The following is a 57390-nucleotide window of genomic DNA, read 5'->3' as shown; positions in this document are numbered from 1 at the left end:
GGCTGGAACAACAAAGGAATAAATTTCTGGCTAGTAAGGGTTAACTATTGACTTATCTTATTTGATAACCTGCTAGATATTATTTAGTTTAATATATTTAGGAAGCATGTCATTTAAGTGAATGAAAGGTTGAAAAAATATTGTGGAATAAGATAAAAATCAAAAAAGATGGGGAAGCTCCCCACCTAAATTTAAAAGGATTATCAATTGATTGTAAAAGATGGTGACTTTAGATATAATATGAATTTACGCATTATTGAAGAGGAATTATAATTCTCATTCCTGGATAGATTAAATCAGGATTCTCTAATCTGTTTGTAGCAATCAAAAGCTGCAAACTAATATTATATCTAGCCGCTATAGAATACAATGTGTCTCCCGGCTCTACAGTATATACTATTGGAGCAGCAGGAGGCCTTACTATTTCAGGAGCCTGCTCTATAAGAGTCTGCCATGTTCTTCTTCCAACCATTCCTGTTACTGGAATCCCTCTGTCTCGCTGCAATCTTATAACTGCCTGTCGCATACATTCACCGAAATTTCCATCAATAACACCTATATCATATCCATTTGCTAAAAGAAGTCTCTGAAGGAATATCACATATATGCCTCTATCACCTGGGCGTAAAACTGGCAAAGCAGGCATAGGTTGTATAGGCATCCTTGGTATTACCAACCTCTGCCCTGGATAGATTAAATCAGGATTTTCTATGTTATTAACTCTTGCAATCATTTCAACTGTTGTATTAAAGCTTCCTGCTATTTTTCCTAAGGTATCTCCCGGCCTTACAACATACACTGTTGAAAATCCTGGCATTCCAGACATCTGCCTAAATATATCCCCATCATAAAAAAACTCAGGACTATAGTACATAACACTACCTCCTTGTTTACATAACACTATCTACTTGTATACTATGAAAAAGGGAATAAAATGTTTCCATATATTTAAATTTTCCTCTTATTCTAAGACTCCACTTTCTATAAGGTAAGGTTCATCTTATAAATCTTTAGGTGGAGTTGAGTCTCCACCTGAAGCCTAGATGTTTATCTTTAGCTAAACCAGTTCATTTCTGCTAACTCTCATTAATGACTTAAAATCATGACTTGAAGGATTTTGGAATACCCTTAAATGGAATTTAGGTACAACTGACAATATATGATCAAAAATATCCGACTGTATACGTTCATACTCCACCCAATCAATAGTATTTGTGAACACATAAATTTCTATCGGCAGTCCATACTCATTAGGTGGAAGCTGTCTTACTATTTGAATCATACCTTTATAAGTTTCAGGATGGTTTTCGAGGTACTTATTAATATACGCTCTAAAAACGCCAACATTAGTAAGCTTTCTTCCATTTACCTCTACAGAAGAATCAATTTTATGTTTTTTATTATATGTTTCAATTTCCTTTTGTTTGTTTTGTATATAGTCTTTTATATAGTGTATTTTTTTGAACTCCTCAACCATTTCATCAGAACAAAAACTAATACTTGACGTGTCTATAAAAACTGAACGCATTATTCGCCTTCCCCCAGTTTCCATCATACCTCTCCAATTTTTAAATGAATCTGAAACAAGTTTGTATGTGGGAATAGTCGTTATTGTTCTGTCAAAATTTTGAACTTTTACCGTGTTTAGAGATATGTCTACTACATCTCCATCCGCACCAAACTTAGGCATCTCAATCCAATCTCCTACTCTTACCATGTCATTAGAAGATAATTGAATTCCAGCTACAAGACCTAATATAGAATCTTGAAATATAAGCAAAAGAACTGCTGAAAGTGCTCCTAAGCCTCCTAGAAGAACCAAAGGATTTTGACCAATAATTTCAGCAATAATTAATATTCCAGCAATAACAAAAACAAAAATTTTAACTACTTGAATATATCCTTTTATGGGTTTGGTTTTAGAAACCTCAAAGGTATCATAAATATCATTTACTGCACTTAAAAGAGAACTAATAGTAAGTATTGCCACCATAATAATATAGACAGTTGCTCCTGTGGAAATCCAATGTCTTACACTTTCAGGAAAGGCTGTCGCAAAAGCATATATAATGATAGCAGGAACTAAATGGGACATTCTCTGAAAAACTTTCCTCTCAAGCATAATATTATCCCATTTAAATTTGTTATTTTTGATATAATGAGAAAGAATTCTCAAAACAATTTTTTTTGTAACATAATTTGCCACAAAACTTATTAGTATAATGAGCACTACTAATATGGCATACGATAAATAACTGGCAACTCCAGTTTCTACTCCATATTCTTTTAGCAGTTCCAAAATATGCGCCCTCATCAATTATCACTCCAAAATATTATGCTGTTTTTAGTTTATTTATTCCAAATATATAAACTAAATTAAAATCAATCCATTTTGCATTATACTCTAATTAGTCTTTTCTGTAAAGCTCTATGAATATAGCCAAGGCATAAATCGTTAGTATTTAAAAAATATGGAATAAGCATTGTCAATCAAGTTTTAGAGCATGTTAATACGATGAGTAAAATAAGAACCTTTTTTGAGTGGCTAGTAAGTTTATCTTTATCTAATACTCCACCTTGTATAAGGCAGAGTAGCTCTTATAAATCTTCAGGTGGAGTTGAGCCTCCACCTGAAGCCTAGATGTTTAGCTTTAGCTAAACCAGTTCACTATGATAATACTTCAATTTCTCCTCCTGCATCTCTTATTGAATCAAATATTCCACCTAACTTAGATTTTTTGCCTAAAAACGGAAGACGTATTATAAGGCAAATTCCACCTGGTGAAGTTACTTCCACTATATTTAACAGATTTATAACTGCTCCTGGTGGTATAGAGATACGCAATACTGTTCCTGGAAGCTGGGGACAAAAGTCTTTTTTGGGCACATGTGGTTTTTTGCAACATTTTTTGCAGCCTGTTTTACCCTTTTTTGAGTCTACCCAGAATTCTGAATAATCCATAATATAACCTCCTTATATTTCGTTATATTATATACTATTCAAAACAAACATAAATAGTTAACATAAAATGAATCCCCAAAGAACAACAAACGCTCCAATAAGCAGTGGTATTCCTACATAAGAAAAATACATATCCCATTTTTTCGAGATATTTCTCACTTCGTACGGAAGTTTTATGTAACTAGCATCTGACACCATCTTTTTCTTTATATATCCCTTTTCTATTTCTTTTAAATAAAAACTCCAAATTCTAAGTGTTTTTATGGCGGGTAGAATAAAGAAAAAAGCATATATAAATGAAATCACAATGGCCATGATGGGAAGCAAGCTTCTTATTTCTAAAATCACAGGCAACTCTGGATTTTTTTCAGTTACACCTAAGCTGGCTATAAACCCACTAAAAAGAAATGTATTCCCTAAAAAATACTGTGTCATTTTTTCATTTATAAGATGATGCTGATTAAGTGCCAATGCTTGATAATGATTATATACATGTATTACTAAATCATCTTCTACTTCCTTCTTCTTTTCAACATTATCTTTTTCCAAGCTTATCACCACCAATCCAAGTATTAGACTTTATTTTTTGCTAACAGATTAAAAATTATTCTTATCCATATGTTTTTAAAATTAATTGCAATTTTCCAGTTAACTTTATATACAATGGCAAGAAAAAACTGCCCCTGTAATTCAGGAACAGTTTTTTATTATTCTCTTCGAGCATATTATTTAACTTTATTCACTCTACAACTACCGTGTCATTATATTTAACCCATTCTTCTGCAGAACCATCATATACTTTGACATCTCTATAGCCTAACATTTCTGTTAAAACAAAAGCCCAGCAACTAGCATAACCACCAACACCACAATAAACAATAATTTCTTCTCTTTGATTTCCAGATCCAATTACACTCTCTACAATTTCATTTAGCTCATTTACACTTTTATAAGACCAATCATCGTTCCATATTTTTGGTGCTGGTAAAGACTTAGCTGTTGGAATATGCCCTGGAACACCTGTATAAGGCTCAATAATTTCTCCTGTATATGCTTCATAATCTCTAGCATCAATTAATATTACTTCACCAAGATTATCTTCAACATAATCCATGGTAACAAACATATCATCATTAACCTTACTCTTATATTCAAATGGAGTAACTTCAGGTTGCTCTGTAGAAACAACTCTTCCTTCTTCAGCCCACTTATCAAAACCCCCGTCTAAAATAGAAACCTTTCTTACACCTGCATATATCAAAGTATTGGCAGCCCTATTAGCGTTACCAATAGCATATGGGTTTTCAGGCGTAGGTAATGATGTAATCAAAACTACATGTGAACCTTTGTTTATTCCACAAGAACCTATCATGTCAAATATATCTTCTTTTTCAGGTAATTCCATAAGAAGACCATCTCTCATCGTGAGCCATGCTGAAAATGGAACTATATAAGGTACATTGATGGATTCTTCTATATGACCTGCTTGATACTCCTCGTCACTTCTAATGTCAATAATAACAAGGTTTCCTCTATTCATGTTATTTTCTAACCACTCAGTAGATACTATTGGTCCAGCTCCACCCCTCATATTTTTTTGCCCCCCTCTATTGTTTTCTCCTCTAGATGCAAATGCAAAGCTAGTAAATAAAAGTGATACAATAAGTAAAACCACTGTTGAGACATAAAACATTCTTCTTTTCATTTTGTTTTGTCCTCCTTCTTTCTTTTACACTATCTTTTTATTGTTACAACGCCCAAATTGGGCAAGAATGGCATAGATGTAACGAGGTTTAAATTACATGGTAAATTTTATCCTTATATAAAATTTTACCTGTATATTTCTGTTTGGTCAAGTCCTATATTTTAAAACATTGGGAAGTTAAAAGATTTGGAAAAAGACACAAAAAAAGACTCTTCATTTAAGCCTTTTTAAAAAACTAATATCTATATTAACTATTATAAATAAAATCCCTAAAACTCTTACAATTTTTTCTCTTTACAAAATTAAACTTTAATAATTTAGTAGAGCGTGTTTTTTAGATGGCAATACCTTACCTGTAACTAATGCCACAAGTACAAAACAGCAACTTTTTAAACATTAAAAAAATGACTAATGCTGAGCTGATTTACGGTATCCTCCGCCACCTCTTTTTGACTCAAAACTCTTCTTGAGATCATGCATTTTTTCATCACTATCTTTCATAAACTTTGCCAAACGATCTTCAAAAGAACCTTTACTAGCATCTTGACGATCCCAGTCTATTTCTTCTGGTTTGCTTGACTTAACTGAAGGTTTTTTAGATTCCTGAGCTTTTTTAATAGACAAGCTAATCCTTCCATTATTGTCCACAGAAATAACTTTAACCTTCACCGTCTGATTTTCCTTAAGATAAGTTTTGATGTCTTTAACATACTCCTCAGCAACCTCAGAGATATGAACCAAACCTGTTTGGCTGTTAGATAGTTGAACAAAAGCTCCAAAATTTGTTATGCCTGAAACTTTTCCGTCAACGATTTTTCCTACTTCAACGAGCATAAAATAAATAATCCTCCTGATTAATTAAAGTACTTTGATTATATAATATGATATGGACTTACGTCAAGTACCAATAATTTTAAAATTCCTCAAAGAATCTATTATTTTAATACTTTCTACGTTTTTATTTAGCTTTAGCTAAACGAGTTCACTTTCTTATTGCAATTATTTATTAATGTCCACAAAAACTTTTTCACCTTCTTTGACTAGACCCAATTCTCTCCTTGCTATTATTTCGATATACTCATCAGATAAAACTTTCTCTCTCTCCTCTATAAGTTTAGCATTACGTTCCGCTTCTTCCTCTATCTTTAAATCCAACTGCTCAATTTCTGAACGTTGAGAGTTTAAAATGCTTTGTTGCCTAATAAGCATGCCTGATAAATATGTTGTTCCAATTAATAAAATTATAATTAAAAACCAATTCGGCTTTTTTCTTTTGCTCATAAAAATTACTCTCCCTTAATTATACACTATTAATAATATTCTACACATGTTAGAAAAATCCTTCACACTCTAAATTTTTTTTCTTATAATTTTTATTATTCTTTTAAATCCCGTAAATTTCTCTATATTTATTTTACTCAACTTTTTAGTTTTAAGAAAAACTCTCTTTATGTTTTTATAAATAATTTTTGCTGGAACCATACAGGTTTTATAAATGATTTTTGCTGGAAATAGTATTATGCCCAATATGGTTACCACTATTTTATAAATAAATTTTATAAAATGTACAAATAGTTTCATCACAATTTTGCTAAGTAACACTGCATATAAAATTATTCCCAAAACCGTTCCAATAATAAGATATCCCCGTATTTCTCCCTCATTGCTGTAGTAAACTACGGCAAATAACACAAGAGCTACAATTATCCAGTATATAAAATCCTCAAAGTACACCAGAATATTGCCAGTCTCTATGACCTTTCTTCGCACTCTGAAAACATCATATATAAATGCAATAATCATACCACCAAGAACACAACACAAAAAAACATACGCCTGATCATTAACAGAAACCCACAATTTTTATCACTTATCCTCTACCTAAACATTTTTGCCCAAAATCCCATTCCCTTTGATTTGCCTCCATCTTTATCACTGTACTCAATCCCCTCAATATATCCCTCTATACTTAGCTCTGAATTGTCTATACTCAATTTATTAATGTGAAGATCCTCACCCTTTATAATCAAAATTCCCATTTCCGTATCCACAACAACACTATGTTCATCAAAACTTTCTACATCCAGTACACCTGATATGCCAAGCTTTTCTCTGTTTTCCAGTAAAACATTTTGAACAGGTGGTTTAGATGTTTTTTTGTCATCAATCATTTTTTATCCCTCCAGTTACAGGTACACTTATTTTCACATGTTTCAGCACTTCAAACCCCTCTTTTCTAAATTTCAATTTTAAAAACTCTACTTTATTAATTTTAACCATTTCATTTTATGCACCTTGATTTTTGCTTCTTAAGAATATCTATGCATGTACTATATTAAAAATACCTATTTCTTTGAGATTTATTTTGAAAAGTAAAATGCATAAAAAAAGCCTCCTCATTTAAAGGCTTTTTGTGTTTTTTAATTAGATTGTTATTTGATTTTATACATTTCTTTAGAATCTGCTTTAGAGACATGTTCATTTACAGAAATAACTTCAACTGTCGTAGAATTACTCCCCAGTTGGATTTCAATATTATCTCCTTCTCTTACTTCAGCTCCAGGCTTGACAATTTTATCATTAATTTTAACTTTGCCCTGTTCACAGGCTTCATTAGCCAGTGTACGTCTTTTTATCAATCTAGACACTTTTAAATATTTGTCTATTCTCATTGTAAAATCCCCCAACAAAAGTTCGAGGCAGTAAGCCCCATCACTTGTAATTCTTTTAAGACTTTCTAAAACTTCAAACTATAAAAAAGGCTTCTCTTTTTTTAAGAAGCCCTTTTTATTAATTAATAAACAAGTACTTATCTACTTATTAACTAATTCCTTTAAACCTTTTCCAACTTTAAATACTGGTGCTTTAGTAGCAGGAATCACTATTTCTTCTTTTGTTTGTGGATTTCTACCTTTTCTTTCTGCTCTTTCTCTCACTTCAAAAGTACCAAAACCCACTAACTGAATTTTGTCACCACTTGCTAATGCTTCCTCAACACTTTCAACAAAAGCATTAAGTGCTTTTTCACTATCCTTCTTTGATAATTCACTCTTTTCAGCCATACTTGCTACTAATTCAGTCTTATTCATTTCACAATCCTCCTATTATTTTATTATCCTTAATGCATAGAAACATGTGTTTCTTTTTATTAAAATAAAAATTTATTTTACTCTATTATTATCAATCAGCTTAAAATCAAAGCATAATGCCAATTTCTACGTGTCTTAAACATTATTCGATATATATTTTTAAATTCCTCCTTATATTCTAATTTTTTTGTAAGTTTTTTTAATTATTCGTATTTTGCTCTTTCCCAGAGTTTCTCCATTTCATTTAATGACATTTCGTCCATGCTTTTTCCCTGCTTTTCTGCTTCATTTTCAATAAAGCCAAATCTTTTTATAAACTTATTTATAGTACCCGTCAAAGCAATCTCAGGTTGGACTTTTAAAAATCTAGATAAATTTACTATGGAAAATAATACATCTCCCATTTCATCATTTATTCTTGCCACATCCCTGCCTTTATATACATTTTTCAATTCATCTATTTCTTCATAGATTTTCGCAAGAACATCCTCCATATCATCCCAATCAAACCCCACTTTAGCAGCTTTTTGTTGAATTTTATAGCTTCTCATTAAAGCTGGAAGATTTGAAGGAACATCTTTTAAAACATCTGTCTGTTTAGTGATGCCTTTTTCTTTCTTTTTTATATCTTCCCAATTAGCCACAACGTCATCTGCTGTTTCAGCTTTATCCTCACCAAAAACATGAGTATGTCTGCTAATCATTTTTTTACATATTCCACTTATAACTTCATCCATTCCAAACTCTTTATTCTCAGTGGATATTTGAGCATGAAAGACAATTTGCAAAAGAAGATCCCCTAATTCTTCACACAGCTTGTCCTTGTCATTTAAATCAATTGCTTCTAATACTTCATAAGTTTCTTCTATTAAGTATTTTTTTAAACTTTCGTGAGTTTGCTCTCTGTCCCAAGGGCACCCCTTTTCACTTCTCAATAACTTCATAACCTCTATTAAATCGGAAAAAGTATACTTTTCTTTTAACATATAATTAAATCCTCCCTAGTTATTTGTATATTAATAAACATTTTAATGTATTTATTATACCACTATTTTATAATTGATAAAATAATACACTTCTTTTCAAGGAGATATAAGTGAACTCGTTTAGCTAAAGCTAAACATCGAGGCTTCAGATGGAGACTGAACTCCACCTTATAGAAGGTGGAGTTGCTCTTATAATAAAGTCAAAAATAGAAAAACTACGCCTTATGTTTTAAAATAAAATTAGAAAGGGATAAAAAGGGAACATTGCTCAAATACCACTAGTATTTTTGCAACATTCCCTTTTGATTAAACTAAAACTATTTAAAATGCTATTACTGTTCCATTTGCTTTCCTAAGAAGCTTGCAGCTACTTGAGCAAGCTTTGCTTCTACATCTCCCATTTGTATGTTAGGATCAGTTGACAAAAACATAACCGATCCTATAGGATCTCCTTCTGATATTATAGGAGTTACCACCTGTGAAGAATATTGCCTGTCTGGTGCCTCTTCAGACAAAATTTTAATAGAATTTTCCTCTGGTGCCTGTACCACAAGAGTAGTCTTGTCTTCTATTACCTTCTCAACATCCTGACTTAAAGATTTTTCAATAAAGTCTTTTTTTGATGCCCCTGAAACTGCTATTATTGTATCTCTATCAGAAATACATGTTACATGACCACTTGTTCTGTGAAGTGACTCTGCATATTGTGAAGCAAAATCACTTAATTCACCTATCGGCGAATACTTTTTCAGTATAACTTCTCCTTCTCTATCAGTAAATATTTCGAGAGGATCACCTTCTCTAATTTTTAAAGTTCTTCTGATTTCCTTTGGAATTACTACTCTTCCTAGGTCATCTATTCTTCTGACTATTCCAGTTGCCTTCAATTTATTTGCCTCCTTTTTACGTTTAATTTAGATTACAGTTTTATTATTAATTTTTTATTGGATTTTTATACATTATAGGTGGATTATGATAACATCCTTTGTCCGACAACAATTGAAGCAACTTTAACTAATACTATATTTTTTAAAAGCAAAAAACACATATAAAAAAAGACTGCCACATGGCAGTCTTTTTTTATATGTGTTTTTATCTGATTTTTATTCTATCTAGAGCTCTTTCATTTAATTCTAAATTATATTTAGGATCTTTTGTCCACTCTTCTAAAAGATCTTCATACTTTTCTCCAACCACTACATTTCTCACTCTATCTCTTACATCTTCAAAGGATGTCAATTCTAATATTTCTATTATGTTAAAGCCTAAATCTGTATCAACTAAACCTAAATCTCCTTCTTCACCCTTTAAAGCCCAATCTTTTATCTCTGGTTCAATATGAGCATCCATTTTAATCTCTGTATCTCGTTCAAGGTCAGCATTAGGGTCGTCAGCAAATTCTGCCGCTACTCTTGATAACCTTTCACCTTCTTTAATTTTTTCAAAAGCCTCTTCAGCATTTTCTCTAGCTTCTTCTATTTTTTCTTCAGGAAACATATCCCATCCACCATGTACATCTCTTTTATAAAATACTAAAATATTTGCAGTAGCAGTAGTAAAATTTTCACTATTTTCATCGTAGTGTTCTCTTAATTCCTCTTGTGTGGCCGACATATTTTCTTCCTGTTCCCTTCGTGCAAACTTAAAGCCTAAGTTCAAATTTTCTGCTATCTCCCTGTATTGATCTACAGTTACACCAAACTCCTCTCTAAAGCTTCTTTCTGCTTCTCTTCTTGATCCCTCAAAATCTGATATTTGACCTAATAAACTCTCTATAGAGTTTTCTATATTATTATAATCATTATCATTTAAAAACAAACCCTGTTCTTCAGCTTTAAAGAGTTGAATTTTGTACTTCTTTACATTTTCAAGAGCATTTTGCTTTAACACCTCTGTTGCATCAACACCATCAATTTTTGAATTCCATAGAGCTTCTATCTCTTCCTGAGTTTTCCCTGCTGCTCCCTCTCTATTTTCCATCTCTCTTTTCTCATTGTACAGAAAGAAACGATATTCCTCTTCTGTAATTTTTTCTCCATCAATCTCGGCCACATAGCTGGTTGCATTAGAATAAGCTATATAACCTACTAAAAGTGCAGCCACCACCAACAACGCTGCTATAGATATAATTGCTCTTTTTTTCTTCAACACAGTATCTCCTCACATTCCTTATAAGTATAATAAAAAGTCAGAATTTATTTTAGAAAAATTCATGACTATAAACATTATAATAAATTGCAAAGGTTACTGCAATTCAATAACGTCTTGTAATAAAATCTTAATACTTTCTAGAAGTTTTTCCCTTTTTATTTCGTTGATTTTAAATGTAATATATGGCTTGCTGCTGGCAGCAAAAAGTATCTTCCGTCTATATTTCTCCATTAATTTCCCGATTATATCGATGTCTATATGCTTATCTTCCATGAACTGCAATATTATATAGTCGTCTTTTTCCTGTAGAGATAAAAAGCCACATTCCTTTGCTAATACCTTTAGATATGCAATTTGTATAAGAGCGTCTACAGCTTTTGGTATTTTCCCATACCTGTCAATTAGTTCATCCCTTACATCAAATACATCTTTTTGGTCATTTATTGAGGCTATTTTTTTGTACATTTCAATTTTTTGATTTTCATTATTTATATAACTGCTGTCTATATAAGCATTAACTTTAAAATCCACAGAAACTTCTATATCCTTCTCCTCTAGAGGAATGCCTCTTAATTCATTTATCGCTTCCGAAAGAAGTCTAACATACATATCATATCCCACTAAATCAATATTTCCATGTTGTTGTGAACCAAGCAAATTACCCGCTCCCCTTATCTGTAAATCTCTCATAGCCACTTTAAATCCAGAACCAAATTCGGTAAATTCCTTTATTGCCTGAAGTCTTTTTTCAGCTATTTCTGAAAGCACCTTATCTCTTTTATATGTTATATAGGCATACGCTAATCTATTTGATCGTCCAACCCTTCCTCTTAACTGATATAACTGAGCAAGCCCCATTCTGTCAGCATCTTCTACTATAATGGTATTGACATTGGGCATATCAAGACCTGATTCAATTATTGTAGTACAAACCAAAACATCATATTCACCTTCTACAAACTGAAACATAATATTTTCAAGCTCTGACTCTTTCATCTGTCCATGAGCTACTGCTACTTTTGCGTCAGGTACAAGTTTTTTTATTTGAGCAGCTTTTATATTTATAGATCTGACCCTGTTAAAAAGATAAAAAATCTGCCCACCCCTAGCAAGCTCTCTATTAATTGCTTCCTTTATAACTTCTGGGTTGTGTTCCATTACATATGTCTGTACTGGATATCTTTCTTCAGGAGGATCTTCAATAGTACTGATATCCCGTATTCCCATAAGGGACATGTGAAGTGTCCTAGGTATGGGAGTGGCAGTAAGAGTCAGTACATCTATATTTACCTTCATATTTTTTATACGCTCTTTATGCTTCACGCCAAATCGCTGTTCTTCATCTATTATCAAAAGTCCTAAGTCTTTAAATTCAATATCTTTTTGAAGAAGTCTGTGAGTTCCTATAAGCACGTCTACCATTCCTGACCTTACATCTTTTAAAATTTTTGCCTGCTCTCTTTTAGTCTTAAAACGGCTTATTACTTCTACACTTATAGGAAAGTCCTTCATTCTCTCTCTAAAATTTTCAAATTGCTGCTGTGCTAAAACAGTGGTAGGAACCAAATACGCCACCTGTTTTCCATCCATCACAGCTTTAAATATAGCTCTAACTGCAACTTCCGTCTTTCCATATCCCACATCACCACATAAAAGTCTATCCATTAATTTTTCCGATTCCATATCTTTTTTAATCTCGTCAATACATTTTAACTGATCTTCCGTTTCCTGAAATGGAAATAATTCTTCAAACTGCTTTTGCCATACTGTATCCTCATTGTATTTATATCCCTTTAAAGATTCTCTTTTGGCATACAAACCTATAAGCTCTTCTGCTAACTCCATTAGAGACTCTTTAGCTCTTGCCTTTGTCTTTGCCCAGTCATTCCCTCCTAATTTGCTAAGCCTTGGTGTTCTCCCTTCAGAACCTATATATTTTTGAATTAAATCAAGTTGATTTGTAGGTACATATAAAAAATCTCCATCAAAATATTGAATTTTCAAGTAGTCCTTTTTTATACTATCTACTTCAAGCTGCTCAACACCAACATATCTACCTATTCCATAAATCTGATGAACAACATAATCATTAATATTAAGATCAGTGAATACACCAATCTTCTTACCCTTACTCTTTTTACCAAAAGATTTCTTAGGTCTTTTTCTTTCTCCAAAAAAATCCTTTCCACTTACTACTACAAATCCTGTATCCTGATATTCAAATCCTGTTTGAAGACTTCCTCTTGTTATTACAACCTGTCCCGGTAATAATTCATTTACAATTTCATCTTGGTAAATTGCCTCTATTCCATTTTTTTTAAAATTCTCCTCTAGTATATGTCCACGACTTTCTCCTCCTGACAACACAATAACTCTAAATTGTTTTTCTTTCCAGCTTTTAACACTATCTATTAAAAGCTCAAAATGTCCCTTATATGAGTTTAATAGCCTAGAAGATATTTTAAAATTTTTAACCTCTCCATATGTTTCTAAAGTATTAAAAAACACTGCCTTGTTCTCATTTATAGTATCCATGATATGTCCTGAACTAGTGTATATTTCAAAGCTTTCTGGTAATAAAAATCCTTTTTCAAGAAACCCTTTACAAAGCTCATAATTTTCATAAAGAAGATTTTCATATCTCTTTTCAAATCTCTTTGGTTCATCTAAAAAGATTAGTACTTTTTCCATGTCCATATAATCTGTGATAATTGAAGGCTTCTCAATAATATATGGTATATACCTGTCCATACCTGCAAAATAGTACTGTTGCTTAAATCTTTCCATATCATATTTTATTTTTTCTTCTATTTTTTCATTAAACCCCTCTACATCAATTTTTCCTATCTTTTTTAAATACTGATTGAGACTATCTGAAATTGCATTTAAAATATCATCCCTTTTATTGGCATTATATACCACCTCTCTTGCAGGTAAAACAGTAACTCTTTCAATTCTTTCTAAAGACCTCTGAGAGGCAACATCAAAACTCCTTATAGAGTCTATCTCATCACCAAAAAATTCAACCCTTGCAGCAGTTTCACTGTTTATTGGAAAAATGTCAATTATTCCACCTCTTACAGCGAATTGCCCTTTACCTTCTACTACAGGCATTCTCTCATAGCCAATTGATATAAGCTTTTCTGAAATAACAGACAAGTCCATTATCTCCCCTATAGAAAAAGAAATGATGCTATTGCAAAATAACTCTTTGTCTATTAACTTTCTGGCTATTGCTTCAGCACTGGTAACTATTATCTGGTATTCACCATTTATAATTTTATACAAAGATTTTATTCTTTCATAAGAGGAATCGTGACTTCTAGCTTCTACATCATGAAACATAATTTCTCCTGGTGAAAAATATAAAACACCTTCTTCAAAAAAGTTCAAAAAATCTTCATATATTTTTCTAGCACTAATATCATTGTTTGCAATAAATATTCCTTTTTGTTTTAAATGCCTTAAAACAGCATATGTAGTATGGGCTTTTTGAGATTGAGATGATCCTTCAATAGAAATTGGTGTGTTTCCCGTTTTAATACGATTTAAAGCATCTCGGTACTGATTTATTTCCATAAGTGGATTTATTAAATATTTTTTTTCTTTTACATTGTTCATTTTTGTTCAATCCTCAAATATTTATAATTTTAAACGCTCTCAGATAAGTTCATATAATTTATGCAACACACTTCTTAGTGTAATTAATAAATCATCGGGGCTTTGTCCTTGAAAACAGGACATTGTTTCTAAGTTATTCATTGATTATTAAATTTATTCATCGCCTGATCAATTCCAGAACCCATTATCGCTTCAACAGCGTCTGACGCATTAACAATTGCTTCTTTAATTTTTTCTATTTCATCACCTGAAAACTTGCTTAACACATAATTGGCTAATTTCCATCCTTCTGGAGGCTTATCAATTCCAACCCTTACTCTAGGAAACTCATCTGACATTATTTGATATATAACAGATCTCATGCCATTATGTGTCCCTGCACTTCCCTTTGGTCTTAATCTAAGTTTTCCCACAGGCAAATCTATATCGTCATATATTATTATAATGTTTTCTACAGGTACTTTATACCAGTTAATTAAATCTCTTACGCTTTCTCCACTACGATTCATATACGTTTGAGGTTTAACCAGCAATACTTTTTTTCCACCAATAACCCCTTCTCCATAAAGTGCCTTAAATTTGATTTTTGACATTTTTATATTATGTCTCATTGCTAAAAATTCCACAACGTAAAATCCAATATTATGTTTCGTATCATTATATTTTCTCCCTGGATTCCCCAACCCTATAATTACAAATAAATCATCCAAAGTAATTCACCTCTTTACTTTATAAATTTCTATGTTTTAAAATTTCTTTTACATTGAGTCTGTAAAAGAATAACTGCCCATAATCTTTCACTTTATACTTATTATTTAATAAGTTTTGTGAAAAACAGGCAGCAATTATTACTTACAGTGAAACAAATTCTCACTTTTATAAAATGCACCTTATTCTTTTTGAGTAAACAGCGTACTTATTGACATATCTCCATATATTCTTTCAATAGCTTCTGCAAACACTGATGCAACAGACAGTGATTTTATTTTTGGTCTTTTTTTATCTTCAGTCAAAGGAATTGTATTTAAGGTAATTAACTCCTTCATCTCAGATTTTTCAATTCTTTCTATTGCAGGTCCAGAAAGCACTCCATGGGTACAACAAGCATACACTTCCTTAGCACCTATTTCAGCTAATGCATTTGCAGCATTAACAATTGTGCCGCCTGTATCTATAAGGTCATCTACCAATATAACCTTCTTATTATTTACTTCTCCAATTATATTCATTATTTCAGATACATTTGCCTTAGGACGTCTTTTGTCAATGATAGCCAAAGGAACATCCAGCCTTTGTGCAAACTTTCTCGACCTTGCCACACTTCCCACATCAGGAGAAACAACAACAACATCACTTGTTTCTTCAAATTTTTCTCTAAAATAATTAGCAAGAATAGGTACCCCCAACAAATGATCCAATGGAATATCAAAAAAACCTTGTAACTGAGGTGCATGTAAGTCCATTGTCAGTACTCTATTTGCCCCAGCAGTAGTCAAAAGATTAGCTACAAGCTTTGCAGAAATAGGGTCTCTTGCTTTAGCTTTTCTATCCTGTCTGGCATATCCATAGTAAGGAATAACAGCAGTTATTCTACCTGCAGACGCCCTTTTTAATGCATCTATAATTACTAAAAGCTCCATAAGGTTGTCATTAATCGGCGAAGACATTGACTGTATCAAAAAAACATCCGATCCTCTTACAACCTCATTTATCCCAATTGCACATTCTCCATCGCTAAATTTTCCTACTTTTGCTAACCCAAGCGGCAAACCAATTTTTTCTGCAATTTCCAGTGCTAATTCACGGTTTGAGTTACCAGCAAAAATTTTTATATCCTTACCATGTAGATTCATCTTAAGCTCCCCTTTTATTACTTATTTGAAAACGCTTTTTAATTTATTAATCCTTCTTTAGTATACCTTTTTTTACAACCCAGTTTTCCTTTATCACCTGTCTGTTTCTTGCAATAGCCAGAGAATTCTCAGGCACTTCATCGGTAATAGTAGAACCTGCTGCAATATATGCATTGTTTTTAACCACAACAGGTGAAATTAAATTTACATTACAGCCAATAAAAGAATTATCTCCAATAATTGTCTTGTGTTTATTTTGACCATCATAATTAACCACCACTACACCACATCCTATGTTAACTTTTTTCCCCACTTCCGCATCTCCTACATAAGTAAGATGTGATATTTTAGTTCCATCTCCAATTAAAGATTTCTTTATTTCCACGAAATCTCCTATCTTTACATTTTTACCTATATCACTTCTAGGCCTTAAATACGCAAAAGGCCCTACTTTTGACTCATCGTTTATAGAGCTTTGCAAAACAACAGACTCTTTTATCTCAACTTTATTTCCAACTTTTGAATTTACAATTCTGCTGCCAGGACCTATTATGCATTCCTCTCCTATTTTAGTTTCTCCTTCAATAACAGTTGAAGGATATACAACTGTATCCATGCCTATTTCTACTTCTCCATCAATATATGTTGAATCAGGATCTATAATTGTTACGCCACCAGCCATCAATTTCTTCTGTATTCTTTTTCTCAGAAATTTTCCTGCATCCGCCAATTGTATTCTATCATTTATTCCAGATAATTCTTCTCTATTCTCAATTTTAATAGCTCCTGCTCTAAGTCCTTTATTTATTAATATTTCTATAGTATCAGTAAGATAATACTCTCCCTGATCATTTTCATTGTTGAGCTCCTTTAGAGCTTCTCTAAGGGCACTTATATTAAAACAATAGATTCCAGAATTAATTTCTTTTATCTTTTTTTGTTCAGAAGAGGCATCTCTATCCTCAACGATTTTCAACACATCCTTATGACTGTCTCTTATTATCCTTCCATACCCTGTAGGATTTTCAAAATCTGCTGTTATTATTGTAACTGCATTGTCTTTTTGTTTATGATAATCAACTGCACTTGAAATTGTATCTGAAGAAACAAGAGGCATATCTCCATACATTATAAGAACCTGTCCCTCTTTGCCTTCAAGAAATTCTTTAGCCTGTATAACAGCATGACCTGTTCCTAGTTGCTCTTTTTGCATGGCATAAGAAACTTTATTTCCCATGCATTTCTCAACTTTTTCTGCATTACGACCAATAACAAGCACAATATCATCTACGCCAGCATTTTTTACAGATTGATAAGACCATTGCACCATCGGCTTACCACATATTTCATGTAAAATCTTTGTCTTCTTTGACTTCATTCTCTTGCCCTCACCTGCAGCAAGAATAACAGCCATTAAGTGCTCCATACATTTCTCCTCCTCTAACAGATAATCAAGCTCTACAACGCTCCACAATGTTTTTTCCATATTTCCATTAATTTAAATAACATGCACCTATCAAGTACTCTCTCTTTACTTAATCTTAATACCAAATATATTCTCTCACTTTTCCTTGATTTTTTCAATATTAAAATAAGAATAAAAAAACACAGAATAAAAAATCGTCAAAAACACACGCCATCTCAAAGCCCTTTAAAGAATGTATTTGTGTCAAAACACACACAAAAACCCTTCAGGCTTGACACGCCCTAAGAATACAACTCAAATCAAAGTCATATATTCTGATATCTCTTTTTTAAATTTTCAAAAGAGTAAACATAAAGCTTATACACACAGAATAAAAGACTGGAAATAGCTATTATCTCAGGGCATCAACGCAATGCTTTTCACGATCAACATTATTCTCAAAAAATTTATGCTCTACTAAGACGCCTTTTGAGAATATATATTTTCTCAATCAAAATATTGTGTTTTACATAAAATGTAACTATTCTTCTGCACTTTCTTCTTCGCCCTCGTCTAGTTCGTCACTTGCTGAAATAAATTCATACTTGTCCAGTATAGCCGTTTGTATCTTTGCTCTTGTTTCTGCATTAATAGGATGTGCAATATCTCTAAACTCGCCATCCGGTGCTTTCCTGCTAGGCATAGCAATGAAAAGTCCATTCTGACTTTCTATAACCTTTATATCATGAACAACAAATTCATTGTCAAAGGTTACAGAAACAACTGCTTTCATTTTTCCTTCTGAATCGATTTTTCTGATTCGAACATCAGTAATTTCCATAAGATGTTACCACCTTCCGTATAATTGTGAATTCTTCGTGTATATTAATATATTCGTCATTTTTTTTAATTTTCCTGCTTATTTTTTTATCATTTTAAATTTTTATTAAAAACATGTCCTTTGAGCATGCAAAATCAATGTTTTAAGTATAAGTGAACATAAAATTTTTGTATCTATTATAATAATACTATTGTTTTTTATGCTAATACAGTCTTTCTTAATAGCATTTCTCTTTTTCTTTATATTATTCATGAAAAATAGCTATATATGTACTTTTGTTTGTCTGATTTAAAAATTTTATAAATATTTTTGAGTTTACACTTATATTTGAGTTAAATTTTTCATATAATAGTAATTGAATATTTTAAATACAAACAGTCAACTATTATATAGACTAATTTTTCAAATGAATAGGAGTGTTATTTTTTGGTGGAATCAAATATTTTAAACTTAAACAATACTAAGCATGTTCACTTTATTGGCATAGGAGGGATAAGCATGAGTGGTCTTGCAGAAATCCTCCTTGACATGGGATATAAAATATCCGGCTCGGACATTAATTCCTCAAATTTAACTGCAAAACTTTCTGAAAAGGGAGTTAAGGTATACATAGGACATAGTGAAGAAAATATAAAAAATCCAGACTTAGTTGTGTATACAGCTGCGGTAAAAGAAAGTAATCCAGAACTTAAAAAATCTAAATCATTAAAAATACCTGTTATGGAACGATCTGCCCTTCTAGGAGAGATCATGAAAATTTTTCCCTATAGTATCAACGTGTCTGGTACTCATGGAAAAACAACTACCACTTCTATGGTTTCAATGATACTTTTAGAGTGTGGACTTAATCCTACTATACATGTAGGTGGCGAATTAGATGCCATAGGTGGGAACACCAAAATTGGTGAAAACAAATATTTTGTTTCGGAAGCCTGTGAATATGCTGAAGGCTTTTTAAAATACAATCCATTTCTCGCTGTTGTTTTAAATATCGAAGAGGATCATCTTGACTTTTTTAAAGATATAGAACATATTAAATCTTCATTTTTAAAGTTTATATCTCTTGTTCCTAGAGAGGGTTATGTAATTGCCAATTATGATGATGAAAATATTGTTTCCATACTGGAAAAAGCAAATTGTAATAAAATTACCTATGGAATCACTTCAAAGGAAGCAATGTGGAAAGCAAAAGACATTGCCTATAATCATTCTGGATGTGCTTCTTTTTGGATATATAAAAATGATGAAAAAATTATCAACATAACTTTAAAAGTTCCCGGCGTACATAATGTAAGCAATGCTCTTGCAGCAATATCTGCATGTCATGCATTGGGCTGTGACATTGAAGATATTAAAGCTGGCTTAGAAAGCTATACAGGCACTCACAGACGCTTTGAATTAAAAGGAATGATTAATGACATTAAAGTAGTTGATGACTACGCTCATCACCCTTCAGAAGTCAAAGCCACACTAAAAGCATGCAAAAACAGCTCTTACAGAAAAATCTGGTGCGTGTTTCAACCTCATACTTACACAAGGACAAAGCATTTATTAAATGAATTTAAAGATGCCTTTTATGATGCTGACACAATAATAGTAAGTGACATATATGCAGCTCGTGAAAAAGACACTGGCGAAGTTCATTCTTCTATGCTAGTGGATAAAATAAAAGCCTCTAACAAAAATGTTCTCTATATGCCTGATTTTGAATCAATTGTGCAACATTTAAATGAACACGCTTCTCCTGGCGATTTAGTAATAACTATGGGTGCTGGAAACATCAATAGTGTTGGAGAAATGTTTTTAAAGACAAAAAAAATAGTAGCCGTAAGCTAATATGCTTTTACAAATAATTAAAAAAAGACATTCCAAAACCTTAAGTTTACGGAATGTCTTTTTTATATGCTTAAATATATTTAAACTTTTGACTTAATATTACTTTTTTTCTTTGTCAATCATTGCAAACTTAATCTCACCTCTAGCGGCAACCTTACCATCAACAGTAGCAGATACCTTTACTTTTCCCATACCCATTTTAAATACAAGAAACTCCGCCTCAAGCCTTAAAACATCTCCAGGAACAACCTGTTTTTTAAACTTCATTGACTCTATGCCAGTAAAAACCCCTAGTTTGCCTTTATTTTCTTCCAGCATAAGTCCAGCTACACAGGCTGTTTGAGCCAATGCCTCTACTATTAATACCCCCGGCATAATAGGATTGCCTAGAAAATGCCCTTGGAAAAATGGTTCATTAATTGAAACATTTTTTATAGCAACCGCTCTTTTCCCCGGCTCTACTTCCTCTATTTTGTCAATTAATAAAAATGGATACCTGTGAGGAATAATATTTTGAATCTCAATATTTGATAACATTTATACTGCCTCCCAAATTGATTTTGTTATTTTGATGATAACCTATACACAATTCCATGTCAATAGTTGGGAAGGCTTTAATTCTTCGAATACAAACATAACAGAAAATTTACTTGTCAAAATACACTTCTTTGGCTTTAATATTTCCACTAAGCTGCCTGTAGAGATCTTCCGCCAATCCATAACTTCTATTGTTTGATGCTTCTTTTACTAATTCGTCATCAAGCATACTTTCAAATATTTCTCTTCCTGCATCTTGTGGTATTAAATCACTTTTAGGCACTGTAGCTCTCATTTGTTTATACACCATATTTAAGAGTAGCCCCTCAAATTCTCTGCAAACTTCTTTAAGTGCTTTTTCATCCTTATTTTCATACGCACTTAAAAGTCTTTTTTCAAATTCATCATCCTGACTTACTTCCTTATTCTTTTGAAAATTATTGTCAATTGCTTTGTCTCCAATTTTATTTACATTCATATCATTTCCCATCCTTTATCTCTTTAAATTATTTGCCATACCAAGCATATCATCTGCAGATTGAATGGCCTTTGAATTTATTTCGTACGCTCTTTGTGCTGTAATAAGCTTAACCATTTCTTCAACCACCTGAACATTTGATGACTCTAAAAAATTCTGCCTTATACTACTTCTTCTTCCCATTTGGTCATCTGGAACCGGCTGCCCCGATGCAGGAGTAACTGTGTAATTATTGCTTCCTATGCTTTCTAAGCCGTATTTGTTAGGGAATTTAACCAACCCTAACCTCTGACCCATAGGAATAACAACACCCTCTTCGTCAGTATAGCTAAGCTCTCCATCTGTCCCAACATTAAGTCTTGAAATGTCAACATCAATTATTATTTCCATTCCATTTTCATCTAAAACAGGGCTACCATCTGATGTTGTAATCATATTACCAAAATCCGTTACACTTATTTTAAAGCTTCCATCACGAGTATAAGCTACATCTTCGCCACGTCCGGCTACTGTAAAAAAGCCGTCACCGTCTATTGCAAAATCAAGAGGATTCTCTGTTTTTTCAAGGTTTCCCATTTGAAAATTTTTAGATGTGGCAGCTGGTACCGTTCCATGTCCCACCTGTAAGTTTACAGGTCTGCCTTCACCATCAAGAAGATCTGCTCTTGTTAAAGTTTCATAAAGCATATCCTTAAACTCGGCTCTCTCCTTTTTATACCCTGTTGTATTTACATTTGAAAGATTATTAGAAATAACATCCACATTAAACTGCTGTGATTTCATTCCAGAACTTGACGTCCAAAGTGCTCTCATCATAAAAATTCCCCTCCTTTTATCTAACTCTTCCCACTTCATTTACTGCTTTCTCCAAAGCACCATCCTGTGCCTGTAAAACTTTTTGATTTGCTTCATATGCACGCATTACAGTAATCATATTCACCATTTCATTTATTGCATTAACATTTGACATTTCTATGTATCCCTGTTTTACCGCTCCAGTAAACTCCTGCTCCTGTGCATCTTCCGTTGCCGCAATAAGATTTTCACCTATTTTTCTTAATGCATCTGTATTTTCAAAATCACTAATCAAGAGTCTATTTACTTCCTGACCATCTTCTAAAATTGTGCCATCCTCTAAAACAGTAAAATCCTCATTTTCTAAAGTGACATTTCCCTCTTCTCCCATAACAAAATAACCTTCCTTTGTCACTAATTGACCATCAGCATTTAATACAAATGCACCATCTCTTGTATGTCTTTGGGCAAACTCTCCATTATCTAATGGAACTGCGACAGTAAAAAAAGCCGATTCTGAATTTGCTATTGCCATGTCAAGACTTTTATCTGTTTTTGTAAGTTGACCTTTGGCATAATATGTGAAAACTTCCCCAACATCATTTCCCAAATGCATACCACCAACTCTTCCTGAAGGATTGTCAGTACTTTGGCTGTCATTTATTCGCTTTATCATCATCTCAGGAAAGCTTTCATATACAACGGTATCCCTCTTATATGCATTTGTATTTACATTTGCAAGGTTGTTGGACACTACATCCATTTGTTTGGTGTTTGACAACATGCTCCATCCAGAAGTATAAAGACCTCTAATCATATTTTCTCTCCTATAAATAAAAGATTTAATATTATTTCAATAGGTATATCGGAAAAGTTTAAGAAGTGCTTAACAGTACTATAAAAATTTTTTGAAAATTATAATTTTAACATTTATACAATACAATTAGTAATGGCTAAAAAATAGCTTTTAACTTAAATATATCATGGTGTCCCGGACAGGAATCGAACCCGTATCAATAGAACCGGAATCTACCGTCTTATCCATTAGACCACCGGGACATTCATAAACACATAATCTATTAAAAAACTAATTGACTCATCTATATAATTATAATCTAACATTTTTACATTTACAATATTAAAAAACAAGAATTTTCTTACATAAAAAGTCTCATCAACCATGTATCAATTAAATAGCCAATTGAATATTCAAGCAAGATAATCCATGTAAACACCATGAAAAACACTAGGCTTTTAAGCTTTTCATGAAATGTATAAATTACATATATTCCCCGAGTTATAATTGCTGCCTGCCAAAAACCAATTATAATTGTAAAAACTAAAAAAACTCCTGATTGTGTTCTGATTATCATAGTTCCATCTGTAAATATCCACTGCAGAAAAAAGGATACAGGAACAACCAGAAAATGTGATACTATATATATCTTCATCAACTTAATAATTTGTCCCTTTATATTAGCTATTCGCTTTCTAAGAGCAAAATACTTAAATATATCAAATAAAGGCATTGCAAAAAATGCAGTATCTGCAAGACCAACCAAAATAATAACACAAAGTGCAAAAGAAATATTGTAAACCATTATTTCTGGAGGTTTGTCAAAAAAGTAAACCGGTATTTTAGATATAAATGATAGACCTAAATTAATCAGACCGATTAATGCTATACCTATATATAAAGTATGTAGTTTATCGTTTAGCTTTTTAAAAAAAGTTTTTGGAAACAGCAATCTGTCAATTAAAAATTTTTTCACTATAAAACCCCTTAAATTAGTTTGTAATTGTTAAAAGGAGTATGTAAAATATACTCCTTTTAACAATGATACATCATTTCTATTTATATGTCTATTTCCTGAGCTTAAGAGGTTATATATGTTAAATGTGTATAAGATATTTTTATCTTATTTTAAGACTCCACCTGAAGCCTCGATGTTTAGCTTTAGCTAAACGAGTTCATTATTTTTAAAACTTTGAACAATATAAACTGTAATCAGTTTTCAACTGGAAAACTATCAATGATTTCTAATATATACCTACTAAGCAAAGTTACATCAGTAGAATCAATAACTCCGTCTCCGTTTAAATCAGCAACAGAAATATCATCAATAGAAATTGGAATTTCTAATATATGTCTTTGTAATAATGATATAATCAACAGGATGCTTAGTAACTTACTAAAAACATTTTTTTCATAAACTTGTCCTCCCTCTTTTTATATAAATATTTTTTTATAAGCCACAAAAGTAATTATACTTATTGCCCTCCTCAAATCGTACAGGAAAGGGCTTTTGTTGCTATTTCTATAAATGTCCGTTGCAACACGTATGCAAAGATACATGCTGCAACGAACAAAAAAGGGGAACCTTACTAATTTTAAAATTCACACTCTATTTTTGAGACATATTTTTTTAGAATGGATAATCATTTTTGACTTTTTTGATTTGAAGTAAATTGTTTTCCTGCATTATAGCTCTCTTTAATTTACTAAGTGTTATTTTAAATTTCATACATCTCTATATAGTATTTTATTTCTTTTACACATAAAATACTATGATTTTTATTGAAGAAAATTTGACTTTTTTTCCACAAGACACAGAAAAGGACAAAGAAGACAAGGGGACGGTTCTCTTGTCTTCTTTGTCCTTAGAATAAGTTAAATTTTCATCTTCTTCCACTGCTCGATTAATTAATAGTGAAGTCGTTTAGCTAATGCTAAACGACTTCACTACAAAAGTTTTGCAACCATTAAAATTAAAAGAACTATACTTCCAAGCATTACGATATTTACTATTGTATTTGCAAACATCCTGAATCTTGAAAAGCCTGGTTTTAAATTTAACTCAACAGATACATCATTTAAGTTTTTCTTACCACAAACATAATTTTTTATAATGTCCTCAGCCTCCTTTATAATATGCTGATTTTTTTTATACGGGCTTTTAGCAGATATAGTTTTAATGTTTTTTTCTCCTCTTTTAGGTTTATCCTTTAAAACCAAAATAGCTTCTTCAATAAAATTTGAAGGTAAATTTTTTACAATTATAATTTTTTTGGTCTCGTCATATACCATACAGTTCCTCCGAAATATATATTCAAAACTAGTTTGTTTCGGAATTGTGAAAATTATACACATGATATATGATATTCACTCAATGAACTCTATTCCATATCTTTGCCACCACCACAGTCATATCATCTAAAGGTCTTTTGCCACAATTAAAAAGAGCTTTATTTAATATGAAATCAGCTATTCCCTGTGGATTAATGCTTTTAATGTCATCAATATAATCTATTAATGCCTGTTCTCCTTCGTCTTCTTTTGCAAATGAATCAATTACACCATCCGATACCATTATAATAAAGTCCCCATTTCCAACAGTTTTGCAGACAAGTTCTGTCTCAATATTGCTAAGTATTCCAGCAGGTAATGAAACAGATTTAACAACTTCAACTTTTTCTGATTTTTTTATAAATGTCGGAACAGCACCTATTTTAACAAATTCAACTTTTCCATCATATAAATCAACTGCAGTAAGGTCAATTGTTGCAAAAGAATCTTCATCAGATTTTAATACAAGAATTGAATTAATAAGCCTTACAGCCGTGTCCTTGTCAAATCCAGTCTCCATAAATTGCTCTAATAGACTTATGGCAGCATTGCTCTGATTAGAGGCCTTTTGACCTGTTCCCATTCCATCACTTAATGCCAAAACATATTTTCCATCTCCTGTATTCATGAAAGTATAGTTATCCCCGCAAGCCTGTCCTTCATACTTTGGCATTCTAGCTACACCTGTGGTGATGCTTAAAACTTCTTCTTCAATCAATTTTAAATTACATATTTTAGTTTTATGATTAAAAACACATTCAGCCCTATCTTTAATCATTTTTTTATCTAAAACTTGAGATGCACTTTTTTCTATTATATCTATGCACCTGTTTTTCCCCTTGCATCCTTTATGAAAAATATTCACCTCAAACTTTCGCCACTTGTTTTCATATACCACAACATCTTTTACCTTTATCCCGTCCCTATCTAATTCTAAAAACAAATTGTCTTCTAAATCTCTTTTAAAGTCTATGTCTGTATCTATCTCCAATGCCAAGTTTGAAATAACTTTTGATAATCCATCTAACTGTTGAGAGACAAGCCCTCTGCTCTCCCCTACTTTATTTTTCCACACCATATCCACCTTAAACAATTCATATACATTGTTAATTTGCTTTACAAACTCCACTGTTCGTTCACATTTTTCAATAAAGTGCTTTGGTATATCTCTTTCATCAATCCACCCTTTTTTTTCTAGAGCCTCAACTATTTTAAACATTACCTGATAGGTATTATAAAAGTTCCTATCCCAACAATGTCTGCACAAGCTACAGTCTTTACAAACTTTTTCAGCTACCCTGTCAAATAAAGAGGATATATCCTGCTTATTAGTAACCATTTTTGTTTCAGATATTTCGTTAAAAGTTTTTGATATTTCAGTAAAGGCTAAGGCAAAGTTATTTAGTTTATTTACAGTGAGCTCTTTTATCCTATCAGTGTAACTAATTTTGTCCCTGACAACTTGAGATTTTTTCTCTAAAAATCCAAATGTGTTTTCCATTACTTTTTGAGGAATAATTATAAAGGCTATGGAAGCTATCGCTATATCCTTTATGTGTATGAGTACCTGTGTAGATCCATTTATATAAAGAGTAAGTAATGCATTTGCCGCTATAAAACCAATACATGCCCCTATTTTCCCAAGATTTTTAAATACACCTGCCAAAAGCCCGCAAAAAGCATAAGAACCAATTATAACAGGTGGAACTACTGGATTGGACATATTTACTACAAGACCTACTATTACTCCTACAGCTGCTCCAACTCCAGGCCCTGACTTCATGCTAAATATTAATATTGCTAAAATCCCTAATGTATTTGTCAATGTAATTCCTGAAAAAGCAATATCACTTACTGCCGATAAAACCAGTGCGGCTAATACTGCCATGCTTATTATTTCTTCATTTGAATATATATTTTTCTTTTTTGTATCTTCAATTAATAATCCACTGTTTCTAAAAATAAATATTAATGAAAAAATTAATCCTGAATAAAAAACTGCCATCAAAAAATCATACAATAAAAAGCCGTTCAGATATACCATGTATATTTGAGGTATCAAGCCACTTATCAGACCAATAGCCGCTATTTTATAGTCTTCTTTTATTTTAACATTTTTAAATATTTTACTAAAAACCGTGAACCCACCAATAAACGCAAGTGCTGTAAACACTTCACCTACAGCTCCACCTGTTATCATTCCAGCTAATACAGCCATCGCCATTAAAATTCTGTTAACCGACTTTCCTGAAGATGCAGCAAAAAATGCCACTCCAAAAGGCATCATACCTTGAAATAAGGAAACTCTTCCTAAAAGAAAACTCACCAGCAGCATTAAAACATTACTTTTTGAAAGTTCCAAGTATGAAAAAATTCCCCCTCCTGTCTTTCGATAAATTCTGCCTAAATCTCCTGCCTTTTCATAAAGAAAACTTTGTGACTTCATCTTTTGTAACCCCCTGATTTATTTTTTATTTTAATTTTGTATCTGTGTGCAAAAACGATTATAAACAATTTAACAAAAAATATTTGTCATTTTAAGTTGCATAAATTAAAAATATTTCTGACATGTCTCCACAAAACATAACCCGGGATTACATTTAATTAACTTAAAGAAACCTACTCAATGCATAAATAAAACTTTGAACATGCATATGCTTTTCAATAATTATGTTGCATTTAGTCAAAAACTTTTTTATAAATTTATAGGCATAAAATTAGAAGAGAACTCATTTAATAAAGAATTACTAAAGCTATACACATAAAAAACGACCTTACATTTTGTAAAGTCGTTTTGGTGGGCACTACAGGGCTCGAACCTGTGACCCCCTGCTTGTAAGGCAGATGCTCTCCCAGCTGAGCTAAGCGCCCGAATGGTGACCCATAGGGGACTCGAACCCCTGTTACCGCCGTGAAAGGGCGGTGTCTTAACCGCTTGACCAATGGGCCATTAATATAAAATTTTTAAAACATACTGGTAGCGGCGATTGGATTCGAACCAACGACCCTACGGGTATGAACCGTATGCTCTTGCCAACTGAGCTACACCGCCATATAAATACTTCATCTCCAGCACGCTTTAACATTGTAGCAGATAAACAAAGCAAAAGTCAAGTGATTTTCAAATAAATTTTTATGGAAATTTATATTTTGATAAAATCTTTAAAATATTAAAACTTCACGTTATATCAGGAAAATACTTATTTATCCCTTAACATCATGTCCTTCAAATTATCCGCAAAGGTTTTAGCACTTTTGCTTACATTATATTGATATTCAGCATTAACAACTTCTAGAATTGTCTTTTCAAAAATTTCTTTAAATTTTTCAGAATCTATACTAATTACCTGCCCAAAAAAATGCTGATGCACTTTTTCAAGATTACTTTCCATTACATGTTTCCACGCTCTATAACAACTGTCTTCTGCCTTGTTCACTATATTAACAAACAAACCATCTAAATCTGTTAGTACATATGATGCCTCACTGTAGTCATTCTCTTCTAGTTCTTCACTAGTAAGGTTTATCCATATATCAGGATGAAAATGCTCTAAACTATCGTCGTACAGTTCTATTATATCATGTAGCCAGCATAAATAAGATTTCATATCCATATATTCAGCAGTTATCATTTCAGTATAATTTATTAAATCATCGGTCTTTTTCAAATCATATGGTTTTGTTCTATGAGCTGTTCCCATTCCCTTGTTAATTATCTCTATCTTTTTTCTGTCTTCTTTTTTATAAAAACTCATGCATTCATTCCTTTCCATTTTAGTAAGCTGCACATTTTTATTTTCAATATTAATTATATCAAAAATCTTAAATTAAATCTAAAGTATATTTAATTTTTTTAATTAAACATCTTGGAGACTTAAAATAAAAATGCTACAATATATACAGGATGTCTATAAGTCCTTTCTTGACTTTTAGACGTACACGCTGAAAAGATTTAGGCGTATAAAAAATTAAACTATATTTTAATGTTAAAAGAGGGGATATAAATATGAATTTTAAAAGAATTTCTTTAATCCTAATAAGTATTATTTTTATTATTTCAATGTCATCATGTAGTGATAATCGTTCAACGTCAACTATTATAGGAGAAATTAATAACGTTCAAGATGACAATAGTCATATTGCTGTAAGGAAGCACTTGGAAGGAGAGGAGCAAGCTGGAATCTTTATGTTTTCCATATCAGATGAAACTGAAATTTATAACAGTGAAGATGAAAAAATTTCTGTAGATACGCTTGAAAAGGATATGGATATAGAACTTACTTTTTACGAAGTTTCTATTGAAGAATTTTCAGCTGAAGCAAAAAAAATAAAAGTTTTAGATTAAACCTTTTCTCGTATCTAAAAAAAATTCACCTTATTCTAAGGCTCCACTTCCTATAAGTTGGAGTCTTTCTTATTTTAAGTTTTTTAAACTTTTAAAATATTAAAAGCCATTGCAGAGTATTTTTATCTTATTCTAATACTCCACCTGAAGCCTCGATGTTTAGCTTTAGCTAAACGAATTCACCTTGCTAAATGCTTTACTAATGTGCTTTTTATGTGATTTGCTTTAATTAGTATATATTATCTAGAAGTTTTCTAGAAATTTATGCATAAATACACTGGAAATTTTTACGCCTTTACTATAAAATATATATATTACTTTCTTTTATAAATTTACATTAAGGGGGCACTGGGGAAAATGGGTAAAAATATTGAAAACACATGTGTAGATATAGAAAATAATACAGACTATACAAAAAGACTAGATGCTTTAGCTGTAAAATTAGACAAAACAAAAGAATGCAAAGAAATTAATAGCCGTTACAATGAATTGTATAAATCTTTAGAAAATGCCGTACCAAAAGAAAAACAAGAGCTCATTAGACAACTTGATGATACCTACATGGAATTATTAATTATACATGAAGATTTTTTTTACAAAAACGGCCACTTGGACAGGCCTGAATTTAAAGGTTTTTTTAAAAAACTAAAAAATTGGTTGTTTGGACTACAAAATATTTTTATGTTTTTTTAATTACGTTTTTAGTTAAGTTTTTAACAAACTTTATTCACTCTGAATATTTTTGAATTAAACTAATTAGGGAATCTATATTAGAAAACGACTCTAAGTTTAAATCTTCATGCATAAAAAATATTTTAAATTTCTCTTCAAGACTATTTATAAAATTAGCTGCTGTTACCGAGTCCATAATCCCACCCTTACCAATAAGAGGTGTATCATTATTTATATCTTTTTTTCCGGTGATGCTTTCTATTAATTCAATTGTTTCTTTTTTTATTTTACTTTCTTCCATTAAATCAAACTCCTTTTTTAATATATTCTATAACATAAATATAACTTTTAGCCAGTTTAAACTGCTCTCTTCCACCGGTAGCTTTAAGTTAAAAGTTGATTTCTTTTCATTCTTTTTAAAAAACTTAAAACCCGTAATCTGAAGCAACATTAACGCCGGTCTGTTCTTTTTTTCATCAAGGTACTCACAATATACCTCTTCAATTTGGCTGTGCTTTTTAGACATCAAGCTAATTGCTTCTTTTAAAAAAGCTGCCCCTATACCTCTTCCCTCAATACGACATGAAATACAAAACAGCTTAATAAAAGAAATTTTATCTTTCATTTCAAATAAGCACACACCAATTATACCATGATAACCAAAACGATCTGACAGTTCTGCTACATAAATAGCCTTGTCTTTTGAGTCTATAAAATCTACAATAACTTCTTTGCTAATTCTATCTAGCATGTTATTCATTTGATTTGTCCTAGATGCAAGTTCATAAATTCTATAAATATCATTAGTATTCGCAGAGCGAAGGATCAATTCCATCTTACATGCCTTTAAGAAATCTTCTTTTGATCCATTATGAAAACTTTCTGCTCGTTCTCTCATCTCACGACTTTTCATCATCTGTCTTCTCATTTTGCTCTCTTTTGTTGAAAAATCACTTTTAAATTCCTCTAAATTTAAAAGTTCTTCATATTCTTCGGACTTATATGTTTTTACCTCAGGAAGAAAGTACTGTACCTCAAACAGTTCAAAAGGATTATCATCAATATATCCTATAGAATCTAAAGCAATATTTAGCTTGTTTGCTATTAATTTTATACTTTCAACTTTAGAGCCCCAATGACATTGAGGATAAAAAAAGTACTCTAGAATTTCCAGCTCCTTAAGCTTCTCTTGAGCTTGTTGTAAATCGTTTCTGCTGGCAATACTCTGTAAAATTCCTCTTTCATCTATCTTTTTTATAATGCTCTTTTTTACCTTATCGAAAACTACATCCCTGTCCTCTCTTAAGGTACCTTCCCATAAAGTATCATCTAAGTCCCATACTAAACATTTTATCTTCATTTTTTTCCCTGCCATTAAAAATTATATTCAAGGGTCAAGTGTGTAGGCTCAAACCCAAAGCTTTTCCACAAAGTTCTTGCACCAATATTTTTAACATTCACCTTGCAAATAATTGTTTTAACACCTTCATCTTTACAAAACTTCATCCCTGCCTCTACAAACTCATTCACATAATCTGAACCCCTATATTTTTCTTCTATATAAAAACTTTTAAAATTAACATATTTCTCATTGCTTACAGAATTAATTCTTGGAGTCATCCAAAGCCATCCTGCAATTTTCTTTTCAATTTCCAAAACCATCATACCATTTATTTCTTTTTGCATTGCTTTTTGAAGTTTTTTTGTATGAAAATTAAGCTCCGTTATTGCCTCATCGCCAAAGGAAATTATTGAAATCTCCCTTTCATATTCTGCTATTTTATTTATATCGTCTTTTCTCATTTTTCTTATTTTCATCTTCTCTACCTTCTCAATATTATTTTTATTAATTTCTGTCTTTTTTTCATCAACAACTTTTACTTTTTCAACTAGCTCAAATACATCATTACTACATATAGAGCAAGTTGCTTTTTTTAGGCTTTCAACTGTTGAATGAATGCCGTTAATACCTACCGTATAGTATTTCCCACATTTCTTACATTTATATTTTCTCATAGTTTTAACAACTTCTCCAGTATAAATTGACTCTTCATAAGAACCTGAAATTATAGAATTAGTTTTTTCTGTTGTCTTTAACATTATCATTTGACCGGTATTACCGATTATTTCAGCACCTTCATATTCATTAAATCTCGGCAAAACCCCAACCACAGCAAGATTTGCTTTTAAAAAAACTTCCTGCATTTTTACAGTAAAGTCAGGAGATTTATGGGCAAAGGAAAAAAACACAGACAATCCTTTTTCAGGCTTAAGAGCTTCAATTCCTCTTGAAATAAAAAGCTGCATACCTGTTAACGTATACGGTGGATCTGTAAAAAAACAATCAAATCGATTAATCAATCTCTCATCTAACGGTTGTCTTAAATCAGCATATTTACAATATACAGGCAGCCCCTCAACTTCTGCAACACTTTTTATGTATGCTAAAAATCTTTTGTCAATGTCCAGTACAAAAATTTTTGTATTGCTTATTTTTTTGTCTGGAAATAACTTTTTCAAGACCAATCCAATAGATATACTTACTAAATCATCATCTCCCACACATAAAATATTTTTTCCTATAAGAGAATTGTTTTTAAGGCACAAAATTGCCCTTTTTAAACTGGTCTCAGGTGTGCATTTAGACTGATCTATAGTAACATCCACATCAGGTCTGTTGCTAAATATGTTTTCCAACATCACTATTTCCTTTGAAAACTCATCTATCCAGTTGTTTTTATCATCTATTAATTTTTTATAAACACTAACATTAAGATTTGCATAATCTAATTTTTGATTAATATATTTACGTCCTTCTAAAGAAAGCCTTATTCCTCTGTCCTGAACTAAGATTCCTTCTTTAATAAACTCTTTTTTTATAGCTGCAACTAGAGGCAGGGGCAAAAGTAATTTACGTGATAATTCCTTTGTGGATAATCCCTCATTGAAAAACACTTGAATTAATAAGTTTTCAATTGCAACTTCACCTTCATCTATTTTTACATTATCATAGACCTTTTTAATATAATCAGCCATTTTTATATTTCTCCTGCTTAATATTTTATTGTTTTGAGTTCACTTCTTCTTTCATATAACAAAACCCTAGAAGTCTTTTGACTCTAGGGTTTAAATTGGTTGCGGAGAAGGGATTTGAACCCCTGACCTTCGGGTTATGAGAACGAATTATTATTATTGTCAACCATTTTTAATAGCTCTTAACCCTTGATATTTCAACCTTTGAGTCTTTAAACTGTTTTTAACTGTCTTTAAATTTTGACTACTATTTTTGTTTGTAGTAGTCATTTAGTAGTCATTTTATTTTAATGTTTTTTATAAGTCAAAAGACCTACCTTATTACGCTTATATTGCAAATGCAATAAATAGGCTTGGTAGAATCTATTGACTAAATTATATAATATTAATTTCAAAAAATCAATTTATTATTTTTTTGTAAAAATATATTGACAACCAAACAAACGTTCTTTATAATATAAATATACGCATCTTATTTACTTAGAACTCACCTAAATTATTTTTCTGCATAAAATATTAGTACGTACGGAAAGATAAAAAAGTGCTATGCATAGTTGACACACACTTAATTACGTGTTAAAATTAAGTTAGCTCATCTACCATGTGTAGAAGGAGTAACGATGCCGTCTAAATTAATTAGGCGGCATTAGTCATTTATAAATATTTTTTAATAAACCCTTCATATTCTTTTTGTAACTTTCTCTTTCTATGACTTTCGGTAACTGGATAGGCTGTCCAAAATAAAATGTAGTCTTTCCTATCAGCTAATACAACTAAGTACTCAATATCTTCGCACCATAGTAAAATTCTTTTTTCTTTCTTGCGATAATTTTCCCAAACTTTTATTTTAGTGCATGACTTGAAACACCTCTCTATAATTACTCTAGGCCAAGAAATTCTCTCACATCTTCTTATGTCTAGCACTCTTTCAGACTCAACAAGCCCCTCCGACACAATGTGCCAAAATGTCGCCTCCTTTTCTTTGAATAATGGGTACCTTTTCAAAGCCAATGCCTCCCCTTTAAAAACAGGCTTTGAATGCATGAAGTCTTTTAGAAACTTTTGATATATAGCATTTTGATATTTAAAGTAATCTCCTTCGTAATCTTCAAAAAGAACAATCTCCGGAATGTTTTCACATATAACACTCACTTTCATACCTCCCTTGGCTTCCATGTAAATAAATTAAATTTTGGAGCATGCAAAGGCGTTGAAAAAGTCAAACTGCTTCCAGACAGCATTTTTACGGTTTCAATTAGTTCAATCTTAGAATTGCTTGTTTTTAAACTTCTATTTTCATAAGATATAGCACCAATCAGTAAATCTGTAAGTTGAAGTATTTCTATCTCATGCGAACGTACAAGTTGAATTTTATTCACTGTTTCATTACAGAAGTCATACAGGCTATTGCTCAATACTTCCTGAAGCGAGTTTATTTTTTCTGTACCTTGTGTATCTTTTATATCAATATAAATCTTATACTCATAGCCAATTTGTATCATTTGTCTAAGTAAAAGATAATACATTCTGTAATACCACTTATCATGTGTTAAGTCAAATGAATCGTAATCTAAACTTTTTTTTCCTCTTGCAATTACCGCCCTGAAACTCAAAGCAGGATTATTAAAAAAATAGTTTATCAGTTCCTTGTAAAATTCTATTTTTGCTGGGGAAACTTTTGTCCATTTTATTTCCATTGAATCATTTAACTTATAATTCTTTTTAATTCTGCGTATATCTTTATTAATTAATTTTACTTGTTCAAATCTACAAGCTATGCCTCCTAAAACCATTATATCTTCACCATCATTAATCAAGTGACAACTTTCATCACAGTAAATATTAAACATTTAATCACCTACCAAAATTAGTTAATATATTTTACTCTTTGCTTTTTAATACCTTAAAACCCTTACTCGAGTGCTGTTGTGCTCATAAATTATTTACACAATTTTTAAGTTTTACTTCTAAATATTGCGCATACTATTTTAGTTTGTTTTTTCATCACCAATTTCTATTTGTTTACTCATGATCCATTCCTCTACCTCTGAGATCTTGACAAGATATTTCCAGCTGTTAGGTTTGCACCCTCTTAACTCTTCCCGCTGAATGGCTCTATAAAGAGTTCCCCTTCCTAAACCAAAAAAACTTAGCCGCCTCCTTGCCCCACCCATAAAAGACTTGTTCATAACTATCTCCCTTATAACTTTTATTGATTTAATTATATTTCTTTCCAGCAAAAAATTCAATAAGTTATCAAACGATATCAAGTGCATGTTTGATATTTTTATTTATATCTATACTTAATCCTCGAGTTTTCTACGCCCTAGTATTGGATCATCTTTATTAATCAATGGATTTAACCAATCAGCTTTACCTTTAGCCCATTTTACCCATTCAAGAAGTTCTCTCCTTTTTATAGGACTATGTTTTTTTGTTCTTATACTTATATCTACAGCATTTATGTAGTCCATAATTTTTTTATACTGATGCCAGTCCTCTGCATCACTCTTTAATTTTTCAATTTTTTTCATTTCTTCTCTTTGAAGTCTCTCAATCTCTATCCTTCTTTTTTGTTCCTCTTCTTGTTGCATTGCCATAAGTTTGCTTTCTTCTATATATTCCTTTATGTAATCTAGTGCCTTATACATGCCTATAATGCAATCAGTAATACAATCCTCTGTTTTCTTGTTGGGCTTAGTTTTAAAAACTTTATATTCGCCATACTTTTTCTTAAAATTAGCATGTACCGACTCAACAATTATTGAAAATTTATTTGTAGGATGTAGCTCTCTTACAGGTGGGCTAAAAAACCTGTTTTCTTCCTTTTCCTTTAATTCTTTTTCTGTAAGAACATGTTCAGTTTGCCTTAAATGCTCCTTGACCCAAATGCTAAATTTTAAACCGTCTATTTCTACATAATTTGATTTGCGTTTAATATGACCTAGTTTTTTAAGAGTTCCGTATAATAACAACGCTATGATTACAGCTCTATTTTTTGAATCGTCAGTTACAGATATTTTAATACAGCTACAATACCCAACCCCTATAGGACATGATGCTCTACGAGTTAATGATTTAACTACATCCTTATACTCTTTTTTGTCAGGATATTTTTCTTTATCTTTAGCAACATCTTCATAAGCTTCTAAAATTTTTTTAATGCTTTGATCCTTAATTTTTCCTTCTATGTTTTTCTTTCTACCATTGCTATTGTCGGGATCTAACCTAGAAGAAGCTTGTTCAGGACCAACTCCTTTTAGGGAAGGTATTTCTATCTTCTGTCCTGCTTTAACTTTAGCCCAGTATCCTAATGCCGGAGTAGGTATGTTAAGCCTAATACAAACTTTCTTTAATCCTACATTAGATATACCATACCTTTTTGCAACAACATACATCGGCTCTTTCCATATTTCTTCATAAAGCTTTTTTCTATAAAAAGTTATGTACTCCATTGAATTCCCCTCATAATTAACATGTTTTTGCTTGTATTCTATAATAAAGTATACACTTCCTGCAATCTTTGTAAAATCGCTAAATAAAAAAACAAGGGCATTAAAAATAACACTCTTGTCTAATTAACAATCTATTTACAAACATTATCTTTACCTCAAATGCTCTGCCATAGTCACACTTGATTTATTAAATACTATTGCTGTCATTAAATCGGCTAATGCTGCTTTATATATTTAAACCTCTTGACTTTGATTGTATTATCCAGTATTTAAGCAAATTCTCTAATATTAGTTTCGAAAAATCAATTTATTATTTTTTTGTTTATAATTCCTCAATGTGTCTATCTGTATTTGATTAATAATAAGAGAATAAATATAGATTGGTAAAATAAAAGGATTTTGTATTTTTATATAGAATTATAATTAATTATGTATAAAAATACAAATTAAAAGGAGGATTATTTATGGAAGCAAAAATAGACAAAGTAGCTTCTGAGCATAATTTTAACTCTTTGCCTTGGGGAATTTCAGGAGGAGACAATTGGATTTGGCACAAACAGTATGATGAAAAAACATACAAAATCCAAATATGCGGCATCGGAAATTTCAAGGATTATTCTAAGATAAAATCTGATCTAGTTGCTTTGCTTGAAGAAAATAGCTTTTCTTTAACTGATGATACTCCTCTTATTGTTGATGGGCTTGCTTTCAAGAATGTTCTGACTTTTTTAAAAAACCCTTAGCTCATATTTTCACTATTGAAAATCATATGTATTTACTACAGATAAAAGCCAAGGGGTTTTATCGCTAACCCTTGGCTTTTATTCCTTACTTCAAATACTCGACCATAGTCACACCTAATTTATTAAATGTCATTGCTGTCATTAAGTCGGCTAATGCTGCTTTATATGCTGCTTCAAAAAGTTCACATTCAAGAAGATTAATTGATTCCTCAATCTTTAACTGATCTGACCTTTTAGAAAGCTCATTAATCAGCTCTTCAACTTCTGTTCTTATCTTTTTATAACTTTCACTCTCTATATGCTGTCCTTGTCTAAAATTTATTAGGCCCTGGAACTCATTATTTTTTAAATCTTTTTGAAGTGATTGTATTGAAAAATCTTTATATACTGTATTCATATATCAACCCTCCTGACCTGTTTTGTTAGATTTTCTTGCTATGTATTTTCTTAATTTTTTAAAACTATCAGGATTATCACCTGATGAGCTAAACTCTCTTTCTGCTCTCTGGAATGCATCTACAAGAGCAAACATTTGCTCTGTACTTAACTCAGGTAGCGAATAATTATAATTGTATTCCTCTGCAATTTCTTTCAGGCCTTTTGATTCTGTTATTTCTTCCTAGACAGCATCAATCAAAGAATTGTCTACACTATTAAAATCTTTTGAAAGCTTCAGGCCATTCATTAATCCTTTAAGATATGCCTTTTCTCCAACGGTGTAACAAGTATGTGTATAAGTACTATCAATATCTAAGAATAATTTGTGATTATCCTCTTTAAGTCTTCCCAAAGCTTCAAAAAGCTCTTCTCCTGCTTCCTCTTCTATGTCGGTAATAATATCACTAATGTAACTGAAAAAGTCCTCTGATTTAAAATAACCTGCTAATACTTGTTTTAACACAATAATCCCATCCTTTCAAGTTTTAAATTATTTGCCTTGAAAGAGCAGTTATTGTATAATAAATATGTTCTGCTCCTCAAGGAGTGGTGCAAGATAAGGGGAATCCGTATACTTTACGAGAGTGGTCGGGTTCCCTTTACTTTTTGTTAAGATGTTCAATAACTATCATCCTTATTAGTCCGCTTACTGACGTTCCTTTTTGCTCCGCCTCCTTTCTTATTAACTCTAAATGTTCTAGCGCTAGAAATACATTAATTCTTTCAGTGTTTTTCTTTTCTTTTGGGCTAATGTTAATCGCCCCCCCTTTCTTTTTACATCACCATTATATCACCCTTTTATTATGTTGTAAACAGCTATTTTCAAAATTGATTTTTTAAATATAAAAAGATGATAAAAAATATTCTTCTTTTGTTTCTAATATTGTCTTGCCATTCTTATTTGTTATTCTATAAGGCACTCCTTCTTCGCAATTGCCTAGCTTAACAACCCTATTTTTTTCAACCCATATACACTGACATGTTAATCCCCCAGAAACTCTTTTTATTTGAAAATCCTTAAAAGTTCCTATTGTAATTGTACCGTCGTTATTTTTTATTATTAGCTTCCCATGTTGTACTCTTTTGACTATTTGCAGCATTTTATTCAACTCCTATCTTGATAAAATATATTCCTAGCTATAGTGTAGACACAGAAAAAGAACGTATGTTTAAACGCCCAAAAATACCCCTAGAATCAAATTTGCTTTCCATCTATAAAAGTATTCATTTAAAGCAAATTAAAAAGAATGTGGCTTGCACGCGTAGAATAGAGGCTTTTTAAATAGTTACACCTATTTATTTTTGATTTAACAATAATTATTGTGATTGTAACAAATTCAAATATTTAGTAAGTCTGCTACATGTAAGTCTATAGGCTTGGCATTTCTTCCCATTTTAAAACCTCCTTTCAAAATTCCATAAAACGAATTTTTTGTGCACAAAGTTGTGTGCTCGGTCTTGAATTTAGCATTCCCAACGATTTTACCACCCTCTACCTTTTATTTACAGATGGGTTGTTATGGATAATACAAGGGTATTGTTTTACCTTCGCATAAATCTCCAAACGCTTGGAAATATAAAAAAATAGTCAAGTGTGAGCCTGTCAACAAAGCACTTGACTATTTTTAGATAATAACATACCTCACAACCCTTTCTTAGTTTTTCATTCACTGACTAAGACAACAGGTTGTGCATACCCTTTAACGGCTCATGCACAAGCCAACAATTTATTAATTGGAAAACTTTTACCCAATAGCTTTTACGCAAGTTTACCCGATACTTGCAACCAATTGACTGTATTATATACTTGACACTTTAAGAAATATAATCTTTTTTACATCATCTTTTTCAAAAGTAACATCAAACCCTAATGCATTGGCAACCTCTTTTATATCAAAGTACTTATATACATTGTATCTCCTTAGCGTATTTCCTGTTCTCTGATTATTCTCATCTCTTTCTGGACTGTCAGTATAAGTACCATCTGAAGCTCTTAAAAATGGTTCAATCGTTCCTGTAACCACACCATTTTCTTTAACTTGAGCTGTATCTGTTCTATCAAGCAAATCAACAGCATACTCATTATTAGGTGTTTTGTATCGTATCAACTCTTGAGTTCTAAAAAGAGAAGTAAAATAATGAGCTTCTCTTTTAACTAAAACCTTTTCATTTTCCGGATAAATAACTCCTGAAGCTCCACTATATCCGAAATTTGAATCAATTTTATAAAAATTATAGGCAATTGAAATTAGTGATGTCATAAAATTATGCCTATTAGAAAATATTTTTCCGTCATATGAGTAGTAATCAGCTATAGGATTTAATGCAGGAGATGACATATTATTTAAATTAATACCCGTATAATGTACACTATCTCCAATCTTAAGCATAGTAAAATATTTTTCTGCATAACTAGATACAAATATAGGGTCATTGACTATAATTATAGACATTTTTGCTATCCCTCCTTTTCGGCTGATATATAAACTATTTCATTTACATCATCAACATCAAATATTACACTAAATCCCAAGGCATTAGCCCAAGTTTCTATATTCACATATTTTTTACCATCCTCATTTAGAACAATATCAACTGTCAATTCATTCTTTGGCGTTGTATATGTATATTTTTTTGCAGTTTTAAAATAATCTATATATAGACGTCCATTTGAATATAAACGATTGCCACCTCTCCTTGTAATAGCTCCTGCAGCTTCTGACTTACAACCATAGCTGTAGTCAATCATACTATGATAATTTTTATAAGCAACACTTATGAGCTTTTCTAAAAATCTGTGGTTTTCATCATTCATTGTAAGCAGTAAGTAATAATTACTTTCATCAGTATAGATATCAGGTTCTATGTGATTGGATGACATGCTATTGCTTAAATAATATTTTTTAGTGCCAATTAATAACATTTTATTATAGTTTGGTTTAAATATTTCTAACATTATTTTTCACCACCCTTATTTTCAAAAAGTCTTTTAAAGGATATATAGGCTAAAGTCATTAAAGCCCACAATGAAAAGTATGCAACTTTGTCCATTTAAAACTACCTCCTTGTAAATTTTACTACTTGCCCAAATTTATTTTTTATAAATGCTTCCGGATCTACTCCATAATAATTGCAAGTCTTTTTAAGTGTAGTCCAATTTCCTTCTGTTGGTTCTTCATTATATCTTCGGGCATACACTTCAATTATAAGTTTAGCTATTTGTGAAAGTTCATGAGCCATCTTTCTTTTACTTCTTAGTGGTTTTCTAGGCATATGCATCACCCTTTCAATATGGTGGGTACCAATATTCTAAACTCTTATCTCTAGCATCTTCATGAGCTTTTTTAAAGTCCTTGGTATGTTTCTTATAGTATTCAACGCTTAACCCATGCTCATGAAGTGTTTCAATTTCTAAATCTGCTAACTCTCTTTCAGGACATGGATATTCGAACAAACTTGATGAACCTATCAAATATAATATTTCCATTATATTAAAAGGGCTTTTGTATCTTCCATGTTTTCTTCTACTCCTAACTGGTTTTCTAGGCATTTTTTACACCATCCTCTAATAACGTCCTGGGGGTCTGTTAATATCTCCTGCAGGCTCTAAATCAAGCCCTAATTCTCTCAACAATAACCTTGCTGAATTTTTGCAATCAATTTCAATCTTTACACATGGATGAGGTTTTTTGCTTCCATAACGGTCAACAGTTGTCAATCCGTCTTTTTCGACTTCAAGTCTTGCCTGCTCTGCTCTATCAAGATTTTCACAAGCTTTAGTTAACAGTATTAGATGATGAGATTCTAGATTAAAATCAGCTAATACAGATCTATAAAACTTTTTCATATCTCTGCTTAAATGTATGGGTGTTTTTGCCATGTTTTACACCTCCTAATATTCACCGAACTTGTCGGGTACTGTTTTTTGCGTGCTAAGGTGGGGGCTCGGTCTTGAGAAAAAGGGTTTTAAATGATTCTCCTACCCCCTACCTTTTATTTACTATTTTTCTTTATTGCTTTTCTCTCTTGCCATTCTCCAGATTTTTAATTTAATCCAACTCTTTAATGTGTCTGAGTTACTTCCTCCGTCATCATTTACTTCTTCAAATAATTCAGGAAAAAGTACAGATCCTATTTTAGAAACATATACTTCTTCACCTACATAATCTGGGTTCGTGTGTTCTATTCCTTCGTCTAGCAAGAACAATTCATTATTAATTTTTTCTTTCTCAATTTTTAACTTATCTCGTCTTTGTATGAGCGTTGTTAAAAGCTCTCTACGTTTAGACCATGCATTAACAGCTAAGTTAATAATCTTATCTACATTTTTTTGAGTGTCTGCATCTAACAACAACAGCTTTCCATATTTCTTTTGGTTTTTCTTTAGTACCTCTAATGCATTTTCTGTATTTTTAATTTCATTTTTTAATCCTTCAATTTTTTTAGCAAGTTCTTCAATGTTCTGTTTTTGCAATTTTCTGTTTACATGTCTTTCAGGAACACTCTTCCAGCCTAATTCTTCTCGTTCAGCCTGAGCCTTTTCACTCATAAGTATAGGTAGTTTTTTCTCAAGCAAAACAATAGATATCCCTCCAGCTCTGGAGACAGCTTCGAGTGTTGCTTCAAGTCTTGTAACTGTTTCAGAATGCTTCCTTACATCTTCGACGGTCTTTTGATTCTTCTTACCTTTCATTTCTTCTGAAATAAGCTGAGCATTTGCTCGATCCATTTTGTCTCTTGCTTCTTCTAACTCTTTTTGAAGCTTATTTGTAGTTGACAAAACAAACTCTGAACTTTTCTCTATGTCATTCTTTAATTCTTTTAGTGCTTCTCTTACTTCGTTTAGTGCTTGTATACCTTCTTGCACTTCTTTAATTTCATAAAAACTATTCATTTTCTTGTCCTCCAATTTTATATTTTACTAATAGTCTAAGTTTTTTCTGTCCCTCTAACATTAACTAGCTATCACCTTCTTATATTATCGCTCCGGTATTTCCAAAACCAGAAATCTCAAATTCTGCTGTTCCTCCTAGTGTCTTGTAATATATCCTTCTTGCTGACACTTCCTCATTGTAATTGTAGCTTCCTTGAAGTCCTAGCAACAAGACTTTATAATTGTTTCCTGCTTCTGCAAAAGGCTTATTGATGGATAATAGTATCTTGTTTGCCTCGCTAAAGTTGATTATAGAAGATATTTTTACATAAGACACCTCTATATATTGCTCTTCTGTTGTCGCTTCTAGCTGTACAGGTTTTTCGTCTCTGTATTTGTAACCCATAATATTTTCCTCCTTTTTGTAAGTATTTTTTAAAAAACGCGGCATCAGTTTTTTCATTCGCTGAACTGATAAACAGGTTCCATCTTCGCTTTTAGGTCTGAGATAGAAGACTTATAGTAACTGGATTTTGAAATAAGAGTTTTACCCTTTTCTCTTTCCAGTGATTTTTACACTGAACTCTTCCCCAAGGTGTTTCACGAAGTTTTTTTATTGCTTTGTCATGTTCTCGTTTGGAGTTATTGAATCCAAGCTTTTCAATATCTTTATGTGTAAATATTTTTTTATTTGTCCAGCCATATTTTAATTTCAATACTTCAGACTGTTGCAATGTCAAATGCTCTTTCATTAACCTTTCAAGCTCTGCTCTAAGCTCTCGTTTTTCAACATAATCATAAAGCTTTCTTTCTATCTCTGGATCTTCAATGCTATCAATCAAAGATAAGTCCTCTCCATATTCCTCATAAATACTTTTCTCTTTAGATTTAGGTGTCTTTTGTTCTAAATATCTTTGTATTGACTGCCTGATCCAGTAAATAGCCCAGGTGCTAAACTTTGCTTTTGATTCATGTTCTGGATTAAATGTCTCTACTGCCTTTAAAAATCCTGTCCAGGACTCCTGAGTTAAATCATCAAAGTCTATGTAATTGCAACTGATGTAAAATTTACTTGCTGCAAACTTTATAAGGTCCATATTTTTTTCTGTAAGCTCTGCAAGTGCCTCTATGTTTCCCTGTTGATATCTTTTTACTAAATCCTCATTTTCCATTGCAAGCACTCCCTTTAAAATGGTATAATGGTTTAAAAGTTAATGCTTGCGTTTCCGTTAATCGCCCTTATTCGTCTAGGGGCTTTTTTATTAATTCAGTTCCATCAAAGTGTTTCTGCTCTTGGCCGATAAAAATTTTGTCTATTAATTTTTTATCGTTGTCATTGTCTGATTGTACATTCAACACTTTAATTACTCTAGTGTCTTTATCTGTCCAGCCAATGACTTGACAAACACACTTTACGCCATCAATTATATAAATTTCTAAAAGTTTTAACATGGTTTCACCTCCTTTCTTTATATAAAGATTTTAAACTTCCTTTAAACTGATTTAAACTATATTTAAACGTACCTAAAACAATTTGCTCTCTAAGATTTAAACTAATTAAACCAGCTTTTCGACACACACATACAGATTATTATTATATTAGTGATTTATTTATCTTCTTACATGTATAGGGTATCTTTAAACTGTAGTTTAATTAGTTTAAATTATCTAAAAGTATTGAATACACAATGTTTTAAGGAAAATAAAATAAGTTTAATGATAGTTTAACGCTAGTTTGAATAGTTTAAAAATTTATGTTTTTGTTAAACAATTTAAAATAATTCCCCTTTCTTCTATATCACACATATTAAGGACATAAGTTCTTCGTGGCTTTTTTGTTCCGTCAATTACTCCTGGAGGAATAAGACTTACTGTCTTATATGAACCAAAGAAGCTCTCCCTTTTTAATAGTCTCGTAAACTCTGCTTGACTTAAAGGTAACTTATTTCTTCTCATAGCCACTTCTTTTTCTAAAATTTCATAAATCGATTTAACATCTAAGGCAAGCTCATTACTGCGTTCTAATATTTTGTAGTGCCTTTCTTCAACGATTGATTGCCTATAAGCCAATTGATCTATTTCCTCCAATACTTCAACAACTGCACTTTTACTATTTGAATTGCCCTCTAATGTATCATCTTGATATCTCTCAATTGCATAATGCTTTATAGCTGTTAATTTATCATCCTTGAAAGTTAACCCAGCATTGTTATAAACAAGTTGCAAAATGTCAAGCCCACAAAGTACCTTACAAATATTTTCTTTCCCTCTGCTTGTTTGTATGGAAGTTTTCTCAACTAGACTTATATTTTTATCATGCCACTTTTTTAAAGTCTCTTTTTCTATACTTAAAGCTTCTAAAAGTATGCTTTTCCCTAACTTCTTTAATGTTTTATTCATGGATTTTAGCTTTAAAAATGATTCAGATTGCTCTATCGAATCTTCTTTGTTTAAGTAAATTCTTATTATTCTTTCAATAGCCGACCTATCAGCCTCAAAGCTTTCACCAATTATTATAATAGGAGCTGTGTACTGATAAGATTTTACGGTTTGGTTTATCTGCCCTCGAACTCCTCTATTTCGGTCATAACCGTTATTAACTAAGTTTTTACCGTCCTGTCTTATATGCATTGAAAGTGTTTCTTCTTTCCATTCAGTTATTATTAAAGGTGTTAAATTTGAAGAACTCACTAATTTCAAAGTTGTAAAAGCTGTGGCCTGTTTTGCTGCTAATTGTTGATCTATTGACATGTTTATAATAGGTATTCCTATTGAGTTCATTGTTTCTGTTTTTCCTGACCCACTCATCCCCAATATTACTAAATGAGGAAATTTAAATCCTAGCTCCACCCAAAACCTTTCCTTCAAAAACAAAGCACACATAAAACCAATAAATAAAGCTGCTACTCCTGGAGCATTAAACTTGAAAAGTAATAGTGATAAAGCTTTTAAATCTTCTTTATTCGCTGGCTTTTCCTCTAAAATATCAGGATTTTCAAGCCCTTTGTATGATTCAAGTAGTGCAACATCATTAACTCTTTTAAGCATTCTTTCTTCCCCCTTTGCTCGTTATAATTAACCATTTTTTATTTATGTAATGAAGTCCTGAAAGCTTTACACCTTTTAACCTCTTGATTTCTTTAGCGTTTACAATCCTCTGAATTCCTGTTAACTCGCTTTGTTTTCCATCAAACCATCCTGCAGCAGGACCTAAGACTTTACCAATAGCGTTTTTAAAATCTCTCGGGCTTGCAAAATCACTTGATGTAAGCACGATAGGTATTTTTTGAAAACCATGCTTTATATTTGCCTGCAACTCTGTTTTTTCATCTGAAACAATTAATTTTTGAGGTTCGATTAAAAATTCTGTTATTGGTTTTTTAATTATTTTACCTGTGTCCTCTTCTCCTGGCATAGTTGGAGCTTTGCGAACCTTAACATACCCTCCCCAACTCTCCTGTACCCCATTAGGTGAAAACTTTTCCTCTGGTTCTCTTTCAGGAGTGGCTTTTTCAAGCTTTTTTTGTTTTTCTGGTTCCTCCTTAAGTAAATTTATAATTTCAGCTGTTTTGTCCATACATTTTCCCACCCCTTTAGCTCAATTTCGTATATAGATTGTATATTTTGCGTCATTTGCAATTGCTCTTTAATTTCTCCTATTGCAAACCTCTCTGTAATCCGGTCAAAAAAATCATAATGAAACTTTACCCATTGGTAATTTATATCCGACTTATCCATATCCTTGGCTTCACTTAACAACTCTCGGAATAACTTGAACATATTGCAGAGATTGTTGAACTTAACTTCAATTTGATTCGCCCAATATTCAGCTATATCTTTTAATTTTTGTTGCTCAATAGCAAATTGTCGCTTTTGCTCTTTTGTGTAATTTCTTTTTCCCTCCACTGGAATATTAAAATCACTGGCAATCTTGTGAGCTGCTTCAAGTGGGTTTAAATTAAAAAGTAACTCTGTGAGTTTAATTACATCGCCCCCAACACCACAACCATGACAATAAAATCCTCTATCTGGATAAATTGCAAAAGAGCCTGTTTTTTCTTTGTGAAAAGGACAAACGCAAAAATATGTACTTCCTTTTCTTTTTAAATTTAATCCGTAAGCTTTGGCTACTTCTAAAGTTTTGATATTAGCTTTAACTTCGGTAAATATGCTCATGCCTTAGACCTCCAGTATGCAAAATATGCTCTTATGAAGGCTTTTTTTACGTTTATGTTCATTTTTGAGGTACTGATAATTTTAAAAACTTTCATATTTACACCTCAATTCGTCTTAATTTTCCATATTCGAAGTTGGATTTATTCTCCTTATTGGCTGTCGTAAGCTCTTTTAATTTTAATTCTAGCAATTCAAAATCCCACAAATAATCACCACGTGAACCAATTCTAAAAAAGCACCCAGTTAACAAGCCTGACCTGGCTCCGTTCTTCAAGAATGTTATGGGTAATCCAAAATGCTCAGCCGTTTCCCTTGACTTTGCTCTTTTTGCGGGCATATCAAAGCACCTCCTTCACGGATGAAACGGTATTCTCTTCTATCCATTTCAAAAATTCATTTTTAGGAACTAAGATTCTTTTTCCTAGTCTTAATGTTGGAATTTTACCTTCTTTAAGTAATTGGTAAGCATATGGCCTAGATATATTAAGAATTTTTGCTATATCTTCTGCATTTAAAGAAATTGGTAATTCCTTAAAGTCTTTATATATTTTCTTCATACCCCAAACCCCCTTTAAATTTTTATTGAATTATTCTATGTCTATATGATATAATTGTATCAGAATGAATTCAATACTTTTTTAAGCGTCAGTAGAAAGGTGGTATTTATGAAAAAAGAAGATTTATGGAGAGAAGTCCTTAAAGTATCTCCTGAAAAATTAAAAACCAGTAAAAAATTAAAACAGGCTTTTGAATATTATTGCAAAATAGCTACTTCAAAAGATATAACTACCAAGGCCAAAAAAATAATTGGACTAGCTTTAAGTTTTAAAGATGAAGACCTTCAAAGTGATAGTATTAACATGCTCAGGAATGACATACTTATTGATTCCATAGAGCCTTGTGTCAAAGAAATTAGAAAAACCATGTTTAATAATGAATTTCCTCCTTTTGACACAATTGAAGAGGCTGTTGAGTGGATTCGAATAAAATCTAAAGAGCCAATACCTGATGAGTATAAAAAAATGAAGGATAATACAAAGAAACTTCACGAAGAATTTTTACGGCTTTCTAAAAACGGAGGGGTTTTAGGAGGCGTTAATGAAGTTAACAAAGTTTTAACATTTCCAAGTACAAGTTCTAGTAAAGAATGGGTTGAAGCTATCAAGGTAAAACACAAAGACTTGCGGCAATTGGCCGATAAAATTGACTCAATATCTAAAGCAACAAGATTTCCTAAGCATGCAGTAACTATGTTTATTTTAACGGGAATTGAACCTGTGGTGCCTTTGTACAGCATAAAAGTAAGCCAAGAATCTAATGAATTGCCAAATGGTGAACAGTTACATAAAAAACAGGTATTCATTACAATAAATACAACAGATTTGACTTTTGAACATATGCAATCCATATACAAAAACTATCGTAAAGAATTAAATTTTTCACGAAAAAAGAGCATTAAAGACAAGCAATTAACTCTTTACAGGTTAGTGATGGATATGGGAGGAGCCCCTGAAAAAGACATAAAGAAATTTTGGATTAATGCTATGGAAGAATGGAATTCAAATCATCCAGAAGATAAATATACTACTTGGGAAGGTGTTTACAGAGCTTTTAAAGGTATAAAAGATAAAATATAAAAAAGAAAGTGGGGAATAGCCAATGGCAAGTATAAGAAAAAGGGGTAACAGCTATCAAATCATAGTCAGTGCTGGCTATGATTCTGGTGGTAAAAAACTAACAAAGCAAAAATCAGTTAAAAGGCCTGATAAAATAACAGATAAACAATGGGAAAAAGAATTAAATAAAATTGCTGCAGAATTTGAATTAGCTGTTGAAAAAGGTGAATATTATGACCCTTCAAAGTTTACCTTATCAGATTTTATTGATAAATGGCTTGTAGAGCATGGGAAAAACCTTGAAAACAAAACCCTATACAGATATAAAGGAATGTTAAAAGGTAGAGTAAATAAGGCTTTAGGACATTTAAAGTTAGATCAAATAAAACCTTTGCATTTATTAGAGTTCTATAGAAATTTACAAGAACCTAGCATACGTGAAGATGGAAAAAAGGGATCTTTATCAAACAAAACTATAGGTCATTATCATGGTGTATTAAGTGCTATGCTCAACAGTGCCTTTCAATGGGGAATGATAAAAGAAAACCCTTGTGTTAGAGTTAAACCTCCAAAGGCAGAGCAACAGGAAATGAAATATTTAGAAGAGGACGAACTTATAAAATTTTATGATTGCCTTTCCCAAGAGCCTATAAAAATTCAAGCAATGATTTTAGTATCTCTTATGACAGGTTGCAGGCGTGGAGAACTTGCCGCTTTGCAATGGAAACATATTGACCTTGATAATGGAGTAATACATATAAAACAAGCTGCAGAATACACACCTGAAACAGGCATCATAATTAAAAAACCAAAAACACGTTCATCTATCAGACAAATAGCAATTCCTGATTCTCTAGTACAAGTATTAAAATTTTATCGGTCGTGGTGGTTAGAACAAAAATTAACTCTTGGCACGCTCTGGCAAGAAAAAGAGAGGTTAAAACAAGGTGGTAATTGGGTTGACCCTGAATGGTTATTCGCTAGTATGGAAGGTTACATTATGCATCTTGATACTTTTACAAAAACATTTAAAAAATTCTTAAAACGTCATGACCTCAATGATATAAGACTGCATGACCTAAGGCACACATCAGCCACAATGTTATTACACTCTGGCTTAAATGTTCGTGCTGTAGCTTCTAGGCTAGGACATGCTAATCCTAATGTTACATTGTCAGTTTATGCTCATGCACTTCAATCAGCCGATAAAGAAGCTGCTAATATCATGGAAGGGTTAATTAAAAAGAAAGATGATTCTGAAGAAAAAAACAAAGCTTAATTCTTTTATTTATTGCTAACTATCCATAACTATTTTTATTTACAGTAGTCAAACAGTAGTCATTTTACCATTATGTTAACCCATGTTAATATATAACAAAACCCTAGAAGTCTTTTGACTCTAGGGTTTAAATTGGTTGCGGAGAAGGGATTTGAACCCCTGACCTTCGGGTTATGAGCCCGACGAGCTACCGACCTGCTCCACTCCGCGACGTCATTGGTGCCGGAGACCGGAATCGAACCGGTACGAGAATTTAAAGTCTCGCAGGATTTTAAGTCCTGTGCGTCTGCCAATTCCGCCACTCCGGCATTGAACACATCACCTCAACGCGACTATATTAGTGTAATATATATTTTAAGAAATGTCAACACTATTTTTAATGTTATTTTTTACCTTGGGGTTTATTTATGATTACACCTTGGTGTAACACCTTGATTGCTCCCTAAATTAAAGTTTAATTTTTTTTACGAAAAATTAGTTCTTCAATTTACATTTCTATAACCCTTATTTATAATGATAGTATATTAAAAAATGAAGGATGTATGCATATGCAAAAAACTCTTGTATTTGATTTTGATGGAACAATAGTTAATTCAATAGATGCAGCAGTTCAAATGTATAATGAACTGGCTCAGGAACACAACTACAAAAAAATAACATCTCGTGATTTTTCAGCTTTAAGCAAAATGTCAATTGTTAAAAAATGTGACTTTCTTCTTGTACCCAAATTAAAAATACCTTTTTTATATCATGAGGCAAAGAAGAAATTTAAACATTTCTTTTCTAATGTTAACGCATTTGAAGATATGAAAGAAGTTATAAGCATTTTAAAAAGTGAAAATTATAATCTTAATATCATATCTTCAAATTCAGAAGATACAATAAAAGAAGTATTAAAGAGAAATGAAATTGATGAATTTAATAGTATCCATTCATCTAAAAATCTTTTTGGAAAACATTTGACTATAAACGCTTTTATTAAAAAAAATAATCTTAAAAAAGAGGACGTTATTTATATAGGTGACGAACAAAGAGATATAACAGCATGTAAAAAATCTGGAGTCAGCATTATTGCGGTTACATGGGGGTACGACTCAAAAGAGCTTCTTGAAAATAATAAGCCGGATTACTTAGCTAATACACCAAAAGAACTAATAAGTATTATTCATAAAGTTAATTCAAACATCAGAGATTTATGAGTAAAATGTTTATAAGTTTTTTATGTTTTCCTCATATAGTGTGTTAAATTATGGTATAATTGTATGGACAAATACTGATTAATAATTACTATTTTCATTTCAAATTCGTAACAATAACAAAGGAGACTAATTATGATAGTTTGTAAAAAAGAAAGCAACCAACAATACTTTTTACTTTCTAGCAAAGAGAGCATTGTTAATCTTTACTGTGATTGTAAAGATTTTTGGGGTGTTCAACGTGCAGTTAAAGATCTTCAAAAAGACTTTAATAGAGTAACCACTAAAACACCTAAGCTTTTTCACAAAATGGATAAAATTAGTAAGCAAGTTGTCATTATTGGCACTATCGGTAAAAGCCCGCTAATTGACCATCTAATAAAAACCGCGAAAATAAATTTAGATGATATCAAAGGAAAATGGGAATCCTTTGTTATACAAGTGGTGAATTCTCCAATGGAAGGCATAGAGCAAGCACTGGTTATTGCAGGAAGTGACAGGAGAGGGACTATTTTTGGAGTATATCATCTTTCTCAGGAAATAGGCGTATCACCTTGGTATTGGTGGGCTGACGTACCTGTTAAAAAAAGTGATCAACTCCTTTTAAAATCTGATAGATATAAATTTGGTGAACCTTCAGTAAAATTTAGAGGTATTTTTTTAAATGACGAATTTCCTTCACTTTCTTGTTGGGTACATAAAAATTATGGTGAAAACTATAATCACCATTTTTACGAAAGAGTGTTTGAATTAATACTGCGCCTAAAAGCAAATTATTTGTGGCCTGCCATGTGGAAACCCAGAATGTTTAATGAAGAGGATCCTTTAAATCCTGTGTATGCAGACAAATACGGTATTGTAATGGGAACTTCTCACCATGAGCCAATGATGCGTAGCTGGGTTGAATGGGAGCTTAAAGGAAACGGAGACTGGAATTACTATACAAACAGAGAAAATCTCTATGATTTTTGGGAAAAAGGTGTTAAAAGGGTAAAAGATTATGAAGGTACTGTAACTGTCGGTATGCGTGGCGACGGTGACGAAGCAATGATTGAAGGTGGTACTGTAGAAGAAAATAAGAACCTGCTTGAAAAAATTATCTCTGATCAACGAAAAATCATTGAAGATAAATTTGACAAAAAAGCCAGTGATGTCCCTCAAATTTTGGCTTTGTATAAAGAAGTACAAAACTTTTATGAAGCAGGAATGGAAATACCAGAAGATATTACTTTAATGCTGGCTGACGATAATTTTGGAAATATTAGAAAGCTACCTTCCAAAAAAGACCGAAGTCGTATCGGTGGCTATGGCATGTATTATCACTTTGACTATGTTGGAGGCCCAAGAAGTTACCAGTGGATTAACACAGTACCCTTACAAAAAATCTGGAATCAAATGAAAATGACTTATGATTATGGAGTTTACAGAGTCTGGATTGTAAATGTAGGCGATTTAAAACCTATGGAATTACCTATTTCATTCTTTTTAGAAATAGCTTGGGATATTTATAAGTGGAAAGAAGACAATATATCTCTTTTTGTTTTAAAGTGGGTAAAAGAACAATTCGGAAATAATTATGCAGAAGATATTGCTGATATTATAAAAAAATATACTAAACACAACGGCATTAGAAAACCTGAAATTGTCTATGAGAATACCTTTAGTTTACTCAACTACAGAGAAGCCGAAAGAGTATTGTCAGAACTTAACCAAGCTGTTGAAAAGGCTGAAAAAATATATGATTCTTTAGAAGACATCAAAAAGGATGCATTTTTCCAACTTGTACTATATCCAATTAGGGCAAGTAGAAATATACTTAAAATGCATGTTTTCGCTGGGCTAAATCAGTTATATGCAATACAGGGCAGGGCAATGGCTAATGACTATGCGAAATTAACAGAAAAGACCTTCAATGATGAATCAGAAGATACCAGATATTATAATGAAGAAATGTCTTCAGGAAAATGGAATCTTATGATGATTCAGCCCCATATTGGTAAGTCAAATTGGAGAGGACCAGAGGACAATTACATGCCTGAAGTTAAAACCATCACTTTAACTGCTGGATCCCAAATGGCTCTTTCCGTAGAAGGCTCCTCTAAAACTTGGACAGATGATGGTTCAACATGCAACCTGCCTGAATTCAGTGTATATACAGATGAAAAGCACTATTTTGAACTTTTTAATAAAAAATCAGATTCATTTGAATATAAACTTGAAAAGTCAGAGCCTTGGATTATATTGAGTCAAACCAGTGGAAAAATAATAAAACAAGAGAGAATAGAAGTGGAAATTGACTGGAGCAATGCACCTAAAGGAGAAAGCATTACAAGTTCTATTACTGTGCAGGGTAATAATAAGAATTTTTACATTAACATAAAAATATCCAACCCAGATGAGCCCTCTATTGATTCTTTGCCTAAAATGACCTTTATTGAATCCAAAGGTTACATCTCTATTGAGGCCAAACATTTTAAAGAGTCTACAAAGGCAAACGATGCAAAGTGGGTAAACGTTCCTGATTACGGTAGAACCTTATCTTCTATGATAACACTGCCCTTTACATCAAATAGTTTTTCACCTTCTGAAAACAGTCCTACACTTGAGTATGGTGTATATATATCAAACCCTGGCAAAATAAAAGTAATGGTTTACACTGCACCAAGCTTAAATGTTAACAGGGACAGGGGTTTAAAATTTGCCATAGGCTTTGACCTAGAAGAAAAAAAGATTGTAGATACCTTTCCAAAAACTTTTGATGCTACAGAAGAGTACCCGCTTTGGTCTGAAGGTGTTATGAATAATGTTAGGATATATGAATCTATTCATAACATTGAAAAGGCTGGATACCACACTTTAAAAATCAGCATGATAGACCCAGGGATTGTGATACAAAAAATTGTATTAGATATGGGAGGAGTTATGCCAAGTTATTTAGGCCCTCCTGAGAGCTTTTACAAAAAATAAACTGGTTTAGCTTTCACCAAATGGTAAAGTCATACTCCACTTTATACAGAGGATTACTACCTTGTAAAAAGTGAAGTATTCGATTAAGATAAAATCAGTTTTTTAAATAGTTGAGGCTTGTTGCTTTCCTTGCAAAAAGAGCCTCAATTATGTTTGCTCAAAGCTAAAGTTTCTGCCAAGCCAACTCAATCAAATTCACTGTTTTTAGAAAATATAAAGTAAACCCCTACAGCAATAAGAGCAACGGGAATAATTCTTCCGATATCTAAATATGCTGTCATGGCAACTGCAGAAAGTATTGCCACAGGTATAAGAAGTCCTTTTTCTCTTCCGCCAAACAAATATAATTGAAACAGCCCAATTGCTACTGCTAAAAGATACACTGGCCAAGTACGTGCAGAAAATTCCCAATTAGTAAAAGTTTCAAATAAAAACAGTAAACCTAAAGTTGTTAAAATTCCTCCTGGAACAAGAATCCCCGGATCTTTTCTTTTTATAAAATAACTTACTTCAAATGTGATACCCAAGCCTAAAACAATAAGTGGCCACAAATTTGACATGCTAAATATGTCTGTATCAAAATAATATGCAGCTAAAAGCAATGCTCCAATTAAGACAAGTGCTATTCCAAGTATAGGATTATTCTTTTTCACAACTATTCCTCCCAATATATGATTATCAATTTTATAGGCTTACAACTTAATATACGTAAAATATATTAAATTGTCTTATAAATCTTTAAAAATTATTCTCCTCTTTATTAATCTTTCACTGTAATTGTATTTCTTGTTTTTAATTATACACTATTCTTATATAAAATAAATGCTCCATACAAACTTATTCCTTTGATTGTAGTTGCTACTATGATATCATATTGATTATAATAAACTATCATAGAGGAGGCCGTTATGAACTACAGATTACTTGGAAAAACAGGTTACAAAATTTCTGAAATATCTTTTGGCTCTTGGGCAATAGGAGGCACTTGGGGAAATGTTGATGACAGCACAAGCATGAAAGCTTTAGAAAAGGCTCTTGAAATGGGAATAAACTTTTTCGATACTGCCGATGTTTATGGTGATGGTAGAAGTGAAAAGCTGCTTTCCAAACTTTCTAAAAGTACAAAAGAAAACTTTTACATAGCCACTAAAGCTGGCAGAAGACTTAACCCTCACACACTAGAAGGCTATACAAAAGAAAATATTGAGAGTTTTATTGATAGAAGTCTTAAAAATCTTGATGTGGATAAGCTTGACCTTTTACAGCTTCACTGCCCTCCAACAGCAGTTTATGATAATGAAAGTCTTTTTTCTGGAATGGACGAAATCGTAAAAAAGGGTAAAATTGCTCATTATGGTGTTAGTGTAGAAACTGTAGAAGAAGCTTTAAAAGCAATAACTTATCCTAATGTAAGTACCGTTCAGATAATATATAATATGTTTAGATTTAAGCCCTCTGAAGTATTCTTTAAAAAAGCCAAGGAAAACAATGTAGGTATTATTGTCAGGGTTCCTTTAGCAAGTGGACTTCTTACTGGGAAGATGAAAAAGGATACCACCTTCCAAGATGATGACCACAGAAAATTTAACAGAAATGGAGAAGCCTTTGACAGAGGTGAAACATTCTCTGGAGTAGATTATGAATTAGGACTTAAGGCTGTAGAAGAGCTTTCTAAGATAAAGCCCGAAGATTGTACAATGGCACAGTTTGCACTTAAGTGGATTCTTATGGAAGATGCTGTAAGCTGTACTATACCTGGAGCAAAAACTCCAGAACAGGTAGTTCAAAATACTGCTTCATCAGACATGCCACCATTGTCAGAAAAGCAAATGGAAGAAGTTAAAAATATATACGACAAATATATTAGAAATAGTGTTCATCAATTATGGTAAAACATTGTAAGTTCCAGAACAAACCTTACTAAATAAAGCACTATGTATGCTCGAAAATAGGCATCCATAGTGCTTTATCTTGTTCTAAGACTCCACCTGAAGCCTCGATGTTTAGCTTTAGCTAAACGAGTTCACTTCTATTCACCTATTATTTTAACAAGTACACGTTTTTGACGCTTTCCATCGTACTCTCCATAAAATATCTGTTCCCATGGTCCAAAATCTAATTTTCCTTCAGTAATAGCTGCTACTACTTCTCTGCCCATAACCTGACGTTTAAGATGAGCATCTGCATTGTCTTCATATCCATTGTGTTTATACTGACTGTGAGGCTTTTCCGGTGCAAGACCTTCTAACCATTTTTCAAAATCCTGATGCAACCCTGATTCATCATCATTTACAAATACACTTGCTGTAATATGCATTGCATTCACTAGAACCAGCCCTTCTTTTACACCGCTTTCATCAATGCAATCCTGAACTTGTGATGTAATATTTACATATGCCCTTCTTGATGGCACGTTAAAATATAAATCTTTACGGTATGATTTCATTTTTATCTCCTCCTATATAATAATAAATTGCCTTTTTCAGCTATTAATTTAATTATTTTTTGCACTCAGGAATATAATTTGTTACTTTTACTATTTATAAACACAACTTTTTATCTTTACTTACATATGACTTCTTTTTGTACATCCTTAAATCCTGCAAGGATATATGAAATACGGTCGAAAAAATGTCCAATACTTTTTAAAATGGGAACTCAGTTATATAATAGTTTTTTTACTCTTTAAGAAGATTGATAAAGGCCTTCATATATAATGGAAGATCCATAGGCTTTCTACTAGACACTATATTGCCATCTACTACAACTGGCTGATTAGTCCATATGGCACCAGCATTTTCAAGATCATCTTTTATTCCTAGTGTACTCGTAACCTTTTTATCTTCTACAATACCAGCTGATATTAAAACCCACCCAGCATGACAAATGTGACCAATTGGCTTGTTTTGCTTATTTATTGCTCTAACAACTTCTAAAACTTTTGGAAAACGTCTTAATTTATCTGGCGCCCAACCACCAGGAACAAGTATACCATCATAGTGGTCAGGATTAATTTCATTAAAAGCAATATCAGATACTGCAGGAACTCCATATTTACCAACGTAAGTTTCCCCTGCTTTTTCACCTGCAATATAAACTCTAACACCTTCTTCCATAAGTCTTAAAACTGGATGCCAAAATTCAAGATCTTCAAAATTTGAGTGTATAAAACTTAAAACTTTTTTATCCTTTAAATTCATCTTTATTCCTC

General features: G+C 31.9%; 67 protein-coding genes and 6 tRNA genes (1 of these 73 only partly in view). 11 read left to right on the top strand and 62 right to left on the bottom strand.

Annotation, left to right across the window (positions count from 1 at the left end; all coding sequences use genetic code 11):
• Positions 1-51 carry the 3' portion of an amidase domain-containing protein gene (locus tag RBH29_RS08890; protein WP_306696447.1) on the top strand. Its footprint begins 1059 nt before the window's first position, so only the last 51 of its 1110 coding nucleotides appear in the window; its start codon lies off the left edge, out of view; the stop codon is at positions 49-51.
• A 202-nt stretch (positions 52-253) separates the two neighbouring features.
• Here the strand turns inward: RBH29_RS08890 and RBH29_RS08885 are convergent, their stop codons facing one another.
• Both RBH29_RS08885 and RBH29_RS08880 read right to left on the bottom strand, forming a co-directional pair.
• Entirely contained in the window at positions 254-874 is a 621-nt protein-coding gene (locus RBH29_RS08885) for a LysM peptidoglycan-binding domain-containing protein (RefSeq protein WP_306696446.1), read from the bottom strand.
• Between the two features lie 183 nt (positions 875-1057).
• A complete protein-coding gene (locus tag RBH29_RS08880; RefSeq protein ID WP_306696445.1) occupies positions 1058-2299 on the bottom strand; it encodes a mechanosensitive ion channel family protein in 1242 nt (413 codons plus the stop codon).
• A gap of 216 nt (positions 2300-2515) precedes the next feature.
• Between RBH29_RS08880 and RBH29_RS08875 the strand changes: the two genes are divergently transcribed.
• Entirely contained in the window at positions 2516-2641 is a 126-nt protein-coding gene (locus RBH29_RS08875) for a hypothetical protein (protein WP_306696444.1), read from the top strand.
• 27 nt (positions 2642-2668) lie between these two features.
• On the opposite strand, the gene RBH29_RS08870 is transcribed toward RBH29_RS08875, so the two are convergent.
• The 17 genes from RBH29_RS08870 to spoVG all read right to left on the bottom strand — a co-directional run bounded on the left by RBH29_RS08870 (position 2669) and on the right by spoVG (position 18613).
• The gene (locus RBH29_RS08870; protein ID WP_306696443.1) at positions 2669-2962 is read right to left on the bottom strand and encodes a hypothetical protein; all 294 of its coding nucleotides are present in this window, start codon (positions 2960-2962) and stop codon (positions 2669-2671) included.
• 57 nt (positions 2963-3019) lie between these two features.
• The gene (locus RBH29_RS08865; protein WP_306696442.1) at positions 3020-3511 is read right to left on the bottom strand and encodes a hypothetical protein; all 492 of its coding nucleotides are present in this window, start codon (positions 3509-3511) and stop codon (positions 3020-3022) included.
• A 190-nt stretch (positions 3512-3701) separates the two neighbouring features.
• A complete protein-coding gene (locus RBH29_RS08860; protein ID WP_306696441.1) occupies positions 3702-4667 on the bottom strand; it encodes a sulfurtransferase in 966 nt (321 codons plus the stop codon).
• 408 nt (positions 4668-5075) lie between these two features.
• Positions 5076-5501 carry a S1 RNA-binding domain-containing protein gene (locus RBH29_RS08855; protein WP_306696440.1) on the bottom strand — a complete coding sequence of 142 codons (426 nt, stop codon included), beginning with the start codon at positions 5499-5501 and terminating at the stop codon, positions 5076-5078.
• 165 nt (positions 5502-5666) lie between these two features.
• Positions 5667-5948 carry an FtsB family cell division protein gene (locus RBH29_RS08850; RefSeq protein ID WP_306696438.1) on the bottom strand — a complete coding sequence of 94 codons (282 nt, stop codon included), beginning with the start codon at positions 5946-5948 and terminating at the stop codon, positions 5667-5669.
• Positions 5949-6017: 69 nt separating this feature from the next.
• The gene (gene yabQ, locus RBH29_RS08845) at positions 6018-6527 is read right to left on the bottom strand and encodes a spore cortex biosynthesis protein YabQ (protein ID WP_373463309.1); all 510 of its coding nucleotides are present in this window, start codon (positions 6525-6527) and stop codon (positions 6018-6020) included.
• 17 nt (positions 6528-6544) lie between these two features.
• The gene (yabP, locus tag RBH29_RS08840) at positions 6545-6838 is read right to left on the bottom strand and encodes a sporulation protein YabP (protein ID WP_306696437.1); all 294 of its coding nucleotides are present in this window, start codon (positions 6836-6838) and stop codon (positions 6545-6547) included.
• A gap of 261 nt (positions 6839-7099) precedes the next feature.
• Positions 7100-7339 carry an RNA-binding S4 domain-containing protein gene (locus tag RBH29_RS08835; RefSeq protein ID WP_306696436.1) on the bottom strand — a complete coding sequence of 80 codons (240 nt, stop codon included), beginning with the start codon at positions 7337-7339 and terminating at the stop codon, positions 7100-7102.
• 141 nt (positions 7340-7480) lie between these two features.
• Entirely contained in the window at positions 7481-7756 is a 276-nt protein-coding gene (locus RBH29_RS08830; protein ID WP_306696435.1) for an HU family DNA-binding protein, read from the bottom strand.
• Positions 7757-7959: 203 nt separating this feature from the next.
• A complete protein-coding gene (mazG, locus tag RBH29_RS08825) occupies positions 7960-8742 on the bottom strand; it encodes a nucleoside triphosphate pyrophosphohydrolase (protein ID WP_306696434.1) in 783 nt (260 codons plus the stop codon).
• Between the two features lie 332 nt (positions 8743-9074).
• The gene (gene spoVT / locus RBH29_RS08820) at positions 9075-9629 is read right to left on the bottom strand and encodes a stage V sporulation protein T (RefSeq protein ID WP_306696433.1); all 555 of its coding nucleotides are present in this window, start codon (positions 9627-9629) and stop codon (positions 9075-9077) included.
• 205 nt (positions 9630-9834) lie between these two features.
• Positions 9835-10890 carry a peptidylprolyl isomerase gene (locus RBH29_RS08815; RefSeq protein WP_306696432.1) on the bottom strand — a complete coding sequence of 352 codons (1056 nt, stop codon included), beginning with the start codon at positions 10888-10890 and terminating at the stop codon, positions 9835-9837.
• Between the two features lie 96 nt (positions 10891-10986).
• On the bottom strand, positions 10987-14514 hold the full coding sequence (mfd, locus tag RBH29_RS08810; RefSeq protein WP_306696431.1) for a transcription-repair coupling factor: 3528 nt from the start codon (positions 14512-14514) through the stop codon (positions 10987-10989).
• A 137-nt stretch (positions 14515-14651) separates the two neighbouring features.
• Positions 14652-15224 carry an aminoacyl-tRNA hydrolase gene (gene pth / locus RBH29_RS08805; protein WP_306696429.1) on the bottom strand — a complete coding sequence of 191 codons (573 nt, stop codon included), beginning with the start codon at positions 15222-15224 and terminating at the stop codon, positions 14652-14654.
• A 180-nt stretch (positions 15225-15404) separates the two neighbouring features.
• A complete protein-coding gene (locus RBH29_RS08800; RefSeq protein ID WP_306696427.1) occupies positions 15405-16367 on the bottom strand; it encodes a ribose-phosphate pyrophosphokinase in 963 nt (320 codons plus the stop codon).
• 46 nt (positions 16368-16413) lie between these two features.
• Positions 16414-17793: a bifunctional UDP-N-acetylglucosamine diphosphorylase/glucosamine-1-phosphate N-acetyltransferase GlmU gene (gene glmU, locus RBH29_RS08795; RefSeq protein ID WP_306696426.1), complete on the bottom strand. Its 1380-nt coding sequence runs from the start codon at positions 17791-17793 to the stop codon at positions 16414-16416.
• A 520-nt stretch (positions 17794-18313) separates the two neighbouring features.
• Complete coding sequence (spoVG, locus tag RBH29_RS08790; RefSeq protein WP_306696425.1) at positions 18314-18613, bottom strand: septation regulator SpoVG; 300 nt, start codon at positions 18611-18613, stop codon at positions 18314-18316.
• A 429-nt stretch (positions 18614-19042) separates the two neighbouring features.
• On the opposite strand from spoVG, the gene murC reads away from it, so the two are divergent.
• On the top strand, positions 19043-20449 hold the full coding sequence (gene murC, locus RBH29_RS08785) for a UDP-N-acetylmuramate--L-alanine ligase (RefSeq protein ID WP_459076770.1): 1407 nt from the start codon (positions 19043-19045) through the stop codon (positions 20447-20449).
• Between the two features lie 99 nt (positions 20450-20548).
• Here murC and fabZ read toward each other — a convergent pair whose 3' ends face one another.
• The 13 genes from fabZ to RBH29_RS08720 all read right to left on the bottom strand — a co-directional run bounded on the left by fabZ (position 20549) and on the right by RBH29_RS08720 (position 29159).
• On the bottom strand, positions 20549-20986 hold the full coding sequence (gene fabZ / locus RBH29_RS08780) for a 3-hydroxyacyl-ACP dehydratase FabZ (RefSeq protein WP_306696423.1): 438 nt from the start codon (positions 20984-20986) through the stop codon (positions 20549-20551).
• Positions 20987-21095: 109 nt separating this feature from the next.
• Positions 21096-21464: a rod-binding protein gene (locus tag RBH29_RS08775; RefSeq protein ID WP_306696422.1), complete on the bottom strand. Its 369-nt coding sequence runs from the start codon at positions 21462-21464 to the stop codon at positions 21096-21098.
• Between the two features lie 15 nt (positions 21465-21479).
• The gene (locus RBH29_RS08770) at positions 21480-22280 is read right to left on the bottom strand and encodes a flagellar hook-basal body protein (protein ID WP_306696421.1); all 801 of its coding nucleotides are present in this window, start codon (positions 22278-22280) and stop codon (positions 21480-21482) included.
• A gap of 16 nt (positions 22281-22296) precedes the next feature.
• Positions 22297-23076 (bottom strand): flagellar hook-basal body protein, encoded by a 780-nt coding sequence (locus tag RBH29_RS08765; RefSeq protein ID WP_306696419.1) that lies wholly within the window; start codon positions 23074-23076, stop codon positions 22297-22299.
• A gap of 167 nt (positions 23077-23243) precedes the next feature.
• Positions 23244-23318, bottom strand: a tRNA-Arg gene (locus tag RBH29_RS08760).
• Positions 23319-23416: 98 nt separating this feature from the next.
• Positions 23417-24031, bottom strand: a complete 615-nt coding sequence (locus RBH29_RS08755) for a hypothetical protein (protein ID WP_306696418.1) — start codon at positions 24029-24031, stop codon at positions 23417-23419.
• A gap of 236 nt (positions 24032-24267) precedes the next feature.
• Positions 24268-24432: a dockerin type I repeat-containing protein gene (locus RBH29_RS08750; protein WP_306696417.1), complete on the bottom strand. Its 165-nt coding sequence runs from the start codon at positions 24430-24432 to the stop codon at positions 24268-24270.
• 570 nt (positions 24433-25002) lie between these two features.
• Positions 25003-25347 (bottom strand): hypothetical protein, encoded by a 345-nt coding sequence (locus tag RBH29_RS08745; RefSeq protein WP_306696416.1) that lies wholly within the window; start codon positions 25345-25347, stop codon positions 25003-25005.
• A gap of 79 nt (positions 25348-25426) precedes the next feature.
• Positions 25427-27832 (bottom strand): stage II sporulation protein E, encoded by a 2406-nt coding sequence (gene spoIIE, locus RBH29_RS08740; RefSeq protein WP_306696415.1) that lies wholly within the window; start codon positions 27830-27832, stop codon positions 25427-25429.
• A 349-nt stretch (positions 27833-28181) separates the two neighbouring features.
• Positions 28182-28257: transfer RNA gene (locus tag RBH29_RS08735), tRNA-Val, on the bottom strand.
• 3 nt (positions 28258-28260) lie between these two features.
• Positions 28261-28335 (bottom strand) — tRNA-Glu (locus RBH29_RS08730).
• A 26-nt stretch (positions 28336-28361) separates the two neighbouring features.
• A tRNA-Met gene (locus RBH29_RS08725) sits at positions 28362-28438 on the bottom strand.
• A 148-nt stretch (positions 28439-28586) separates the two neighbouring features.
• Positions 28587-29159 (bottom strand): hypothetical protein, encoded by a 573-nt coding sequence (locus RBH29_RS08720; RefSeq protein ID WP_306696414.1) that lies wholly within the window; start codon positions 29157-29159, stop codon positions 28587-28589.
• A 233-nt stretch (positions 29160-29392) separates the two neighbouring features.
• Between RBH29_RS08720 and RBH29_RS08715 the strand changes: the two genes are divergently transcribed.
• Both RBH29_RS08715 and RBH29_RS08710 read left to right on the top strand, forming a co-directional pair.
• Positions 29393-29731: a hypothetical protein gene (locus tag RBH29_RS08715; protein WP_306696413.1), complete on the top strand. Its 339-nt coding sequence runs from the start codon at positions 29393-29395 to the stop codon at positions 29729-29731.
• A gap of 357 nt (positions 29732-30088) precedes the next feature.
• Complete coding sequence (locus RBH29_RS08710) at positions 30089-30424, top strand: hypothetical protein (protein ID WP_306696412.1); 336 nt, start codon at positions 30089-30091, stop codon at positions 30422-30424.
• Positions 30425-30458: 34 nt separating this feature from the next.
• On the opposite strand, the gene RBH29_RS08705 is transcribed toward RBH29_RS08710, so the two are convergent.
• From RBH29_RS08705 to RBH29_RS08675, 7 genes are all read right to left on the bottom strand, one after another.
• On the bottom strand, positions 30459-30704 hold the full coding sequence (locus tag RBH29_RS08705; protein WP_306696410.1) for an acyl carrier protein: 246 nt from the start codon (positions 30702-30704) through the stop codon (positions 30459-30461).
• Positions 30705-30731: 27 nt separating this feature from the next.
• A complete protein-coding gene (locus RBH29_RS08700; protein ID WP_306696409.1) occupies positions 30732-31763 on the bottom strand; it encodes an HAD-IIIC family phosphatase in 1032 nt (343 codons plus the stop codon).
• 14 nt (positions 31764-31777) lie between these two features.
• Complete coding sequence (locus RBH29_RS08695; RefSeq protein ID WP_306696408.1) at positions 31778-33439, bottom strand: GNAT family N-acetyltransferase; 1662 nt, start codon at positions 33437-33439, stop codon at positions 31778-31780.
• Between the two features lie 651 nt (positions 33440-34090).
• Positions 34091-34588, bottom strand: a complete 498-nt coding sequence (locus RBH29_RS08690) for a hypothetical protein (RefSeq protein ID WP_306696406.1) — start codon at positions 34586-34588, stop codon at positions 34091-34093.
• 2 nt (positions 34589-34590) lie between these two features.
• A complete protein-coding gene (locus RBH29_RS08685; RefSeq protein ID WP_306696405.1) occupies positions 34591-35286 on the bottom strand; it encodes a DUF3800 domain-containing protein in 696 nt (231 codons plus the stop codon).
• A 138-nt stretch (positions 35287-35424) separates the two neighbouring features.
• Positions 35425-35676, bottom strand: a complete 252-nt coding sequence (locus tag RBH29_RS08680) for a helix-turn-helix domain-containing protein (protein ID WP_306696404.1) — start codon at positions 35674-35676, stop codon at positions 35425-35427.
• 63 nt (positions 35677-35739) lie between these two features.
• Positions 35740-36891 (bottom strand): hypothetical protein, encoded by a 1152-nt coding sequence (locus RBH29_RS08675; protein WP_306696402.1) that lies wholly within the window; start codon positions 36889-36891, stop codon positions 35740-35742.
• 464 nt (positions 36892-37355) lie between these two features.
• On the opposite strand from RBH29_RS08675, the gene RBH29_RS08670 reads away from it, so the two are divergent.
• Complete coding sequence (locus RBH29_RS08670; protein WP_306696401.1) at positions 37356-37634, top strand: hypothetical protein; 279 nt, start codon at positions 37356-37358, stop codon at positions 37632-37634.
• An 85-nt stretch (positions 37635-37719) separates the two neighbouring features.
• Here RBH29_RS08670 and RBH29_RS08665 read toward each other — a convergent pair whose 3' ends face one another.
• The 18 genes from RBH29_RS08665 to RBH29_RS08580 form a co-directional block, all read right to left on the bottom strand.
• Positions 37720-38031 (bottom strand): hypothetical protein, encoded by a 312-nt coding sequence (locus tag RBH29_RS08665; RefSeq protein WP_306696400.1) that lies wholly within the window; start codon positions 38029-38031, stop codon positions 37720-37722.
• Between the two features lie 3 nt (positions 38032-38034).
• Positions 38035-38166 carry a hypothetical protein gene (locus RBH29_RS08660; protein ID WP_306696399.1) on the bottom strand — a complete coding sequence of 44 codons (132 nt, stop codon included), beginning with the start codon at positions 38164-38166 and terminating at the stop codon, positions 38035-38037.
• Between the two features lie 87 nt (positions 38167-38253).
• Positions 38254-38535 (bottom strand): hypothetical protein, encoded by a 282-nt coding sequence (locus RBH29_RS08655; RefSeq protein WP_306696398.1) that lies wholly within the window; start codon positions 38533-38535, stop codon positions 38254-38256.
• A 373-nt stretch (positions 38536-38908) separates the two neighbouring features.
• Positions 38909-39172 carry a hypothetical protein gene (locus tag RBH29_RS08650; protein ID WP_306696397.1) on the bottom strand — a complete coding sequence of 88 codons (264 nt, stop codon included), beginning with the start codon at positions 39170-39172 and terminating at the stop codon, positions 38909-38911.
• A gap of 699 nt (positions 39173-39871) precedes the next feature.
• Complete coding sequence (locus RBH29_RS08645; RefSeq protein WP_306696395.1) at positions 39872-40525, bottom strand: hypothetical protein; 654 nt, start codon at positions 40523-40525, stop codon at positions 39872-39874.
• A gap of 5 nt (positions 40526-40530) precedes the next feature.
• On the bottom strand, positions 40531-41028 hold the full coding sequence (locus tag RBH29_RS08640; protein ID WP_306696394.1) for a hypothetical protein: 498 nt from the start codon (positions 41026-41028) through the stop codon (positions 40531-40533).
• A gap of 101 nt (positions 41029-41129) precedes the next feature.
• Positions 41130-41345 (bottom strand): hypothetical protein, encoded by a 216-nt coding sequence (locus RBH29_RS08635; protein ID WP_306696392.1) that lies wholly within the window; start codon positions 41343-41345, stop codon positions 41130-41132.
• Positions 41346-41358: 13 nt separating this feature from the next.
• A complete protein-coding gene (locus RBH29_RS08630) occupies positions 41359-41622 on the bottom strand; it encodes a hypothetical protein (RefSeq protein WP_306696391.1) in 264 nt (87 codons plus the stop codon).
• Positions 41623-41637: 15 nt separating this feature from the next.
• On the bottom strand, positions 41638-41952 hold the full coding sequence (locus RBH29_RS08625; protein WP_306696390.1) for a P27 family phage terminase small subunit: 315 nt from the start codon (positions 41950-41952) through the stop codon (positions 41638-41640).
• A 120-nt stretch (positions 41953-42072) separates the two neighbouring features.
• Positions 42073-42966, bottom strand: a complete 894-nt coding sequence (locus RBH29_RS08620) for a hypothetical protein (protein WP_306696389.1) — start codon at positions 42964-42966, stop codon at positions 42073-42075.
• Positions 42967-43045: 79 nt separating this feature from the next.
• Complete coding sequence (locus RBH29_RS08615) at positions 43046-43351, bottom strand: hypothetical protein (RefSeq protein WP_306696388.1); 306 nt, start codon at positions 43349-43351, stop codon at positions 43046-43048.
• Between the two features lie 91 nt (positions 43352-43442).
• Positions 43443-44117, bottom strand: coding sequence for a sigma-70 family RNA polymerase sigma factor (locus RBH29_RS08610; protein ID WP_306696387.1), 675 nt, complete (start codon positions 44115-44117; stop codon positions 43443-43445).
• 67 nt (positions 44118-44184) lie between these two features.
• Positions 44185-44397: a hypothetical protein gene (locus tag RBH29_RS08605; protein ID WP_306696386.1), complete on the bottom strand. Its 213-nt coding sequence runs from the start codon at positions 44395-44397 to the stop codon at positions 44185-44187.
• 300 nt (positions 44398-44697) lie between these two features.
• Positions 44698-45993: a hypothetical protein gene (locus tag RBH29_RS08600; RefSeq protein WP_306696385.1), complete on the bottom strand. Its 1296-nt coding sequence runs from the start codon at positions 45991-45993 to the stop codon at positions 44698-44700.
• Positions 45986-46522, bottom strand: coding sequence for a hypothetical protein (locus RBH29_RS08595; protein WP_306696384.1), 537 nt, complete (start codon positions 46520-46522; stop codon positions 45986-45988). The genes RBH29_RS08600 and RBH29_RS08595 overlap by 8 nt, the downstream gene beginning before the upstream one ends.
• Entirely contained in the window at positions 46498-47121 is a 624-nt protein-coding gene (locus RBH29_RS08590) for a CHC2 zinc finger domain-containing protein (RefSeq protein WP_306696383.1), read from the bottom strand. The genes RBH29_RS08595 and RBH29_RS08590 overlap by 25 nt, the downstream gene beginning before the upstream one ends.
• 97 nt (positions 47122-47218) lie before the next feature.
• Positions 47219-47458 carry a hypothetical protein gene (locus RBH29_RS08585; protein WP_306696381.1) on the bottom strand — a complete coding sequence of 80 codons (240 nt, stop codon included), beginning with the start codon at positions 47456-47458 and terminating at the stop codon, positions 47219-47221.
• 1 nt (position 47459) lies between these two features.
• Complete coding sequence (locus RBH29_RS08580) at positions 47460-47678, bottom strand: helix-turn-helix domain-containing protein (protein ID WP_306696380.1); 219 nt, start codon at positions 47676-47678, stop codon at positions 47460-47462.
• Positions 47679-47786: 108 nt separating this feature from the next.
• Here RBH29_RS08580 and RBH29_RS08575 point away from each other — a divergent pair, with 108 nt between their 5' ends.
• Positions 47787-48758, top strand: a complete 972-nt coding sequence (locus RBH29_RS08575) for a hypothetical protein (RefSeq protein WP_306696379.1) — start codon at positions 47787-47789, stop codon at positions 48756-48758.
• A gap of 22 nt (positions 48759-48780) precedes the next feature.
• Positions 48781-50016, top strand: a complete 1236-nt coding sequence (locus RBH29_RS08570) for a site-specific integrase (protein WP_306696378.1) — start codon at positions 48781-48783, stop codon at positions 50014-50016.
• Between the two features lie 133 nt (positions 50017-50149).
• On the opposite strand, the gene RBH29_RS08565 is transcribed toward RBH29_RS08570, so the two are convergent.
• Both RBH29_RS08565 and RBH29_RS08560 read right to left on the bottom strand, forming a co-directional pair.
• Positions 50150-50226 (bottom strand) — tRNA-Met (locus RBH29_RS08565).
• Positions 50227-50233: 7 nt separating this feature from the next.
• Positions 50234-50324, bottom strand: a tRNA-Leu gene (locus tag RBH29_RS08560).
• 240 nt (positions 50325-50564) lie between these two features.
• Between RBH29_RS08560 and RBH29_RS08555 the strand changes: the two genes are divergently transcribed.
• Both RBH29_RS08555 and RBH29_RS08550 read left to right on the top strand, forming a co-directional pair.
• A complete protein-coding gene (locus RBH29_RS08555) occupies positions 50565-51215 on the top strand; it encodes an HAD-IA family hydrolase (protein ID WP_306696377.1) in 651 nt (216 codons plus the stop codon).
• 132 nt (positions 51216-51347) lie between these two features.
• On the top strand, positions 51348-54179 hold the full coding sequence (locus RBH29_RS08550; RefSeq protein ID WP_306696376.1) for a glycosyl hydrolase 115 family protein: 2832 nt from the start codon (positions 51348-51350) through the stop codon (positions 54177-54179).
• A gap of 185 nt (positions 54180-54364) precedes the next feature.
• On the opposite strand, the gene RBH29_RS08545 is transcribed toward RBH29_RS08550, so the two are convergent.
• Complete coding sequence (locus tag RBH29_RS08545) at positions 54365-54832, bottom strand: LiaF transmembrane domain-containing protein (RefSeq protein ID WP_306696375.1); 468 nt, start codon at positions 54830-54832, stop codon at positions 54365-54367.
• A 255-nt stretch (positions 54833-55087) separates the two neighbouring features.
• Here RBH29_RS08545 and RBH29_RS08540 point away from each other — a divergent pair, with 255 nt between their 5' ends.
• Positions 55088-56071, top strand: a complete 984-nt coding sequence (locus RBH29_RS08540; RefSeq protein ID WP_306696374.1) for an aldo/keto reductase — start codon at positions 55088-55090, stop codon at positions 56069-56071.
• Positions 56072-56208: 137 nt separating this feature from the next.
• Here RBH29_RS08540 and RBH29_RS08535 read toward each other — a convergent pair whose 3' ends face one another.
• The gene (locus tag RBH29_RS08535; RefSeq protein WP_306696373.1) at positions 56209-56625 is read right to left on the bottom strand and encodes a secondary thiamine-phosphate synthase enzyme YjbQ; all 417 of its coding nucleotides are present in this window, start codon (positions 56623-56625) and stop codon (positions 56209-56211) included.
• Positions 56626-56857: 232 nt separating this feature from the next.
• A complete protein-coding gene (locus tag RBH29_RS08530) occupies positions 56858-57379 on the bottom strand; it encodes a type 1 glutamine amidotransferase domain-containing protein (RefSeq protein ID WP_306696460.1) in 522 nt (173 codons plus the stop codon).
• Positions 57380-57390 lie beyond the last annotated feature (11 nt).

It is taken from the genome of Herbivorax alkaliphila, from assembly GCF_030848475.1.
Classification (GTDB): Bacteria; Bacillota; Clostridia; order Acetivibrionales; family Acetivibrionaceae; genus Herbivorax.
This window is presented reverse-complemented; position numbering and strand designations above follow the sequence as displayed.

What these genes read in the sequence shown, in the direction of transcription:
- RBH29_RS08885 (WP_306696446.1), bottom strand. Translation starts at nt 874, where the DNA reads ATGTACTATAGTCCTGAGTTTTTTTATGATGGGGATATATTTAGGCAG.
- RBH29_RS08875 (WP_306696444.1), top strand. Translation starts at nt 2,516, where the DNA reads ATGAGTAAAATAAGAACCTTTTTTGAGTGGCTAGTAAGTTTATCTTTA.
- RBH29_RS08870 (WP_306696443.1), bottom strand. Translation starts at nt 2,962, where the DNA reads ATGGATTATTCAGAATTCTGGGTAGACTCAAAAAAGGGTAAAACAGGC.
- RBH29_RS08860 (WP_306696441.1), bottom strand. Translation starts at nt 4,667, where the DNA reads ATGAAAAGAAGAATGTTTTATGTCTCAACAGTGGTTTTACTTATTGTA.
- RBH29_RS08855 (WP_306696440.1), bottom strand. Translation starts at nt 5,501, where the DNA reads ATGCTCGTTGAAGTAGGAAAAATCGTTGACGGAAAAGTTTCAGGCATA.
- RBH29_RS08850 (WP_306696438.1), bottom strand. Translation starts at nt 5,948, where the DNA reads ATGAGCAAAAGAAAAAAGCCGAATTGGTTTTTAATTATAATTTTATTA.
- yabP (WP_306696437.1), bottom strand. Translation starts at nt 6,838, where the DNA reads ATGATTGATGACAAAAAAACATCTAAACCACCTGTTCAAAATGTTTTA.
- RBH29_RS08835 (WP_306696436.1), bottom strand. Translation starts at nt 7,339, where the DNA reads ATGAGAATAGACAAATATTTAAAAGTGTCTAGATTGATAAAAAGACGT.
- RBH29_RS08830 (WP_306696435.1), bottom strand. Translation starts at nt 7,756, where the DNA reads ATGAATAAGACTGAATTAGTAGCAAGTATGGCTGAAAAGAGTGAATTA.
- mazG (WP_306696434.1), bottom strand. Translation starts at nt 8,742, where the DNA reads ATGTTAAAAGAAAAGTATACTTTTTCCGATTTAATAGAGGTTATGAAG.
- mfd (WP_306696431.1), bottom strand. Translation starts at nt 14,514, where the DNA reads ATGAACAATGTAAAAGAAAAAAAATATTTAATAAATCCACTTATGGAA.
- RBH29_RS08800 (WP_306696427.1), bottom strand. Translation starts at nt 16,367, where the DNA reads ATGAATCTACATGGTAAGGATATAAAAATTTTTGCTGGTAACTCAAAC.
- glmU (WP_306696426.1), bottom strand. Translation starts at nt 17,793, where the DNA reads ATGGAGCACTTAATGGCTGTTATTCTTGCTGCAGGTGAGGGCAAGAGA.
- spoVG (WP_306696425.1), bottom strand. Translation starts at nt 18,613, where the DNA reads ATGGAAATTACTGATGTTCGAATCAGAAAAATCGATTCAGAAGGAAAA.
- fabZ (WP_306696423.1), bottom strand. Translation starts at nt 20,986, where the DNA reads ATGTTATCAAATATTGAGATTCAAAATATTATTCCTCACAGGTATCCA.
- RBH29_RS08775 (WP_306696422.1), bottom strand. Translation starts at nt 21,464, where the DNA reads ATGAATGTAAATAAAATTGGAGACAAAGCAATTGACAATAATTTTCAA.
- RBH29_RS08770 (WP_306696421.1), bottom strand. Translation starts at nt 22,280, where the DNA reads ATGATGAGAGCACTTTGGACGTCAAGTTCTGGAATGAAATCACAGCAG.
- RBH29_RS08765 (WP_306696419.1), bottom strand. Translation starts at nt 23,076, where the DNA reads ATGATTAGAGGTCTTTATACTTCTGGATGGAGCATGTTGTCAAACACC.
- RBH29_RS08745 (WP_306696416.1), bottom strand. Translation starts at nt 25,347, where the DNA reads ATGGTATATGACGAGACCAAAAAAATTATAATTGTAAAAAATTTACCT.
- spoIIE (WP_306696415.1), bottom strand. Translation starts at nt 27,832, where the DNA reads ATGAAGTCACAAAGTTTTCTTTATGAAAAGGCAGGAGATTTAGGCAGA.
- RBH29_RS08720 (WP_306696414.1), bottom strand. Translation starts at nt 29,159, where the DNA reads ATGGAAAGGAATGAATGCATGAGTTTTTATAAAAAAGAAGACAGAAAA.
- RBH29_RS08715 (WP_306696413.1), top strand. Translation starts at nt 29,393, where the DNA reads ATGAATTTTAAAAGAATTTCTTTAATCCTAATAAGTATTATTTTTATT.
- RBH29_RS08710 (WP_306696412.1), top strand. Translation starts at nt 30,089, where the DNA reads ATGGGTAAAAATATTGAAAACACATGTGTAGATATAGAAAATAATACA.
- RBH29_RS08705 (WP_306696410.1), bottom strand. Translation starts at nt 30,704, where the DNA reads ATGGAAGAAAGTAAAATAAAAAAAGAAACAATTGAATTAATAGAAAGC.
- RBH29_RS08700 (WP_306696409.1), bottom strand. Translation starts at nt 31,763, where the DNA reads ATGAAGATAAAATGTTTAGTATGGGACTTAGATGATACTTTATGGGAA.
- RBH29_RS08695 (WP_306696408.1), bottom strand. Translation starts at nt 33,439, where the DNA reads ATGGCTGATTATATTAAAAAGGTCTATGATAATGTAAAAATAGATGAA.
- RBH29_RS08685 (WP_306696405.1), bottom strand. Translation starts at nt 35,286, where the DNA reads ATGTTTAATATTTACTGTGATGAAAGTTGTCACTTGATTAATGATGGT.
- RBH29_RS08675 (WP_306696402.1), bottom strand. Translation starts at nt 36,891, where the DNA reads ATGGAGTACATAACTTTTTATAGAAAAAAGCTTTATGAAGAAATATGG.
- RBH29_RS08670 (WP_306696401.1), top strand. Translation starts at nt 37,356, where the DNA reads ATGGAAGCAAAAATAGACAAAGTAGCTTCTGAGCATAATTTTAACTCT.
- RBH29_RS08665 (WP_306696400.1), bottom strand. Translation starts at nt 38,031, where the DNA reads ATGAATACAGTATATAAAGATTTTTCAATACAATCACTTCAAAAAGAT.
- RBH29_RS08660 (WP_306696399.1), bottom strand. Translation starts at nt 38,166, where the DNA reads ATGTTTGCTCTTGTAGATGCATTCCAGAGAGCAGAAAGAGAGTTTAGC.
- RBH29_RS08650 (WP_306696397.1), bottom strand. Translation starts at nt 39,172, where the DNA reads ATGCTGCAAATAGTCAAAAGAGTACAACATGGGAAGCTAATAATAAAA.
- RBH29_RS08645 (WP_306696395.1), bottom strand. Translation starts at nt 40,525, where the DNA reads ATGTCTATAATTATAGTCAATGACCCTATATTTGTATCTAGTTATGCA.
- RBH29_RS08640 (WP_306696394.1), bottom strand. Translation starts at nt 41,028, where the DNA reads ATGTTAGAAATATTTAAACCAAACTATAATAAAATGTTATTAATTGGC.
- RBH29_RS08635 (WP_306696392.1), bottom strand. Translation starts at nt 41,345, where the DNA reads ATGCCTAGAAAACCACTAAGAAGTAAAAGAAAGATGGCTCATGAACTT.
- RBH29_RS08630 (WP_306696391.1), bottom strand. Translation starts at nt 41,622, where the DNA reads ATGCCTAGAAAACCAGTTAGGAGTAGAAGAAAACATGGAAGATACAAA.
- RBH29_RS08625 (WP_306696390.1), bottom strand. Translation starts at nt 41,952, where the DNA reads ATGGCAAAAACACCCATACATTTAAGCAGAGATATGAAAAAGTTTTAT.
- RBH29_RS08620 (WP_306696389.1), bottom strand. Translation starts at nt 42,966, where the DNA reads ATGAATAGTTTTTATGAAATTAAAGAAGTGCAAGAAGGTATACAAGCA.
- RBH29_RS08615 (WP_306696388.1), bottom strand. Translation starts at nt 43,351, where the DNA reads ATGGGTTACAAATACAGAGACGAAAAACCTGTACAGCTAGAAGCGACA.
- RBH29_RS08610 (WP_306696387.1), bottom strand. Translation starts at nt 44,117, where the DNA reads ATGGAAAATGAGGATTTAGTAAAAAGATATCAACAGGGAAACATAGAG.
- RBH29_RS08605 (WP_306696386.1), bottom strand. Translation starts at nt 44,397, where the DNA reads ATGTTAAAACTTTTAGAAATTTATATAATTGATGGCGTAAAGTGTGTT.
- RBH29_RS08600 (WP_306696385.1), bottom strand. Translation starts at nt 45,993, where the DNA reads ATGCTTAAAAGAGTTAATGATGTTGCACTACTTGAATCATACAAAGGG.
- RBH29_RS08595 (WP_306696384.1), bottom strand. Translation starts at nt 46,522, where the DNA reads ATGGACAAAACAGCTGAAATTATAAATTTACTTAAGGAGGAACCAGAA.
- RBH29_RS08590 (WP_306696383.1), bottom strand. Translation starts at nt 47,121, where the DNA reads ATGAGCATATTTACCGAAGTTAAAGCTAATATCAAAACTTTAGAAGTA.
- RBH29_RS08585 (WP_306696381.1), bottom strand. Translation starts at nt 47,458, where the DNA reads ATGCCCGCAAAAAGAGCAAAGTCAAGGGAAACGGCTGAGCATTTTGGA.
- RBH29_RS08580 (WP_306696380.1), bottom strand. Translation starts at nt 47,678, where the DNA reads ATGAAGAAAATATATAAAGACTTTAAGGAATTACCAATTTCTTTAAAT.
- RBH29_RS08575 (WP_306696379.1), top strand. Translation starts at nt 47,787, where the DNA reads ATGAAAAAAGAAGATTTATGGAGAGAAGTCCTTAAAGTATCTCCTGAA.
- RBH29_RS08570 (WP_306696378.1), top strand. Translation starts at nt 48,781, where the DNA reads ATGGCAAGTATAAGAAAAAGGGGTAACAGCTATCAAATCATAGTCAGT.
- RBH29_RS08555 (WP_306696377.1), top strand. Translation starts at nt 50,565, where the DNA reads ATGCAAAAAACTCTTGTATTTGATTTTGATGGAACAATAGTTAATTCA.
- RBH29_RS08550 (WP_306696376.1), top strand. Translation starts at nt 51,348, where the DNA reads ATGATAGTTTGTAAAAAAGAAAGCAACCAACAATACTTTTTACTTTCT.
- RBH29_RS08540 (WP_306696374.1), top strand. Translation starts at nt 55,088, where the DNA reads ATGAACTACAGATTACTTGGAAAAACAGGTTACAAAATTTCTGAAATA.
- RBH29_RS08535 (WP_306696373.1), bottom strand. Translation starts at nt 56,625, where the DNA reads ATGAAATCATACCGTAAAGATTTATATTTTAACGTGCCATCAAGAAGG.
- RBH29_RS08530 (WP_306696460.1), bottom strand. Translation starts at nt 57,379, where the DNA reads ATGAATTTAAAGGATAAAAAAGTTTTAAGTTTTATACACTCAAATTTT.